The sequence below is a fragment of the Phaeobacter sp. JH204B genome (assembly GCF_048055755.1).
Taxonomy (GTDB): Bacteria; Pseudomonadota; Alphaproteobacteria; order Rhodobacterales; family Rhodobacteraceae; genus Phaeobacter; species Phaeobacter bryozoorum.
The window spans coordinates 112959-170629 of sequence record NZ_JAYMXF010000012.1 but is presented as its reverse complement, the minus strand read 5'-3'; the positions used below and the strand labels follow the sequence as shown (position 1 = coordinate 170629).

The window sequence follows — 57671 nt, the reverse complement described above, 5'->3', positions numbered from 1 at the left end:
ACAGCCGTTCCATGAAACGATAGCTGTCGGGGTAGACATGTTCGACGCAGGCAATCCTGTCACCCGGTTTCACAAAGGCAAGAAGCGTCGAGGAAATCGCCGCCATCCCGGAGGCAAATCCGCAGGCCGCCTCGCCCTGCTCGGCCTTGGCCATCAACCCCTCAAAAGCCGCCACCGTCGGGTTCTGGACCCTTGTGTATATCGCCGTATCGCTGCGCCCGGCCATGCGATCTTCAAACGCTTCGTAGCTGTCAAAACTGAACAGCGATGTCTGTACGATCGGCGGGGTGATCGCGCCGTTGCGATCCTCCAGAACAGCCGCCATCAACGTGGCCAGGCCCAAGTCCTCAGTCATCATGTCCCTCCACCATCGCCTGCATCGACTCGCGGATCTCCGCTTCGACCATGTCGAGAATGCGCTCCATCACTTTCATCGCCTCCTCCTCATTGCCCGCGACCACCGCTTCGGCCAGCGGCAGGTGCAGCGGGATCGAGGATTCCCCCAGATGCGGCTTGCCGAATGGCGCTTCGTAAACCTCGTTGAACCCATGCTGGATCTGCTGGATCAGCTGACCGAACAACGGGTTGCCGCAGGCCTCCTGCAGGGCTTCGTGAAACCGGTAATCGGAGGCGCGCCAGTCCTCTCCGGCACCGTGAATCGCGATCAGCTCGGTCACACGGCCCATGATGATACGGGCGCTTTGCGGGGTGATGTTGCGGGTTGCCAGGCGGACGGTTTCCAGTTCCAGCGGGCGCCGAACCGCATGGGTTCGCATAAGGCTCTCGGCCTCCAGCTTGACTATCACCGGCAGATGGATGGCATTTGACACCACCTCCGTCGCCAGTCGCGTCCCGGCCTTCTTGTTGCGGGTCACGATGCCCATGTTCTGCCAGGCGGTCAGCGCCTCGCGCACCTTGGACCGGCCTACGCCCAGCTGACGGGCGATCTCCACTTCTGGCGGCAGGCGATCGCCCACACCCAGCCCGTCAGCCTCAATCATGCGGATCAGTGCTTCAAGGACATCCCGGCTAGTGCTGCGCGCCGGAAGCGGCGCCATGTGATGGGCTGTCTGGTTCGGATCACGCGCTGCCATGCTGTGCCTTTCATGCGATCTGGCGCTGGCCAGACCCGGTTCCTGTCACAGCATGGCAATAATGTCGGACATTATCAACAGTATTGTCGGACATTATATAAACGCGCATATTCAACGCGTTATAAAGACATGCTAAGGCACCACGCAGAGATCGGAGCCGGATCGGAACAGACGCTCTTGCAAATCAACCGGCCCCTGCTGACGTCGATTCGATCCATCTGCCGCGCCGAATACGGCCCGAATAAACCACCCGGGCACCTGCCGCACATTGGGCCAAAACCGCTTGCACCGGAAATGAGTTCCAATCACTCTGCGAAAATCCTGGCGAGGATTTGTCTGCGCCAAGTGGTCCCGTCAGATGTCCCAAGCCGGTATGGGCCCGCCAGATTTGAGACCTCAGTTTCTACCGTAAAAAGGATTTCGCGTGCCCGTAACCAGCCCTCACCCGACCCGTCCGTCTTCCCGGTTCCAGCTGCGCACGCCATGGCGCGCGGTTGCGGCGATGTTTGTGCTGAACGGCGCCCTGTTTGGGATCTGGGCGTCGCGCATCCCGGCCGTCGCCGACAGCCACGGGCTGACGCCCGGCGCGCTGGGGTTGCTGCTGTTGCTAATGGCTGCAGGCGCGATCCTCTCCTTCCCGCTTGCCGGACGGGCGGCAGATCGGATGGGGGCCGCCCATGTCACCCGTCGGGTGGCGCTGGCCTATGTCCTCGGGCTGGTGCTGCTGGCGCTGGCGCCGAGCCTGCCGCTGCTGGCGGCCGCGCTCTTTGTCTTTGGTGCCGCCCATGGCAGCATGGACGTAGCGATGAACGCATGGGCAAGCGAGGTGGAGAAACGTGCCGGACGGCCGATGATGTCGTCCTTTCACGCGATGTTTAGCCTTGGGGCCGGGCTTGGTGCGCTGTCTGGCTACGGCGCGGCCTCCGTCGGGGCAGAAATCCCGCTGCATTTCCTGCTCGCCGGGGGGATCGCAGCGCTTCTGACGCTCTCGGTCGCTCAGATCCCCTGGACTGCCGACCCCGCCCCCAAGAATCCGATGACAAAACCATCGCTTCTGCCCCGTGGACCGCTGGTTGCGGTGGGATTTGTCGCCTTTTGCGGGGCCGTTGGCGAAGGCGCGATGGCCGACTGGAGCGCGATCTTTCTGGTGCTGACGACGGGCGCCAGCGAAGCGGATGCCGCGCTTGGATTTGCCGTTTTCTCGGTCGCTATGGTGGCAATGCGGCTGATCGGCGATCTTGTGGTTGCGCGGCTTGGGGCCGTCAGCGCCGCGCGCATGGCCGGTGCCAGCGCCTGTCTTGGCGCATTGATCGCGGTGGTGTTTGGCAGCTACGCTGCTGCCATGATTGGCTTTGCCCTGATGGGTATCGGCTATGCGCTGGTCATGCCGCTCGCCTTCAGCCGCGCGGCCAGTGATCCCGAACTGCCCGCAGGCGCTGCCATCGCCAGTGTCGCGACATTCGGCTACGGCGGCATTCTGATCGGTCCACCCATGATCGGCATTACCGCCGAGTTGCTGTCGCTGCCTGCCGCCTTTGTGATCCTTGCAGCGCTTTCAGCGTTTATCGTTATATTTTCAAGGGTTCTAAAACGCAGCTAAACCAAGCTCCGGACCCAAAAAGAAGAAGGGAGGCGCTGTGGCCTCCCCCTCCCAGGTGCACGGATCAGGTGGTTCTTGTTACCGCCCGAGGTTGTTGCCTGTGTCCCGATCCGTGTCGGGGTGAGCGCACCCACCCCGGGTTTCCGACCAGCGCGACAGCATCGCCGCGACGGTCACAGTCCAATTCCATCAGCACTCAGCTACAGCCAGAGGTGCCGCCGCAGGTGTTGCATTTCATGCAGGTGCCATTGCGCACCAGCGTGTAATTTCCGCAATCGCCGCAGGCCTCGCCCTCGTAGCCCTGCATCTTGGCCTTGGTGCGGGCATCCATGCCGCCGGACGCGGCAGGCGCAACGGCTGATGTCTCAGGCACCAGCGACTGCAAGGCAGCGACCGGATCGCCCCCGATATTGGCCAGCAGCTCGGTCTGTCCGCCCTGCAATACGACCAGTTCCTGCGGCAGACGCTTACGCAGATAGCCGGTGGAGGAAATCTGTTTCAGCACCTCCAGCGACCGCGTCGCAGCGGTTTCGCTCAGTTCCGAGAGATTGGAGACACCCTCTTCCTCGCCCCGGCCCAGATCGTCAAAGCTGGCGCCTTCCGGTTTGACATGAGCCAGATCGGTCCGATCGAGATAGCTGACCGCCAGCTCACGGAACACATAGTCCAGAATGGAGGTCGCATTCTTGATCGAGTCATTGCCCTGCACCATGCCCGCGGGCTCAAACTTGGTGAAGGTGAAGGCGTCGACAAACTCCTCCAGCGGCACGCCATATTGCAGGCCAACCGATACCGCGATGGCGAAATTGTTCATCATCGCCCGGAAACCGGCACCTTCCTTGTGCATGTCGATGAAGATCTCGCCAAGGTTGCCATCCTCATATTCGCCGGTGCGCAGGTACACTTTATGGCCCCCAACCACCGCCTTCTGGGTATAGCCCTTGCGGCGCTGAGGCATCTTGGTGCGATGCGATTTCACGATTTCCTTGATGACCACCTTCTCGACGATCTTCTCGGCAAGGGTGATGGCCTTTTCCTGCTGCGACCCGCTTTCGAGAATTTCGGCCGCCTCATCGTCGTCCTCAACCAGTGCCGCCGCCAGCGGCTGGCTCAGCTTGGAGCCGTCACGGTACAGCGCATTGGCCTTCACCCCCAGCGACCAGCTGAGTTCATAGGCCTTCTGGCAATCCTCAATGGTGGCGTCATTGGGCATGTTGATGGTCTTGGAGATTGCACCGGAGATAAAGCTCTGGGCTGCGGCCATCATCAGGATATGGCTATCAACCCCCAGATAACGCTTGCCTTTCTTGCCACAAGGATTGGCGCAATCAAAGATGTGATAGTGCTCTTCCTTCAGATGCGGCGCACCTTCCAGCGTCATGGATCCGCAGACATGGTCATTCGCCGCCTCGATATCGCGCTTGCTGAAGCCCAGATGGCGCAGCAGGTCAAAGGTCGGATCGTTCAGCTTAGTCGTCGGGATGCCCAGAACACCGGTGCAGAAATCCTCGCCCAGCGTCCACTGATTGAACACAAAGCGGATATCAAAGGCCGACTCCAGCGCCGCATCGACCTTCGCAAGCTCATTGGGGCCAAAGCCGTGACCGGCCAGCGAGGTGTGATTGATTCCCGGCGCATTGCCGATGGTGCCATGGCCCACGGCATAGGAGACGATCTCTTCGATCTGGGCCGGGGAATAGCCCAGCCCCTCCAGCGCGGCGGGGACCGAGCGGTTGATGATCTTGAAATAACCGCCGCCGGCCAGCTTCTTGAACTTCACCAGCGCAAAGTCCGGCTCGATCCCGGTGGTGTCGCAATCCATGACCAGGCCAATGGTGCCGGTTGGGGCCACCACGGTGGCCTGCGCATTGCGGAACCCGTGACGTTCGCCCAGCTCCAGCGCCTCGTCCCAGCTGCTCATCGCCAGTTCCGCCAGACGCGGGTCCGGGCAGTTGGCACTGTCAAGCGGCACCGGCTTCACGGCCAAGCCTTCGTAGCCGTCGACCGCGCCGTGCGCGGCTGCGCGATGGTTGCGGATCACCCGCAGCATGTCGCTTGCGTTCTGCTCGTAGCGGGCAAACGGCCCCAGCTCGGAGGCCATCTCGGCGGAGGTGGCATAGGACACGCCGGTCATGATCGCGGTCAGCGCACCGCAAAGCGCGCGCCCTTCGGCGCTGTCATAGCCGTAGCCCATGTTCATCAGCAGGCCGCCGATATTGGCATAGCCAAGACCCAGCGTGCGGAAATCATAGGAACGCTGCGCGATTTCCTTGGACGGGAACTGCGCCATCATCACCGAGATTTCCAGCGTCACCGTCCACAGACGGCAGGCGTGCATGTAATCCTCGGCCTGGAACACCCCGTCCTTGAGGAAGGTCAGCAGGTTCAGCGACGCGAGATTACAGGCGGTATCGTCCAGGAACATATATTCCGAACAAGGGTTTGAGCCGCGAATCTCACCGTCGGAGGGGCATGTGTGCCACTCGTTCACTGTGTCGTGGAACTGGATGCCCGGATCGGCGCAGGCCCAGGCCGCATGACCGACCTTTTCCCACAGATCCCGTGCCTTCACGGTTTTGGCGACCTTGCCATCGACCCGGTTGATCAGCTGCCAGTCGGCGTCCTTCTTCACCGCATGAAGGAAGGCGTTGGTGACCCGGATCGAGTTGTTGGAGTTCTGACCGGAAACCGAGTTATAGGCGTCGCTGTCCCAGTCGGTGTCATAGGTCGGGAATTCAATCGAGGTATGCCCCTGCTTGGCATAGTCCAGCACGCGCTTCACATAGGTCTCGGGGATGGCGACCTTCTTGGCTTCGCGGATTGCCTTTTTCAGCCCATCGTTGACGGCCGGATCATAGGCGTCAGCCTCGGCCCCGTCCCAGCTGCGAATGGCCTCGAAGAGACCGTTCAGCATCTTCTCGTGCATCTTGGAGCCTGCGACGATGGAGGCCACCTTCTGCTCTTCGATCACTTTCCAGTCGATGAACTGTTCGATATCCGGGTGATCTGCATCGACGATCACCATTTTTGCGGCGCGACGGGTGGTGCCACCGGATTTGATCGCCCCGGCTGCCCGGTCACCGATCTTGAGGAAGCCCATCAGGCCAGAGGATTTGCCACCGCCGGACAGCGGTTCGCCTTCGCCGCGCAGATGGCTGAAATTGGTGCCGGTGCCGGAGCCATATTTGAACAACCGCGCCTCACGAACCCAAAGATCCATGATGCCGCCGTCCTGCACCAGATCGTCAGAGACCGACTGGATAAAGCAGGCATGGGGCTGCGGGTGCTCATAGGCGCTGTCAGATTTGGTCAGCTGGCCGGTTTTGTAATCGACATAATGGTGACCCTGTGCTGGGCCGTCGATGCCATAGGCCCAATGCAGACCGGTGTTGAACCACTGCGGGCTGTTCGGCGCGGCGCGTTGGGTCGCCAGCATATAGCGCATCTCGTCGAAATAGGCGCGCGCGTCTTCCTCGGTTGAGAAATAGCCGCCTTTCCAGCCCCAGTAGCACCAGGCGCCGGCCAGACGGTCGAACACCTGTTTGGAGGAGGTCTCGCCGCCAAATTCCACATCATCACCGGCCGGAACCGAGCGCCATAGGAACTCGGGCACGCCTTTTTCACGGAGCTTTTTCAGTTTGCTCGGGACGCCGGCTTTACGGAAATATTTCTGCGCAATCACATCGCTGGCGACCTGGCTCCAGCCCGCCGGAACCTCGACGCCCTCAAGACGGAACACAATGGTGCCGTCTGGATTGCGGATCTCCGACGTTGCAGGGACAAAGTCCAGATCGGCATATGCGTCCTGCCCAGATTTTGTAAATTTCCGTTCAATCTTCATGCCATCTGCCTCTTTTTTGCAGTCCCACTGTCACAAATCACGCCTTTTGGCCGACGCGTCTCTTCTCGTTCTTCGCCGCAAAACACCCTGCTGCGCACCTCACATAAGATGCGTGCCAGGGCCGAGGCCCCATATCCGCCAGCGCTAAATGCTTTGCTTGGTCTGGTGTAGCACCGGGTGAAATCCACCATATTTTGTGCTGCATCATCCGACGTACACAATTTGACGTATTCAGGCATATGGGGTCAACGGCATTTTTAGGCTTTCGTAACCATCTTTTTCGTTGACGATAGCTTAATGGTCTGCGGTCGATCACGAAGCTGCGATTCAGAGTTGATCACTTTACCTGGCACGGTCCCAAGAGCCCCATCCATCCCACGCGATAAATCCCCTTGCGGAGAGGGGCTTGCCGCATGTCACGCCGCATCAACGGCAGCAGCGAACTCTTCTGAAACAGAAATCACTCAACCAGGCCGAGGGTTGAAAAAATGAAATACACGCCCACCAGATAGAAGGCGTGCCGAGGTGTTTTTTTTCCCTGTTGGCACGAAGCGTAAAAGGAAATCGACGCCAACGCGCGTCAGTTGGTTAAGCAACCCTTAACAGACATAGCGAGACGCCCGATTTGGTCATAATTTGGAAACCAGTCCGAATCTCCTCAGCGAGCCCTCGCCGACTGAACAGCGCCCCTGCCCGTCCGCGGATGACGGATCTGCGCCCCCATCGGATCGGTCAGCTGGAACGCGAAACGCCGACAGCCCTGTGACAGGCATGTCGGCGTCTACGTCACATCCAGATGGATGAAATGGTCGGGGCGGCGAGATTCGAACTCACGACCCCCTGTACCCAAAACAGGTGCGCTACCAGACTGCGCCACGCCCCGGACCGTGCGCCTTCCTAGCGTTGCCGATCTGATTTGAAAAGCCCTAACAGGGCCAAATTGCGCCTGTCGTTGAAAAAACTTCATGGCGCAGCTGGGTGCCGACTGAAATCCCATAAAGCGCGGCAAGACCGCCGTTGATTTCCAGCACGGCATAGACGTTGTCACCACCCGGGATCGGCGTCAGGTCCCCGGGAATGGCGCGATGGTGAATATGGCGCACCGTGCCGCTGCTGTCGACAAACAGCATGTCCAGCGGAATGAGCGTATTCTTCATCCAGAAGCTGGCGCGCTGCGGCGCCTCATAGACAAACAACATGCCATTGCCACGCGCCATATGGGGCCGGTGCATCAACCCCTGCGCGCGTGTTTCTATGGTATCGGCGATTTCTACAGAGAACTGCGCCTGCCCCCAGGGGCCGCGCAGGCTGACCAGATCAGGGCGGCAGGCCTCTTCGGCCTGCACCGCCCCGGCCGCCACAATCGCAGCGACCGACATAATAGAGAGAGCGGCGGCTCTGGCTCCTGTTGTCATCCTGTCTGACAATCGGGTCCAGGCGTGCCGCATCACCTTAGTCCTGCTTTTCCAGAAGCGCCGCTTCCCAGGCCAGCACCTCGACCGCCATGCGGCCGCGTTTGCCGTCGATCACCCGCATCCCAAGCGCCTCGCCCGGTTGCAGTTCCGACAGACCCGACTGGCGCAGAACCTCGACATGAAGAAACACGTCTTCGTCGCGGCCAAACACATTGGCAAAACCAAAGCCCTTGCCTTTGTCGAACCATTTCACCCGCGCAGGTACCAGTGGCTCGGCGCTCAGCGTCTCGGCATCAATCTCCGCGAAATCGCTCAGAACTGGACTGTCGTCGCGAACCGGCGGCGTGATCGACAAAACCTCCACCGCCTGGACGCCGCGTTCGGTGCGATGCGTTACCAGCTCAACCTCGGCCCCGTCGGCGATGGAGCTCTGACCGAAGTTACGCAACACATTCACGTGCAGCAGGATGTCCGGTCCGCCCTCATCGGAGACGACAAAGCCGAAACCTTTGGTTGGATCGAACCATTTCACCAGCCCGCGTATTTGCTGCAAACTGCTCAAGTCTTCTGCCACTGCTGTAGTCCACCGTATTCTTCAGTTTTTAACCAGTAGGTGATGCTCTATTCTCGGTTCTGAGTTCAAGCCAAAAACGGACACCAATATCACAATTCTGCTATTTTCCGATAGTGACCTAAGGGCACAACCGCTCCACCGTCCAAAGCGCTTCGGGTGTTTCGCGCCGCCAGACAAAGCGATCATGCAGACGAAACGCGCCATCGGCCCAGAACTCGATCTCAAGCGGCGTCAGGCGGTAACCGCCCCAGAACGGCGGGCGCTCGGGATTTGACCCTTTGGTGGCTGTGACCTTGGCCACCTCCGCCATCAGAGCACCCCGGCTCGACAAGGGGCGCGACTGCGCCGAGGCCCAGGCCCCCAGCCGGCTCTTGAGGGACCGGGATTTGTAATAGGCATCGGCCTGCGGGCCGTTCTCGCGACTGATGATCCCGCGCGCGCGCACTTGGCGTCGCAGCGATTTCCAATGCATGACAAACGCCGCCTTGCCAGCGCCATCCAGCTCCTGCGCCTTGGTGCTTTCGTAATTGGTATAAAAGACAAAGGCCGCGTCCTCGATCTCTTTCAGCAGGACCATCCGGCAATTGGGCAACCCATCGGCATCCACCGTCGACAATGCAATCGCATTGGGATCGTTGATCTCGCTCTCTTCCGCCTCGCTCAGCCAGCTACGCGCGATGGCAAAGGGATCCTCCCCCGCAAAGATACCGCTGCGATCGGACATGGCGCACCTCTTGGACTGTTATTATATGGGTCTGGCTGGCGCGACAATGCGCATGGCTGACAGCAACCTAGGCCGAGACAGGGCAAACGACAAGAGACAGCGCTCTTGAAGCGCCTCGCCTGACAGACTAAACGTCTTCTAATTCGAATATCACAGGCGGAGAACCTGCATGTCTAGTCAACTGATGGCCGGCAAACGTGGCCTCATCATGGGCCTTGCCAATGATAAATCCATCGCGTGGGGCATTGCCAAAGCCTGCGCCGACGCCGGCGCCGAGCTTGCGTTTTCCTACCAGGGCGATGCCCTGAAGAAACGCGTCGACCCGCTGGCGGCGCAGCTTGGCAGCGATATCGTCCTGCCCTGCGATGTGGCTGATGAGGGCTCCGTTGATGCGCTGTTTGCAGCGCTGGAAGAAAAATGGGGCAAACTGGACTTTCTGGTGCATGCCATCGGCTTTTCCGACAAGAACGAGCTGCGCGGTCGCTATGTCGACACCACCCGTGGCAACTTTCAGATGACCATGGATATCTCGGTCTACTCCTTCACATCGGTGATGCAGCGCGCCGAGAAGATGATGTCCGAGGGCGGCAGCGCGGTCACACTGACCTATTACGGCGCCGAACAGGTGATGCCACATTATAATGTCATGGGTGTCGCCAAGGCCGCGCTCGAAGCATCGGTCAAATACCTTGCCGAAGATCTGGGCAAGGACGGCATCCGTGTCAATGCGATCTCTGCCGGACCGATCAAGACGCTGGCCGCCTCGGGCATTGGTGATTTCCGCTACATCATGAAATGGAACGAATATAATTCGCCGCTGCGCCGCAACGTGACCATTGATGACGTGGGCAAATCCGCGCTTTATCTGCTGTCGGATCTGTCCTCCGGCGTGACCGGCGAGAATCTGCACGTGGATGCCGGCTATCACGTCGTCGGGATGAAGGCGGTTGACGCCCCTGACATCGATGCGGCAACCGGGCGCAAATAAACACGGGTCCAGCAGATGCTGCGCGCATCTGCACCACAGAGAATGACACAGCAGGCGCGCGGCCCACGCGCGCCTCTTCCAATGACAGGGACCCACCATGACACTCGCAGCTTTTACCGCTTCCGTCCTCCTGTGCCTGATGGCCGCCATCAGCCCCGGCCCCGCCGTTCTGATGGCTGCGCGCGTCGGCCTGGCCCATGGCTGGCGCAGTGGTCTGGCGCTGGCGATTGGCATCGGTGCGGGTGCGGTGTTCTGGGCCTCCGCAGCGCTCTTCGGGCTGAACCTGCTGTTTGACTATGCCCCCTTCCTGCTGACCCTGCTGAAAATCGGCGGCGCCATGTTCCTGATCTACATGGCCTGGAACATGTGGCGCCATGCCAGTGAACCGATGTCGCAGGACAGTGACGCACAATTGCCGCAGACTGCTTTTGCGGCCTTCCGTCTTGGGATCTTCACCCAGCTGGCCAACCCCAAGCCGGCCGCCTTTTTCGGCGCCGTTTTTGTCGGCACCGTTCCCGAAGGCAGCAGCAGCCTGGCCCTTGCCGCGCTGCTCACCTGCATCTTTCTGGGTGAAGTCACTTGGAACACCCTCGTGGCCCGTATCTTCTCCTTTGAGAAAACGCGCCGCGGGTATATCAATCTGAAACATGTGATCGACCGGGTCTTTGGTGGTCTGCTGGCCGCCCTCGGCGTCAAGATCGCCGCCCTCTGAGGGCAGATGCACGATCCCGGACGCCAGACCCTAACAGGAGCATCAAAAACATGACCGATCGTCTGCCTCATGAAAAAGGCTTTCATATTTCCTGGGACCAGCTGCACCGCGACAGCCGCGCACTGGCGTGGCGTCTGGACGGGCAAGGCCCCGACGAAGGCGCCTGGCGTGCCGTTGTCGCCATCACCCGTGGCGGCATGGCTCCGGCCATGATCGTCAGCCGCGAACTGGATATCCGCATCGTCGACACGATCGGGGTGAAATCCTATCATCATCAGGATCAGGGACAGGCGGAGGTGCTGAAAGCCCCCGACGCCGAACTGATGGGCAACGGTGAAGGCGTGCTGATCATCGACGATCTGGTCGACAGCGGCAAAACTCTGGAACTGGTGCGCCAGATGTATCCCAAGGCGCATTTTGCCACCGTCTATGCCAAACCCAAAGGTCGGCCGATGGTCGATACCTTCATCACCGAGGTGAGCCAGGACACCTGGATCTTCTTCCCCTGGGATATGGCGCTGCAATATGTCGAACCCTATCGCGGGACCGACTGATCATCGACTGACGGACCACCAACCGTCACACGACGCATGGAAAGACGCACCTTAGGGGGCGTCTTTTTTCGTTTCCGCGCCGGGGATCTGCTGGGATTTTTCCGGCGCAGGTCAAACCCCCTTGCAAAACCGGCGCAGTTGCGGCGGAGTGGCCAAAGCGCGCCATGGCTCTGGCCGGTGACGCGCCGACGCAAGACAGGACACCCGATGCCACAGGCCCGATTTCCCCACGCCCGCACCAAAGACACCTTTGTCTCGCCCATCGTCGATTCCCGGCGCTGGTTGGAGGGGCTGACCCTGCCTGCTGACATGCCGCTCCTCAATCTCAGTCAGGCGGCGCCTGCGGACCCGCCCCCCGAGGGGCTGCGCTGCGCCATCGCCGAGGCCGCCCTTGGCGACGACAGCAGCCACCTTTACGGGGCGGTACTGGGCCGGGACAGCCTGCGCGCCGCGCTCGCCGCAAAAATGGGCCGCCACTATGCGGCCGACCTCACGGCGGGTGATGTCGCCATCACCTCCGGCTGCAATCAGGCCTTTGCCGCGACCATCGCGGCGCTTTGTGGTGAGGGTGATCAGGTCATTCTCCCGACCCCCTGGTATTTCAATCACAAAATGTGGCTCGACATGCAGGGGGTCGAAACCTGCCCGCTGCCGGTCGGCGCAGCCATGCTGCCCTGCCCGGATGCCGCTGCAATGCTGATCACCGACCGGACCCGCGCCATCGTTCTGGTCACACCGAACAATCCCTGCGGGGTCGAATATCCCGGCGGTCTGGTACAGCGGTTCTATGATCTTGCCCGTGCCCACGGTCTTGCCCTGATCGTGGATGAGACCTACCGCGACTTTGACAGCCGGGATGGCCCACCCCATGGGCTGTTTCAGGATCCCGGCTGGTCCGACACGCTGATCCACCTCTATTCTTTCTCCAAGGCCTATCGGCTCACCGGGCACCGGCTGGGTGCCGTGGCCGCGCATCGCGATCACCTGCAGGAGATGGAGAAGTTCCTCGACACCGTCACCATATGCCCGGCACAGCTTGGTCAGGTCGGCGCGCTCTGGGGGCTGGAAAACCTCGACGACTGGCTCGCCGCAGAGCGTCAGGAACTGCTGCGCCGCCGCGCTGCCATCGAGTCCGGGTTTGCGCCGCTGGCGGCGCGTGGCTGGCAGCTGCTCGGTTGTGGCGCCTATTTCGCCTATGTGGCCCACCCGTTTGACCAGCACAGCGACCCGCTGGCCCGGCGTCTGGTAAAAGAGGCAGGTATCCTGATGCTACCCGGCAGCATGTTCACGCCCAAGGGTGATCCATTGGGCGCGCAGCAATTCCGTATTGCCTTTGCCAATGTCGACACATCCGGCATCCGGACCCTGTTCGACCGGCTGGCAAACTGGGCCCCGTGAGCTGAGGCCTCCGCAATCTCACCCTCTCACCCGCTCTGAACGCAGGCACAGATCAGTCGTCCCTTGCCCCTTTCAAGGTGGCAGCGTATTCAGAGCCTCGACATTTCAGCATTCCCGGCTGCCCCGTGCAGTCCGGCGACCGGCAATACGAGGACATCATGGCTGCAGGCATGAAAAAACTATCAAATACATTTGTCTGGATCCTGATGGGGATGCTGATCATCGGCCTCGCCGGCTTTGGTGCGGTCAATTTCACCGGATCGGTGAACTCGGTTGCGGTGGTCGGAGATCAGGAGGTCTCGGTCGATGACTACGCCCGCGAATTGCAGCGCGAACAGCGCGCGCTGGAGGCCCAGACCGGCCAGCGCATTCCTATCGCGCAGATGACAGCGCTTGGTCTTGATCGCGTGGTACTGGGACGGTTGATCGCCATCGCCGCACTCGATCAGGAAAGCAGCAATCTGGGCCTGTCTATCGGCGATCAGAACCTGTTCGACGAAATCAGCCGGATCCCGGCGTTTCAGGACGGCAGCGGCGCTTTCAACCGCGACACCTATCAATATGCGCTGGACAATATCGGCCTGAGCGAAGCCGCCTTCGAGGCCGACCTGCGTCGCGAATCCGCCCGCACCCTGGTGCAGGGTGCCATCATGGCAGGCACCGAAATGCCCGACACGCTGCGCGACACGCTCACCAGCTATGTCGGTGCCCGTCGCAGCTTTGACTGGCTGCCAGTCAGCCCCGACAGCATCGCCCTGACGGCCGTCGACCCCAGCGAAGAAGAGCTGCGCAGCTTCTATGAGGCGCATATCGACCGCTTCACCCTGCCCCGCACCAAGGTCATCACCTACGCCGCCCTGCGCCCCGATGCGCTGGTTGACGAAATCGAGATCGACGCCGCCGCGCTGGAACAGCTGTTCAACGAGCGCAGCGATGAATATCAGGTGCCCGAGCGCCGTCTGGTGGAACGTCTGGTCTTTGCCAACACCGAAGCGGCCACCAGCGCCAAGGCGCAGCTCGACATCAATGGCAGCACGTTTGAAGCATTGGTCGCCGATCGTGGTCTCAGCCTGCAGGACGTGGATCTGGGCGATGTGACCATGGGCGACCTCGGCGGCGCCGGACAGGACGTCTTTGCCGCGCAGGTCGGCGATGTGGTTGGCCCGCTCGACAGCGATCTCGGCCCGGCCCTGTTCCGCGTCAATGGCCGTCTTGAGGCACGCCTGACCAGCCTTGATGATGTCAAGGACGAGCTGCGCGCCGAGCTGGCAACCGACCGCGCCCGCCGCCTGATCGAAACCCGCGCCGAGGACATCAACGACATGCTCGCCGGTGGTGCCACGCTGGAAGAGCTGGTCAACGAACCCGGCATGGAGCTGGGCAAGATCGACTGGCACAACGGCAGCACCGATGGCATCGCCGCCTATGACGGGTTCCGCACCGCCGCTGCCGCTGTCAGCACCGAAGATTTCCCCGAGGTCGACTTCCTCGAAGATGGCAGCCTCTTTGCCATCCGCCTGGATGAACAGCTTGAGCCACGCCCCGAACCCTTTGCAGAAGCTCAGGACAAACTGCGCGCCGCGTGGCAGGAGCAGCGCCTTCAGGATGCCACCGTCGCCGAAGCCAAGCGTCTGGCAGACCTGCTGAAGAGCGGCGATGCGCTGCCCGAGGGCGTTGAGCTTACATCCGAAACCGGCCTCACCCGCGCCGCCTATATCGAAGCAGCCCCGCAGTCGCTGATGGCCCGAGTCTTTGATCTGGCCGAAGGCGAGGTCGCCGTGGTCAGCGATGAAAGTGCTACTGTTGTGGTGCGCCTCACCGAAACCCTGCCGGTGGCCGACACGCCGGAGATGGCTGCGCTGGCCGAGGCGATGGGCACCCAGCTGGATCAGGCGCTTGCTCAGGCCCTGTTCGAAGCCTTCGTGCAGGACGCCCAGACCCGCGCCGCGCCGCGCATCGACCCGCAGGCGCTCAATGCCGTGCAGGCCAACTTCCAGTAATCAAGGCAGATCCAGATGGCCCTGACCCCCGATTTCGAGACCTTTGCCAAAGCCTATGAGGCCGGTGAAAACCAGGTTGTCTACACCCGGCTTGCCGCCGACCTCGACACGCCGGTGTCGCTGATGCTGAAGCTGACAGGCGCCCAGAAAGACGCCTTCATGCTGGAGTCCGTCACCGGCGGTGAGGTACGCGGGCGCTATTCGATCATCGGCATGAAACCGGATCTGGTCTGGCGTTGCCACGGGGAGCGCTCGGCCCTGAACCGCTCGGCGCGGTTTGATGCAGATGATTTCACTGCTCAGGACGGCAACCCGATGGACAATCTGCGGGCGCTGATCGCCGAAAGCAGGATCGACCTGCCCGATGATCTGCCGCAGGCGGCGGCCGGTCTTTTTGGCTATCTCGGCTATGACATGATCCGGCTGGTCGAACATCTGCCGAACGTGAACCCTGATCCGCTTGGCCTCCCCGATGCGCTGATGCTGCGCCCCTCGGTGATCGCCGTGCTCGACGGGGTCAAGGGCGAGGTCACAGTGGTCTCCCCCGCATGGGCCAGCGAAGGCCAGTCGGCCAAGGCCGCCTATGCCCAGGCTGCCGAGCGGGTGATGGACGCGGTGCGCGATCTGGAACGTGCCATGCCCGCCGAAAGCCGCGACCTTGGCGACGCCGACGAGGTTGCGCCCCCGGTGAGTAATTTCACCAAAGAAGGCTATATGGCCGCGGTGGAGAAGGCCAAGGACTACATCCGCGCCGGTGACATCTTCCAGGTGGTGCCGGCACAGCGCTGGACACAGGCCTTCCCGCAGCCGCCTTTCGCGCTTTACCGCTCCCTGCGCCGCACCAACCCCTCGCCCTTCATGTTCTACTTCAACTTCGGCGGCTTCCAGGTGGTCGGTGCCAGCCCCGAAATCCTGGTGCGCGTCTTCGGGCAGGAGGTCACCATCCGGCCGATCGCAGGCACCCGCCCGCGCGGCGCCACGCCCGAGGAAGACAAGGCGCTGGAACTGGATCTACTGGCCGACAAGAAAGAGCTGGCAGAGCACCTGATGCTGCTGGACCTCGGGCGCAACGACACCGGCCGGGTGGCGAAGATCGGCACCGTGCGCCCCACCGAAAAATTCATCATCGAACGCTACAGCCACGTGATGCACATCGTCTCCAACGTCGTGGGCGAGCTGGCAAAGGACAAGGACGCGCTGGATGCCTTCTTTGCCGGCATGCCTGCTGGCACCGTCTCCGGCGCGCCAAAGGTGCGCGCGATGGAAATCATCGACGAACTGGAGCCGGAAAAACGCGGCATCTACGGCGGCGGTGTTGGCTATTTCTCGGCCGGCGGCGACATGGACATGTGCATCGCGCTGCGCACCGCCATCGTCAAGGATCAGACCCTCTATATCCAGGCCGGCGGCGGCGTTGTCTATGACAGCGACCCGGAGGCGGAATATATGGAGACCGTCCATAAATCCAACGCGATCCGCCGTGCCGCCGCAGATGCGGCCCGCTTTACCGGCAACGGCAACGGCTAGCCCCGGACAGAACCGCAGCCCCCGAGAGGCTGCGCGCCCGGCATCTCATGCGCGCGGCATCTCGACCGCCTGTCATCTTTCCCAAAATACTCTCGCCGAAGGCAAAAAAGGCGTCCCTCGTTCAGAGGGGCGCCTTTTTCACGCGGGCTCGCCGATCACTCGGCCTGCACCTGCGCCCGCAGCGAGGCCGACACCGGCGCCAGCGCCACCCGGTTGGCACGATCCTGAAGCCCCCAGATCAACAGCGCCGAAATCGTATCCGGCTGTACCCGACCCAGCATGATCACCGCACCTTCCTGCCCGGCGCGGAAGGCTGCCTGATCCAGGAACCGGCGAATGGCCCGGGGATCCTGTCCGGCGCCATCGAAATCACGGAAGACCACACCGGCCGGCACCCCCTCACGCAGCGCCAGTTTCTGCACGGTATTCAGACCGGCATCCTGCGTCACCATCCCGTAGCCCATCGCGCCAAGCGCCGTGGCCATCTGATCGGCCAGCGGGCGGTTGCCCTGAAACCCGGTCTCGACCCCTTCCAGCACGGCGACAGCCTCCGGCAGGGTCTCCAGCCAGACCTGCAAGGCTGTTTCGGCATCCTGTGGCCCCGCATCGCGCGGCAGATCCGCCACCACCATGACCTCGAAACCAGCCGCGCGATGGCGGGCCATCTTGGCTGCGGCCTCGGGATCTTCGGGATCCAGCGCAAAGGTCAGCGGATAGGGGAAATCCTGCAAGGCTTCGGCGCCAATGGCCTTCGCATCGTCAATCAGGACAATCGACATCAGCGCGCGCCCGTCCTCCGGGGTAAAGGGCTGGGCATTCTGCTCAAACGGCACCCCGGCGGATGGCGTCGCAATCTGGCTGCCAGCGGCAGGGGCCTTGGCGTCATCGCGTTCGGTCAGCGGGCGCACCGGCGTGCCGATCTGCGGACGGCCAGCACTCTCAGAGGCTGAAGCGGATGGTTCCGGCGCGGAATTCGTGGTCGGCAGATCCGCAATCCGCCGCGTCGCTGGCGCCGTCGATGCTGCTGACCCGGTTCCGGCATTTTCTGGCTGGCCGACGCTTTCTGGCTGCGAAGGCTTGGCCTGGGCATCACTGGCCGCTGGCTGCGTGCCCACCTGCGCTGGTCCGGCGCGGCCGGGCGCCGGCAGCACAGGTGTCGGTGTCGGCCCGGGGGCTGCCCCAAGCGCCGGACCTGACGCCCCGCCCGTGGCTGGGCTGCTCAGCACCGGATCACCGGTTGTAATATTCGGCACCGGCAGACGGCTGGCGGCTGCGCTGCCGCTTGGCTCCTCGTCGCTGGGTGCAGCTGTTGCCGCGGTTCGGCTGTCGCCACCCGGATTGGCCTCAGTGCCCTGATCCGGGGTGGAGGCCAGCCGGGCTGGGGCTTCGCTTGCTGCCGCAGGCACCGGCGGCTGCGCCGGATCCGACACCACGACAAGCCTCTGCTCCTGGCTGGGCGCATTGGGGGCCGGCAGGGCCTCAACTGGGGTAACAGGCGCATCGCGCCCGACATCAATGGCAGGCGCGCCGACACCGCCCGGAGCAGCACGGGTGCCGCTCACCAGTTCGGTGCCAACCTCAGGACGTTCCGCCGGACCCGTATCGGCATCGGCCAGCGCCGCCAGATCATCGCCCACGACCTGCGGATCCAATGCAGCGGGCGGCGCCTCCACCAGATCTGGATCGGTGCCGCCACCGTCAACCGGCGTTTCCGCCGCCGGAGCCTGCACGACACTGCGCGCCGGTTCAGCCACGCTGACCTCGACCGATTTGGGCAACGGCACCGACAGCGACCACACCACGGCGCCGCCTGCGGCCACCAAGGCCCCGAAACTCACGCCTCCAAGAAACCCTCGCATCTCTGTCCTGCCTCTCGTTGCCTTCTGGAACCGGTCGCATTCTGTCGGTCAAGCCGCCCCAACACCCCGTGGCCCGATTGGCCTGGCCGCTGCTGGTGATGTGCACTTGACGCTGCCGCGCAACCCTGAACATGTATGTCGCGACCACTATACTGCGGCGCGGCCCCGGCCCGCCAGCCCTTAAACGAGCCCCGCGACTATGCTGCTGCTGATCGACAACTACGACTCCTTTACCTACAACCTCGTGCATTATCTGGGCGAATTGGGCGCTGATGTGCAGGTCCATCGCAATGATGCGCTGAACGTACAGGATGCGATGGCGATGAACCCCGCCGGCATCCTGTTGTCGCCGGGACCCTGCGACCCCGATCAGGCCGGTATTTGCCTGGCCCTGACCGAAGCCGCCGCCGAGACCAGGACCCCGCTGATGGGCGTCTGCCTTGGCCACCAAACCATCGGTCAGGCCTTTGGCGGCAAGGTCGTACGCTGCCAGGACATCGTTCACGGCAAGATGGGCACCATGCACCACAACAACACCGGACTATTTGCCGGTCTGCCCTCCCCCTTTGAGGCGACACGCTATCATTCGCTGGTGGTGGAGCGCGACAGCCTGCCGGACAGTCTGGAGATCACCGCAGAGCTGGAAGATGGCACCATCATGGGGCTACAGCACAAGACTCTGCCGATCCACGGCGTCCAGTTCCACCCGGAATCCATCGCCTCCGAACACGGCCATGCGCTGCTCAAGAATTTCCTCGACGTGATGAAGGTGCCCGCATGAGCAATCAGATGAAGCCGCTGATCGACGCCGCTGCGGATCGCCCTCTCAGCCGGGCCGAAGCAGAGGCCGCCTTTACCCATCTGTTCGAAGGCAATGCCACGCCCAGCCAGATGGGCGGCCTGCTGATGGCCTTGCGCACCCGTGGCGAGACGGTCGATGAATACGCCGCCGCCGCCGCCGTCATGCGCGCCAAATGCAATCCCGTGGTGGCACCTGCGGGCGCGATGGACATTGTCGGCACCGGCGGTGACGGCAAGGGAACGCTCAATATCTCCACCGCCACCGCCTTTGTCGTCGCCGGTGCCGGAACCGTTGTCGCGAAACATGGCAATCGCAACCTGTCGTCAAAATCCGGCGCTGCGGATGCGCTTGGCCAGATGGGCATCAATGTCATGGTCGGCCCGAAAGTGGCCGAACAGGCGCTGCGCGAAGCAGGCATCTGCTTCATGATGGCGCCGATGCATCATCCGGCCATCGCCCATGTCATGCCCACCCGGCAGGAGCTGGGCACGCGCACGATCTTTAACATTCTCGGCCCGCTTACCAACCCGGCCGGTGTCAAACGCCAGCTCACCGGCGCCTTCAGCCGCGATCTGATCCGCCCGATGGCCGAAACCCTCGGGCAGCTGGGATCCGAACAGGCCTGGCTGGTGCACGGCTCCGACGGCACCGATGAGCTGACCATCACCGGCGTCAGCTGGGTTGCGGCACTGAACCCAGGTGGCAATGTCACCGAAATGGAGATCCACCCCGAGGACGCAGGCCTGCCGGTTCATCCGTTTGAGGCAATCGTCGGCGGCACACCCGAAGACAACGCAAAGGCGTTTGAGGCGCTGTTATCAGGCGAAGCATCCGCCTACCGGGACGCGGTGTTGTTGAACTCTGCCGCCGCCCTGCTGGTGGCAGGCGCTGCGGATGATCTCAGAACCGGCGTCGAGATGGCGCGCAGCAGCATCGACAGCGGCGCCGCACGGGGCAAGATTGAAGCCGTCGCGCGGATCACCACAGCAGCTGCTGACAGCAAATGACCCCAGACCTCCCCGTTCCGGGTGGCTGGGGTGACCTGCCGTTTTTTGCCAATGATTATGCAAGCATCGCCAAGGCGGTGGCGGATGATCCACGTCAGATCCTGCCGCCCGTGGCGCAGCGGCTGGCGGCGCTGGAACTGACGCCGCCCGACCGCACCCGCGTTGTCATCCTCGGTCAGGATCCCTATCCGACGCCGGGTCATGCTCATGGTCTGGCCTTCTCGGTGGAGCCGGATGTCCGCCCCTTACCGCGCTCCTTGAGTAATATTTTCAAGGAGTTAAGTGCTGACCTTGGTGTCGAGAAACCCAATGGCGACCTGCGCGGATGGGCCCGTCAGGGTGTCTTGCTGCTCAATACCGTGCTCAGCGTGCCCGCAGGTGAGGCCAACGGCCACAAGCATCTGGGCTGGCAGGCGCTGGCCGATCAGGTGCTGGCCCGGAGCAGTCAGCGCCCGACGGCCTACATATTATGGGGTAAACAGGCCCAAGGGCTTGAAAAACATATTCAACCGGGCGATCACCTTATTCTGAGGACGGCCCATCCTTCACCCCTCTCGGCGCGCCGCGGCTTTTTCGGATCGCGCCCGTTTTCGGCGGTGAACAGCTGGCTGGCCCAACGCGGGCAGCCGCAGATTGATTGGAACGCGTGACCGGAGGCGTCAAGATGACTGAAACTGTGCTGGACAAGATCAAGGCCTACAAGCTGGAAGAGGTCGCCGCCGACAAGGCCGCCAAACCGCTTGAGACGGTCGAGGCCGAGGCCCGTGAAGCCGATCCGGTGCGCGGCTTTGCCAAGGCGTTGATGGCGGCCGGCCGTCAGGGTTACGGGCTGATCGCCGAGATCAAAAAAGCCAGCCCCTCCAAAGGCTTGATCCGCGAAGACTTCGATCCCGCAACCCTCGCCAAAGCCTATGAGGACGGCGGCGCAACTTGCCTGTCGGTGCTGACTGACACACCCAGTTTTCAGGGGGCAAAGCCGTTTTTGCCAGCGGCCCGCAATGCCTGCGCCCTGCCGGTGCTGCGCAAGGACTTCATGTATGATACCTATCAGGTGGCCGAGGCCCGTGCCCTTGGCGCCGATTGCATCCTGATCATCCTCGCCTCCGTTTCCGACATGCAGGCCGCCGAACTGGAGGCCGCTGCCTTTGAATGGGATATGGATGTGCTGCTTGAGGTTCATGACGAGGAAGAGCTGGACCGCGCCTGCAAGCTGAAATCGCCTCTCCTCGGCATCAACAACCGCAATCTCAAGACCTTCGACACCACGCTCGACACCACGCGCACCCTGTCGCGGCTGGTGCCTGCGGATCGTACCATCGTCTGTGAAAGCGGTCTTGCGACGCCCCAGGATCTCTCCGACATGGCGCGGTACGGCGCCCGCAGTTTCCTGATTGGCGAAAGCCTGATGCGCCAGGCGGATGTGACCGCCGCAACCCGTGATATCCTCGCAAACCCGCTGATGCCGGGGGCCATGTGATGGCGCTCACACATTTCGACGGCAAGGGCGATGCCCATATGGTCGATGTCTCCGACAAGGCGGTGACCGCGCGGATCGCCACCGCCGAAGGCCACATAAGCATGGCGCGCGAAACCTTTGATATCATTTCGGAAGGTCGGGCAAAGAAAGGCGACGTTCTGAGCGTTGCCCGGCTGGCAGGCATCATGGGCGCCAAGAAAACGCCAGATCTGATCCCGCTCTGCCACCCGCTTCCGGTGACCAAAGTTGCCGTCGAACTGTCGCTCGATCCGGACCTGCCGGGGGTGCGCGTGGAAGCCACCGTAAAAACCACGGGCCAGACCGGCGTCGAGATGGAGGCGCTTACGGCTGTCTCCACCGCCGCGCTCACCGTCTATGACATGGCCAAGGCGGTGGATAAGGCGATGCAGATCGGCGGCATTCGCGTAACATTGAAAGACGGCGGAAAATCAGGCCGTTACGAGGCGTAGATGATCTCAGTATCCGAGGCCCTCGACACAGTTCTGAAACTGGTGTCCCCGATGCGGGTCGAAACGGTGCCGCTGCGCGCCGCAGCCGGTCGCGTTCTTGCGGCGCCGGTCTCGGCCAATCGCGACCAGCCACCCTTCGCTGCCTCCGCGATGGACGGCTACGCGGTAAAGGCCGCCGAGGTTGAGCGTGACGCCATGTTCAAGGTGATCGGAGAAAGCGCCGCCGGTCATGGCTTCAAGGGCCGCGTCGGCCCCGGTCAGGCGGTCCGTATCTTTACCGGAGCGCCAGTGCCCGAAGGCGCTGATTTTGTGGTTATCCAAGAGGATACAAGCCGCACCGGATCCCTGATCACAATCTCGGATCATCCGGGGCCCGGCAACAATATCCGTCCCAAGGGTGGCGATTTTCAGCTCGGCAGCACGATCGCGGCGCCGCGTCTGCTGTCGTCTGCCGATATCGCGCTGCTGGCCGCGATGAACATCGCCGAGGTGCCGGTGCATGTACGTCCGACCGTTGCCCTGATCTCGACCGGCGATGAACTGGTGCTCCCCGGCGATACGCCCGGCCCCGACCAGATCATCGCGTCCAACACCTTTGGCCTCGATGCGCTGCTCACGGCGGCTGGCGCCCGCGTCCGCATTCTGCCAATCGCCCGCGATACCGAAGGCAGCCTGCGCATGGCCCTGGATCTGGCCCGCGAGGCGGATCTGATCGTGACCATTGGCGGTGCCTCGGTGGGCGATCATGATCTGGTTGCCGGGGTGACCGAAAGCCTGGGTATGGCGCGCGCCTTCTACAAGGTTGCGATGCGCCCGGGAAAGCCGCTGATGGCCGGGACACTGGGCCGGTCCGCCATGGTCGGCCTGCCGGGAAACCCTGTGTCTGCAATGGTTTGCGGCCATGTCTTCCTGTTACCGATGCTGCGCGCCATGCAGGGGCTCCCGCCCCATGGTCCGCAACCGGCCGAGGCCCCCCTGGCGCAGGACCTGCCGGCCAACGGCCCGCGTACCCATTACATGCGGGCGCGGCTCAGCGCGGCCGAGCTGCATGTGTTTGACGATCAGGACAGCGCCCGGCTGACATTGCTTGCCGAGGCCAACGCGCTTGCCATCCGTCCCGCCAATGATCCGCCCCGCGCCAAGGGCACGATGCTTGCCTACCTTCCGATCTGATCGGATACGGCGATGCACGTCGGCGGATTTCACTTTGCCAACAATTCAGCATCAATTCGGCTGCGTTTGACAGGTTTCATGCGACATGCCGTTGACACAAAACGGGAACATGCGTAGAACAAAGCGAAACATCGAGCGGCTGAGAGGGATGTCATGCTGACGAAGAAGCAACTGGACTTGCTGGATTTCATCAACACACGTCTGCAAAAGGATGGCGTCCCCCCCAGTTTTGACGAGATGAAGGTGGCGCTTGACCTGCGCTCGAAATCGGGCATCCACCGGCTGATCACCGCTTTGGAAGAACGCGGATTTATCCGCCGCCTCGCACATCGTGCCCGCGCGATCGAGATCATCCGCCTGCCGGACAGCCTCGGCAGCGCCCAGCAGATGACAGAGGCAGCGCCATCCGAACCGGCCAATCAGGTCTCCGCCCCGGCAATGATCGCCGCGATGGAGCTGCCCGTGATGGGCCGCATCGCCGCCGGCGTCCCGATTGAGGCGATTAACCAGGTCTCCCATCAGGTCGCGGTCCCGGCCTCCATGCTGTCAGCCCAGGGGCAGCATTTCGCGCTGGAGGTCCGTGGTGATTCAATGATCGAAGCCGGCATCAATGACGGCGATATCGTTGTCATCCGCGAAACCTCCGTGGCTGACAATGGCGATGTGGTGGTTGCGCTGGTCGATGGACAGGAAGCCACGCTGAAACGCATCTACCGCAAAGGCAGCACCATTGCGCTGGAGGCGGCAAACCCGGCCTATGAGACCCGCCAGTATCCGCAGGATCAGGTAAAGGTGCAGGGCCGCCTTGTCGGACTTATCCGCACCTATTGACCAGAGGGTCGCCCTCGAAGGTTACCCGCCCCAAGAAACACGCCTTTGAAAGAGGCTGTCGAGGATTATCACCTGTCGCGCTGCGGAGTGTGGCTCCACAGTCGGTCACCAACCACGTCACTTGCCGAGATCCAGCGCCCGTCCGGTTGCAGTTGCACACTGCCAAGGGTGCGCAGGCTATCAGCATCAAACACCCTGCAGCCCCCCACCGGTGACAGTGGCGTAGCGCTGACCAGCACCGCGTCCGCCGAACAATCGCTCAGCGCTTCTGCGGCCGCCTTGCCAATCACATGGATCAGCGGCTGATCAGAGATCGCGAGATACGCCGACACCGATTTGCCCGCAACGCTGGGCGCCGCCACCGCGATCCGCTGCCACAGCTGCGCACGCTCGGCCTGGGTTAGCAGGCTGCCGTCGTTCTCCGCCCATCGCTCGGCCGCATAGCCATGCCCCTTTGCGCGGGACAAGGCGCGGCCCTGCGCTGTCATCACGCCAACCAGCCCACCATTTGGCGCGATCAGGACCACGGGTCGGGGATGTCCGTACCAGAGCCCCGCTGCCGCCAGCAGAACCGGCAGACCAACCCAGCGCAGCGGCCCTCGCCAGAGGGCCAGCAGCAGCGCGCCGAGGGCAACCAGCGGCAACACCACGGCGGGCGGCATCTGGACCGCACCCTGCGCGCCCTCCAGTCCGGCCACCCAATTGGCAACCGACAGGATCCAGCGGATGCCGAGGTCCATCAGCGCCAACCCGACACCGGATGCCCCGACCGGTGCGAGGCAGAGCGCCAGCACCGCCGCAGGAACCACCAGCAACCCCATAACCGGCACCGCCAGAACATTGGCCAGCAACCCGTAGTGAGACAGCATATTGAAATGCGCCGCCCCAAAGGGCGCCGTGGCAACGCCCGCAACCAGGGACGACAGCACCACCCCACCCACCATCCGCAGCCAGCGCGCGCCACCCGGCGCAACGTGATCCCGCAGCGCGCCGAAGACGACCACCAGCGCCGTTGTCGCCGCAAAACTCATCTGAAATCCGGGGCCAAGCAGGCTTTCCGGGCGGATCGCCAGGATCACCAGTGCCGCAAGCGCCACCGCCCGCAGCGACAGGGCGCGCCGATCCAGCAGCACCGCGCCCAGCATCATCGCAACCATGACATAGGCACGGGTACTGGCCACCTGCATGCCTGACAGCAGCAGGTAGGCGCTCGCCGCAAGCAGCGCACCAACCGCGGCCAATTTCTTGGCGTTTACCCGCTGCGCATAGGCCGGAACCAGCGCCATCAGCAGCCGCAGGCCGCCAAAGACGACGCCCGCCAGAAGCCCCATGTGCAGCCCTGAAATTGCCAGCAGATGTGCAAGGTTGCTGGCTCTAAGCGCCTCCAGTTCCACCTGCGAGATGGCAGAGCGATCCCCGGTGGTAATGGCCGCGGCAAAGCCACCTGTGGCTTTCGGCATCTGGTCACGGATACGGTCGGAAATCCGCTGTCTCAGCTGCTGTACGGGCAGATCAGACCGGCTCGGCTGAACGCGCAGAACCGGGACCCGAGTATAGCCAACAGCCCCCAGGCGCTGATACCAGGCGTGCCTGCGAAAATCAAAGCCATGGGGCTCCACCGGTCCCTGCGGCGGCATCAGATGTGCGGTGGTCATGACCCGGTCGCCGATACCCGGCAGCGCGGCCCCGACCGGCAGTGACAGCCTCACCCGTGCCGGAGTGGCCCCAGCCGCCAGACGGTCCAGCACAGGCTGATCGAGGGTGATGCGCAGCCGGTCCCGGGCGGAGCGATCTATCGCGATTACCCGCCCTTCGACCGGGCCGTAATAGCGAAAGCTCAGCACCGGGGCAGCAACCGAATGGGCGCGCATCCCGGCGGCCGCAAAGCCGAGCGCGATCGTCACAATCGCCCAGCCCAGAAACACCAGCCCGTTCTGCCTGTCACCACGTCGCAACAGCAGCGCCCCAGCCAGCGCTACGCCGCCCAGGCCGAAATAGTGAACTGCCACAGGTTCAAACCGCAGAGAAAAGAAAACCCCGATCCCGGTGCCGAACAGGACCGGCACCCAGGGAAACAGCTCCCCGCGCTGGGATTGCAGCAGACTGTCAAGAATGCCCAGGGCGCGCATGCTTGCTCCTTGCCTTCTGGCTCGGTAGACAGGCGACAAAACTACCCTTTCCATGGTTTCCAAAAGGTAAATCACCCCCATGTCCAAACCGGTCGTCACCCGTTTCGCCCCCTCTCCCACCGGCTATCTGCATATCGGTGGTGCGCGCACCGCGCTGTTCAACTGGCTTTATGCCCGTGGGCGCGGCGGCAAATTCCTGCTGCGTATCGAGGACACCGACCGCGAGCGCTCCAACCCCGAGGCGACCGCCGCCATTCTGCAGGGCATGGCCTGGCTGGGTCTGGATCACGATGGCGAGGTGGTCAGCCAGTTCGAAGGCGCCGAACGTCATGCCGCCGTCGCGCGTGAACTGCTTGAGGCGGGCAAGGCCTATAAGTGCTTTGCAACGCAGGACGAAATTGCCGCCTTCCGCGACCAGGCCAAGGCCGACGGCAAATCGACGCTCTATCGCTCGCCCTGGCGAGACGCCGATGCCAGCAGCCATCCCGATGCGCCCTATGTGATCCGCATCAAGGCGCCGCAGCAGGGCAGCACCGTCATCCGAGACGAGGTTCAGGGCGATGTCACCATCAAGAACGAGCAGCTTGACGATATGATCCTGCTGCGCTCGGATGGGACGCCCGTCTACATGCTGGCCGTGGTGGTGGATGATCACGATATGGGCGTCACCCATGTCATCCGGGGCGATGACCACCTCAACAATGCCGCGCGCCAGATGATGATCTACGAAGCCATGGGCTGGGATGTTCCGGTCTGGGCCCATATCCCGCTGATCCATGGCCCTGATGGCAAGAAACTGTCCAAACGCCACGGCGCCCTCGGCGCGCAGGAATACCAGGCGATGGGCTATCCGGCTGCGGGCATGCGCAACTATCTGGCGCGTCTCGGCTGGAGCCATGGCGATGACGAATTTTTTACGGATGAGCAGGCCCGTGACTGGTTCGACCTTGACGGTATCGGCAAAAGCCCGGCACGATTTGACACCAAGAAGCTCGAAAACCTCTGTGGTCAGCACATTGCGATCAGCGATGATGCTGCGCTGCGGAATGAGCTGCAGGCCTATCTTGCCGCTGCTGGCAAACCACAGTTAAATGACGTTCAGTCAAACGATATTGAACGTGCGATGTATTGCCTCAAGGACCGGGCCAAGACTTTTCCGGAGCTGCTTGAAAAGGCTCATTTTATTCTGGCTTCACGCCCGCTCGATCTCGACGAGAAGGCGGCAAAGGCCCTGGCATCTGTATCCGACGGTATACTGAGTGAATTGACGCCGCAGCTGCAAAATGCTAGCTGGTCCCGAGACGATCTGGAGGCGCTTCTGAATACATTTGCAGAAGCACGGGATACCAAGTTCGGCAAACTGGCAGGCCCGTTGCGGGCAGCGCTGGCAGGCCGTGCGGTAACACCTTCAGTTTTCGATATGATGCTGATTCTGGGCCGGGACGAAACACTGGCCCGACTCGCCGACGTTGCCGACTGACCCCATCGTTAACCGCTGGGTAAGCCGGTACCGCTATGACCTCACCTGCGCGGTTGCCGTGCAGGTGCTGCCTGCACAAGGCGGGGGCCTCCCCCGCTTTCGCGCCTGTATCAGGAAGGGACATCTATGACCGATACAAAGAAAACCGCCCAGCTCAGCCTGAATGGCGAAACTTACGAGCTTCCCATTTTTTCGCCGACGACCGGGCCCGATGTTCTTGATATCCGCAAGCTCTACAGCCAGGCCGGTGTGTTCACCTATGATCCCGGTTTCACCTCGACCGCAAGCTGCGACAGCACGATCACCTATATCGACGGCGGCAAGGGTGAGCTGCTGCACCGCGGCTATCCGATCGACCAGCTGGCATCCAAATCGCACCACCTCGAAGTCTGCTACCTGCTGCTTTATGGTGAACTGCCGACCGCAGCCCAGCTGGAAGATTTCGAGACCCGCGTGACCCGTCACACCATGGTGCATGAACAGATGCACAACTTCTTCCGCGGTTTCCGCCGCGACGCGCATCCGATGGCAACCCTGGTGGGTGTTGTGGGTGCGATGTCGGCTTTCTATCACGACTCCACCGACATCAATGACCCCTGGCAGCGTGAAGTGGCCGCGATCCGCTTGATCGCCAAACTGCCCACCATTGCTGCGATGGCCTATAAATATTCCATCGGCCAGCCGTTTGTGTATCCGCGCAACGATCTGGATTACGCGGCCAACTTCCTGCACATGTGTTTCTCGGTTCCGGCAGAGGAATATCACGTCGACCCGATCCTCGCCCGCGCGATGGACCGGATCTTCATTCTGCACGCCGATCACGAGCAGAACGCGTCGACCTCGACCGTGCGTCTGGCGTCCTCGTCCGGCGCGAACCCCTTTGCCTGTATCGCTGCGGGCATCGCCTGCCTCTGGGGTCCGGCCCACGGCGGCGCCAACCAGGCCTGCCTGGAAATGCTGAAGGAAATCGGCTCCGTTGACCGGATCCCCGAATTCATCGAACGCGCCAAGGACAAGAACGATCCGTTCCGTCTGATGGGCTTTGGCCATCGGGTCTACAAGAACACCGATCCGCGCGCCAAGGTGCTGAAACAGTCCGCCGATGAGGTTCTGGAGCTGCTGGGCGTTGAAAACAACCCGCTGCTGCAGGTCGCCAAGGAACTGGAGCGCACTGCGCTCAACGATGAGTATTTCATCGAGAAGAAACTGTTCCCGAACGTCGATTTCTACTCCGGCATCATCCTTGAGGCGATGGGCTTCCCGACCTCGATGTTCACACCGATCTTCGCGCTGTCGCGCACCGTCGGCTGGATTTCGCAGTGGAAAGAAATGATCGCGGATCCGCAGAACAAAATCGGTCGCCCGCGCCAGCTCTACCTCGGCGAAACCGCCCGCGATTACGTCGACATCGAAAAGCGCTGACCGGCAGCCGGTCTGCCCAGACCTCGCTGACCATCACAGATATGTGCCCTGCCTCCTAGGAGGCAGGGCTTTTTCATGGCGCCGACCTTGCAACCCCCAAGGCGCGCGCCCGCGCCGCAGTGCAACACATCTTTAGATTGCAGGTCCGCGCCTTTCGGATAGGTCAACAATCAAAAGGTTAGGTCCGGGATGTTTCCAATGCAGAAACCTGGTTAACCCTTTTCATCGCATTTTACTCAACTACGAAGGGTTTCGATTGACGAATTTTGACCTCGGCAATAGGCATAATCGCAATTGCTAATTAAACCTTAACGGGAGACGCACCGTGCTAATGCTTATGACAATGTTGGGGGTCGGCCTGCTGGCGGGTGTGATCATCAACGATTCCGACGATTCCGACAGCAATGACTCCAACGCAGATGAAAGCGGTAACGAGGAAAACGCGACCGTGATCGAGGGCAGCGAGGGTGCCGACCTGCTGTTCGGCACCACCGGCAGCGAAAACCTGCTTGGCGGTGAGGGTGACGACAATATCGACGCACGCGGCGGTCCCGATACGATCGAAGGCGGTGCAGGCGACGACCGGCTGGACGGTGGCTCGGCAAATGACAACGTCTTTGGTGGCGATGGTGATGACACTCTCATCGGTGGCAATGGCGCTGATTTCATGCGCGGCAATGCCGGTGACGACACGCTGATTGACACCCGCGGCGCGGATCATCTGGTCGGCGGTCAGGGCAATGACCTGATCATCGCCGCAGGCATTCTGGACGAAGGCGCCTATGAAGACATCGTTCAGGGCCGCGAGACGCCGACCTCCGCAGCCGAGGTCAACGCCCTGCTGAACTTTGACTACACGGTCGATCAGGACGCTGCTGGCGATACCATCAATGCCGGTGCCGGTGACGACTCCGTGCTCTTTGGTCTCAACGATACGGTGACCGGTGGCAGCGGCAACGACAGCTTCGAAACCGGAGCCTGGCTGACCGAGGATGAACAGGCGACCATTACCGATTTCACGGCGGATGATGACCGGGTGGTCTATTACTACGACGAAACCGAAGACGAGCCGGAGCTGGAGGTGATCACCCGCGCAAATGAGGACGGCGGCACCGATGCCTATCTCGTTGCAGACGGCGAGGAGGTCGTGCGCCTGATCAATGCCGGAGCCAGCTTCAACCTGGCCGAACATGTCGCCCTGGTGGCCCGCAGCAGCTGACCAGGTGATCTGCCGGGCCGGGTCAATTGATCCGGCCCGGTCCGGCAGGCCCCTTGGCGCAAAAAGAAACCCGCCCCCGCGCAGTCGATGCGCATCAGGGGCGGGTTTTGCATTTCAGGAACGGCATCAGCCGATCACGGATTGCACCGTCTTAGCGGCCTTCGAACTTCGCGGGGCGTTTTTCCATAAAAGCGGTGACCCCTTCCATGAAGTCCCGGGTCTTGCCGCATTGGCCTTGCAGATGGGCCTCCTCGGACAGCTGCTCCGGCAGGCTGTTGCCATAGCCATCGCGGATCGCGCTCTTGATCGCGCCGAACGCACGGGTCGGGCCATTCGCCAGATAGGCCGCACGGGCGCGCCAATGGGCGTCAAATTCGGCGTCGGGAATGGCTTCCCAGATCATGCCCCAGTCGCTCGCCTGTTTGGCGGAGATCTTATCGGCGAACAGCGCGGCCCCCATTGCCTTGGCCATGCCCATCTGGCGCGGCATGAACCAGGTGCCGCCGGCATCCGGCATCAGGCCAATACGGGCAAAGGCCTGCATGAAATAAGCGCTCTCGGTGGCGATCACCACATCGGCGGCCAGCGCCAGATTGGCACCCGCACCCGCAGCCGGGCCGTTTACCGCGGCAATGGTCGGCACCGGGCAGTTATAGATCGCCTCCAGCATCGGGGTGTATTCATCCCGCAGCGTCCGTTCCAGATCCAGCTTGCCCTGGCTTGCGGCGTCGGACAGGTCCTGCCCCGAACAGAATGACACGCCGGAACCGGTCAGGACCACCGCACGGGCCTCTTTGCCCGCGCGCTGCATCGCATGGGTGATCTCCGCCCGCGTCAGACCGGTCAGCGCGTTCATCTTTGCGGGTCGGTTCAGCGTCACAACGGCCAAGCCGTCTTCCAGCGAGAACAGAATTTCCTTGTAATCCATCAAAGGGCCTCGTGGTTAAAGGTTTTTCGCAGACTTGCCTATGCAAGCCCGCAGGAAAAGGCAAACGCCGCGTAACCTCTTACTGCAAAACCACCCGCGGGGGGGCGCTGGCCGGCGCTGTGCCGCTGCGGTTGTATGGGCGGTCCAGTCGCCCCCACCCGCGCGGCGCGTCTTGGTGACTCAGTCTTTCAGGATGCGATCGAGCTGCGCACGTTCCTGCGCGCTAAGGCTGTCGGCGCCGGGGTCCTCCGCCTCCGGAGTGCGGCTGCGGGCGCGGATATAGCCCCCGGCCAGCAGCAGCGCCATCACCAGCATCAGCGGACCGGCGGCATAAAGCAGCCAGTTGGCACCATTTGCACGCGGGCTGAGCAACACATATTCGCCGTAGCGCTCCACGATGAAGGCCATCGCCTCGGCGTCGCTGTCACCGGCCACCAGCCGCTCGCGCACCAGCAGGCGCAGATCACGGGCCAGATCGGCATTGCTTTCGTCGATATTCTCGTTGCGGCAGACCAGACAGCGCAGATCCTTGGACAGCTCACGCGCGCGACTTTCCAGAACCGGATCATCAAGAATTTCGTCAGGTTCAACCGCCAGCGCCGGGGTGCCGGTGGCAACCATCGGAGCCAGCAGCGTCAACGCCAGCAACAGCCGGGCAAGAAACAGTCGTGTCATTCGGCGGGCACTCCTTCACGCGGGGCGCGGCGCGCCCCTGCCGCAACGCGGAAACGACGGTCACTCAGGCTCAGCAGACCACCCAAGGCCATCAACAGGCAGCCACCCCAGATCCAGTTCGCCAGCGGTTTGATATAGGTCCGTACCGTCCAGCCACCATTGGCCTGCTGGTCGCCGATCACCACATAGAGATCGCGCAGGAACCGGTAGTCTATCGCCGCCTCGGTGGTCGGCATCCGCGACACCGGATACTCACGCTTCTCCGGGTTCAGCAGCGCCACGAACCGCCCTGCCCGGGTCACTTCGATATCCGCCATGGTGCTGAAATAATTCGGCCCCTGCACCCGGCGGACGGCCTGCAGCTCCAGCGTATAGGCGCCGACGTCGAAGGGCCGGTTCACCTCGGCCACGCGAATGTCTTCGTCCTGCCAGGCGGTCAGCCCGGCGATGGCAAAGATCGTGACCCCCAGACCGGCATGGGCCAGCGCCTTGCCCCAATCCGCACGCGGCAGGCGCAACAGACGCTGCCAGCGCCCGGTCGCGCTGCCCCGCAGCCAGAGGTCAGCAAAGGCGCCAACCACGATCCACACCCCGAGGAACAGCCCGATTGGCCCCAGGCCGGACCGGCCGGTCTGCATCGCCCAGGCCAGCACGCCAAACGCCAGCGCCAGCGCAAAGACAAAACGCAGCCGCCAGGCCGTGCGCGCCAGAAGGCCGCGTTTCCACGGCAGCATCGCACCCACCGGCAGGAGCGCGCCCAGCACCACCATGAAGGGGGTGAAGGCTGCGTTGAAGAACGGCGGACCCACACTCAGCTTGCGATCAAAGGCCATCTCCGCCACCACCGGCCAGAGCGTGCCGAAGAAGACGACAAAACAGCTCACCGCCAGCAGGATGTTATTGGCCACCAGCGCGGTCTCGCGGCTGACGAGGCCAAAGACCCCCTTGGCCTGCATCGCCTGTGCGCGCAGCGCAAACAGCAGCAGCGCGCCACCGGTGAAAATCGCCAGAATATAGAGGATGAACACCCCGCGCTCCGGGTCGCTGGCAAAGGCATGGACCGAGGTCAGCAGGCCGGATCGCACGATAAACGTGCCAATCAGCGAAAAGCCAAAGGCAAGAATGGCCAGCAGGATGGTCCAGCTTTTCAGGGCTTCGCGCTTTTCCACCACGATGGCGGAATGCAGCAGCGCTGCCGCCAGCAGCCAGGGCATGAAGGAGGCATTTTCCACCGGATCCCAGAACCAGAAGCCGCCCCAGCCCAGCTCGTAATAGGCCCACCAGGACCCCAGCGCGATGCCGATGGTGAGAAAGATCCAGGCCGCCAATGTCCAGGGCCTGACCCAGCGCCCCCACGCGGCGTCAATCCGCCCCTCGATCAGCGCCGCCACGGCAAAGGAAAACGCCATGCTCAGGCCGACATAGCCGAGGTAGAGGAACGGCGGATGAAAGGCGAGACCGGGGTCCTGCAACAAGGGGTTCAGCCCCTGCCCGTCAAACGGCGGCACCGCAAGGCGCAGGAACGGGTTTGAGGTAAACAGGATGAAGGCAAAGAACGCCACGCCAATCGCCGCCTGTACTGACAGCACCCGGGCCTTCAGCGTTGGCGGCAGGCCATTGCCAAAGACCGAGGCCACGGCGCCAAACAGGCTGACAATCAGCACCCAGAGCAGCATCGACCCTTCGTGATTGCCCCAGGTGCCGGAGATTTTGTAAAGCATCGGCTTGGCGGAATGGCTGTTCAGCGCCACCAGCCGCAGCGAGAAATCCGACGTGATAAAGGCCCACATCAACGCCCCAAAGGAAAAGGCGGTAAAGAAGAACTGCGCCTGCGCCGCAGGCTCGGCCACCGACATCCAGCCGGGCCAGCGGAAATGGGCGCCAACCAAGGGCACCACCATCTGCACGGTGGCAATCACAAAGGCAAGGATGAGGGCGAAGTGACCGAGTTCTGTAATCATAGCCTATCTATAGGGCGATCCGGCAAGGCCGCCAATCGCAATCGGCGCGTCCTCACGCCGCAGTGTTCGCTGTTCTGAGGGCACAGGCGTCGCGTACACCACCCCTGTCACCTGGCTGCTCGGGAGAGGGCCATCCAGTCCTCCAGCGCTGGATTTTCAACGAGATCATAATCACTTGCGTCGACATCACCATGCAGCACCGGTGAGTTTGCCGATGCCGGGCCCTGAGGGTCGGCGCGGCGCAGCGCGTCGATCCGGGCGACATTCGCCGCGACCGCCGGAACCTGCGCGAGGCTTTCGGCGATCTCGCGCTGGAACCCCTGGCTTTTGAGCTGCTGGCGTGCCCCAAAATAGAAGGAGACGATCACGCCCAGCAACCACCACAGCGGCTCCGGGACCAGCGCCAGCCCCTGCATTCGGGCCGCAAACCACACGGGATCCACCATCGCCGAGCCGAGCAGCGCCAGCGTCGACAGCGCCAGCAAGGGCCGCGGCAGCCGGTTCAGCCCGTCCATCCAGCGGTCGAACCAGCCTCTGGGCGCGCTGCCGCCGCCACGGGCAAATTCCGCCGCCAGCTGGGCCAGCGCATCGGCGCGGCGCGCCTGATCCCGCTCCGCACCGGCTTCGGCGTTCTCGCGAAACACCTCCAGCGTTTCGACAACGACATTCCGCTCCCGGCCGAACAGGCCCCGCAGCACATCCGCAATCAGCCCCATGTCGCCACCCGTGCCTGAAATTCTGCCGGGCTGAGGTGATATTGCGGCGAGATGAAGCTTTCGGCCCGCAGGATCCAGCCACCCTTGCCGCCCTTGCGGGTTCGGGCATATTTGCGGCTGGCCGGACGCCGGTCGGCAATGCGAAAGTAATAGTTCCGCCGGGCCACGCCATAGGCGTCCCGCAGCGCAACGCGGCCGATCTTGGCCGCCGCGCGGGCCGCCGTGGCGGTCTGCGGGCCGATCCGCCCATCCACGGCCAGCTCATAGCCCATCTGCACCAGCAGGCGCTGCAAAATCCGCACCGCATTGGCGCCGGCATTTACATACATGTCAAAGACCGAGGGCTGAAGCACCTCCGGCAGCGCCGCGATCCGGGGCCGGTCGAAGTAATGCCGGATGTAGAGATCCACCGCCTGCGCCTCGCTGACAGCCGCGACATCCGCCTTGTCGATGTCCCCATCACCGGTCAGATCCATGCCGAGGCGCTGGAGCGTGCCGAGTGTCACACCGTGTTTGGTGGCGCCGCCGGGATCATCCGGGTCGTCCACATAGCCGCCTTCGCGGGCGATGATTTCCTGAGCGATGGCTTTGATGTCCTGCATGGGTCAGTCCCTTTGATTGGTTCGGGACACCAGCATGACAATGAAAAATGAGCGCACCCGGACCTCGGCGCGCGCTCGGATCGCAACACCCGATCCGAGCGCGTGATCGGGTGTCAAGACAACTGGAGAATCAGCTCTCCGGGGCCTGATACACGCCTTGTTCCTTTAGCGCGTCCATGACCTCTTTCGGCATATAGGTCTCATCATGTTTGGCAAGTATTTCAGAGGCTTCAAACACGCCATTGATGTAGCGACCGGTGCCGACCATACCCTGGTTCTCAGAGAACAGATCCGGCAGCACACCGGTATAGGTGACCGGGACTGAGGCGCCGCCATCCGTCACCACAAAGCGCAGCGTCTCGCCCTGACCACGCACGATGCTGCCCTCCTCGACCAGCCCGCCGATGCGAAAGACCTCGCTTGCCTCCGGTGGCGCCGCAATCACCTGGCTGGGCGAGCGGAAGAAATTGATGCCGTCGCGCATGGCGTAGCCAATCAACGCCGTCGCCACCACCAGCGCCACAGTGGTGAGCGCGATGATCTGGATACGGCGTTGTTTCTTCAGTGACTTCATCGGAGCCTCTTGGGTGCGGTCCGGCGCCGGAGGGCGCCAGACAATCGGGTATCAGGGGAACAGCGGCGCCATCATCAGCCCCGTGGTCTCCTCTTCACCTAACATCAGGTTGGCGTTCTGCAAGGCTTGCCCGCTGCTACCTTTTGTCAGGTTATCAAGTGCCGCAACAATGATGGCGCGGCCTTCGATCCGGTCTGCGGCGACCCCGATGTGGCAGAAGTTGGAGCCACGGATATGCCGCGTTGAGGGCGCCTCACCAAAGGGCAGCAGCTCGATGAAGGGCTCATCCGCATAAGCGCTGGCAAAGGTCTGATGGATCGTCTGTGCGTTCCCTTTGACATAGACGGTGGCCAGAATGCCGCGGTTGGCCGGCACCAGATGCGGGGTGAACTGCACCTTGACCGGGCGGCCTGCGATCTTGGAAAACTCCTGGTCAAACTCGCCCAGATGGCGGTGCGTGCCACCGATGGCATAGCCGTGGTACCCTTCGCTCAGCTCGGCGTGCAGCAGGTTTTCCTTCAGGCTGCGGCCAGCGCCGGAAACGGCGCATTTCAGGTCCAGAATGATGTCATCGAGATCAATCACCCCGGCCGCGATCAGCGGGCGCAGCGCAAACTGGCCCGTGGCCGCATTACAGCCGGTGCCGGCCACCAGCCGCGCGGATCTGATTTCCTCGCGGTAGAATTCGGTCAGGCCATAGACCGCCTCTTTCTGCTGCGCCAGCGCGGCATGGGGGTTGCCGTACCATTTTTCATATTCCGCAGGATCGCGCAGCCGGAAATCCGCCGACAGATCCACGATCTTCAGATCCTGCGGCAGGGCGGCAATCACGTCCTGGCTGGTCTTATGCGGCAGCGCGCAGAAACACAGGTCGATGCCCGCAAAGTCGATTTCGTCAATCTTGCAGAGCACTGGCAGATCCATATGGCGCAGATGCGGGAACACCTCGGCCATGGTCATGCCTGCCTTGCGGTCGGCAGAAAGGGCGGCAATTTCGATCATGGGGTGCTGATCAATCAGCCGCACCAGTTCAGCGCCGGTGTAACCGGAGGCGCCCAGAATAGCTACTTTATGGGTCATCATGGACCTCTTTGAAACAAGGGAAGAACGAGATGCCGCGTCGAGATTGCGGCAGTGATAGCAAAGACGGTGGTGACCAGAGTTGCGGCAGATCAAACGATCGCCGAAATCCGCTCACCGGCGCGGCTCAGGCCGCCTGAAAGATCATCTCTCGTCGCAAGAACTGCGTGGCGCGATCGCTGACGCGGCTCGGCACACCGGTGGTGTAGAACCCGCCCTGCCCCGCGCCCATCATATGGGGATGACGCTCCAGATAGTCGGCAAGGCTCTCGGCCACCAGTTTGCCCTGGCTGAACACCTGAACCCCGTCGCCCAAAGCCGCCTGAAAGATATCTTCCATCAGCGGGTAATGGGTGCAGCCAAGGATCGCCGCCTGCGGCTGTGGCATCTTGCGCTTCAGCGCATCGACATGGCTGCGCACCAGCGCCTCGGCAAGGATCATGTCGCCGTCTTCGATGGCATCCACAACACCGCCGCAGGCCTGCGCCTCGACATCGACGCCGATGGCGCGGAACGCCAGTTCACGCTGGAACGCGCGGCTGGAGACGGTGGCGGGCGTTGCAAACAGCGCGACATGTTTCACCGCAACTTCGCGCGGCGGCGAATTGTCGCCCCACTGCCGCTCGGTCAGCGCTTCGATGAGAGGGACAAACACACCCAGCACGCGCTTGCCCTCGGGCAGCCCGCCTTCCTGCATCCGGCGCAGAGCCGCCGCCGAGGCGGTGTTGCAGGCCAGAATGACCAGATCGCAGCCCTTGGACCACATGTCTTCAACTGCGGCCTTGGTCAGCTGGTAAATGTCTTCGGCATCGCGCACGCCATAGGGCGCATGGGCGCTGTCCGCGTAGTAGAGGAAGTCCACATCCGGCAGCCGCTCCTGCGCGGCATTCAGAACCGTCAGCCCGCCAAGGCCGGAATCAAAGATACCTACAGCCATCTGTCTCTCTCGCTCACCGCTCAGGCGCGGTGTTTCTCCTCAAACTCATACCCATAGTCATAGGATTTGAGTGGTTTCGGAGACAGCTCATACGTGGCTTTGCGCAGGAAATCCATCATTGCTTTTGCGTCACCTGCCAGCGGATCGAGGATCTCGCGCCCGATCGGGCTGCCGATGGCGACCCGGACCGGCGTATCCACCCGTTTGCGAAACTCCTTGATCAACAGGCCCATACGCAGAGTCGGGTGGACATGGCTGGCGATCTGGAACAGCCGGGAGGTATGCCCGTCGAAGTAGATCGGCACCACAACCGCGCGGGATTTGGCGATCATCCGCGCAGTAAAGCCACGCCAGACCGGATCCATCGGCGGCACCATCGGCCGCAGAAAGGGCCGCGCGGCGGTGGACACCGTGCCGCCCGGAAAGATGCCGATCGCGCCGCCCTGCCCCAGATAGTCCAGCGCGGTCTTGCGGGTCTCCAGATTGGTCTTCAGTGCCGTCTTGGTTTCGGCAAAATCAATCGGCAGGATAACGCGGGACAGATCGTCGGCCTTGCGAAACACCTGATGCGCCAGAATGCGGAAATCGCCCCGCGCCTCGGACAGGATATGCCCCAGCATCAGACCATCCAGAATACCGTAGGGATGATTGGCGATCACCACCACCGGCTGATCCTTCGGGATATTGGCAAGCGTACCTCCCAGCAGCTCCAGCTGCAGCCCGTAGCGGTCGCGCATGACAGTCCAGAAGCTCTGCCCGGCGGCGACATCCGCCTCATAGCCTTCGGCACGTTTGATCAGCTGTAGCCGCCCGGTGGCATTCTCCATCACCCGGATCATCGCCCGTCCGGGCCGGGTCTGGGCGGAATACGCATAAGAGAGATCGCGTGCGCTGCGCATCGCCTCACGTCGTGATCCAGTGTCTCTGGCATAGCTGTTCATGTTGCCGGGCGTGCTGCGGATGGACGACATAGCGAGCCTCGTGGTCTCAGTCTCTGGTTTACGCAGGGGCAACCAGCCCCCCGCTCAGGCTATAGGGCCTGCGCCCCGGTCTACACAACCAGGGTAACGGCGATGCGACAGCGGGTTGGCAATCTGTGTCTTTCCGGTTCCAGATCCCCCGGACCAACGACAAAGGGCGCCCCCGATCCGACCGGTAACGCCCTTCCGAAGTGGTCTGGCCCAAGTGGCTCGGCCAGAACGACCGCCAGCAGCGGCCCGCGTTATTCCGCGGCCGTCTTCAACTCGCTGCCGCCCTGACGCAATGCGGCCAGCAGTTCCTCGCGGCGTTTGGCGGCCTTGGTCTCGTTGGCCTGTTTCACCGGACCAAAGCCGCGGATTTCCAGCGGCAATTCCGCCAGCGTAATCAGCGGCGCCATGATCTCAGGCGATGCCTTGGGCAGCCATTCCTTCATGTCGGCCTCATACTGGCTGATCAGCGCCCGCTCCATCTTGCGCTCGGCGGTATAGCCAAACACATCCAGCGGCGTGCCACGCAGGCCTTTGAACTTTGCCAACAGCCGCAGCCAGCGTTCCAGACCCGGACCAAACTTGCGCTTTTTCGGGCGCCCGTTGGGATCGGTGCCAGTCAGCATCGGCGGCGCGAGGTTGTAGGAGATCTTCAGATCGCCCTCGAACTCGGCCTCGGCTTTCTCACGGCTCGACAGCAACAGCCGCGCCACCTCATATTCGTCCTTGTAGGACAACAGTTTGTGGTAGCCCTTGGCCACAGCTTCCTTCAGCGCTTTGTCAGAAATGCCGTCCAGCATCTTGCCATAGCGCTTGGCCAGACGCGGCCCCTGATAATCGACCAGCTGCGCACTGCGGAAAGCGATTTGATCCTCCAATGTCTTGGGCAGTTCGACCACATTGGGGGCAATCAGCTTCTGCACCTCCTGCGGATATAGCACCGCCCAGCGACCGATATCAAAGGCGCGCAGATTGCGCTCAACCGCAGCCCCATTGAGGGTGATCGCCTCGCGAATGGCCTCCAGGCTGATCGGCAGCAGACCGCGCTGCCAGGCGGCGCCAAAGATCATCATGTTGGAGAAGATCGAGTCGCCCATGCTGGCGCGCGCCAGTTCGGAGGCGTCAAAAAGATCCAGACGATCCCGCAGACGGGCCTCAAGCGCGACCTGAAGCCGATCACTCGGGATCTGGAAATCCGTGTCGCGGGTGAAATCACCGGTGATGATCTCATGGCTGTTCACCACCGCACCGCTCTTGCCGGTTTTCATCAACCCGATGGTTTTTGCCCCGGCAGACACAACCAGATCGCCGCCGATCAGCGCATCACATTCGCCAGTGGCCACGCGGATGGCGCTGATGTCTTCGGGTCTGTTGGCAATGCGGCAGTGGATATGCACCGCGCCGCCTTTCTGGGCGAGACCGGCCATCTCCATCATGCCAGCGCCCTTGCCATCAATCTGCGCGGCCTGCGCCAGCACGGCACCGATGGTGACAACGCCGGTGCCACCGACGCCGGTGATAACCACGTTGTGGGTGCCATTGATGCTCGGCAGCTCAGGCGTGGGCAGGTCCGGCAGGTCCAGTGCGGCGGTCGGCTCCTTGCGGATCTTTGCCCCTTCGATGGTCAGGAATGATGGGCAGAAGCCTTTGACGCAGCTGAAATCCTTGTTGCAGGACGATTGATCAATGGCGCGTTTGCGGCCCAGTTCGGTTTCCTTCGGCACGATGGAGACGCAGTTCGATTGCACCCCGCAATCGCCACAGCCCTCGCAGACGTCGGAGTTGATGAACACGCGCATGTCGGGATCGGGGAACAGGCCCTTCTTGCGACGGCGGCGTTTTTCGGCGGCGCAGGTTTGAATGTAGATGATGGCGGAGACGCCTTCGACCTTCTCAAACTCCTTCTGTACCACCATCAGCTCCGCACGCTCATGCATCCGCATACCTGCCGGGAACAGCTTGGCGTCGACATCTTCCTTCTCGTCATAGACCACCGCGATGGTTTTCACGCCCATCGCCGTCAGCTCATGCGCGATCTGCTGGGCGGTCAGCCCGCCCTCGGCCTCTTGTCCGCCGGTCATGGCGACCGCGTCATTATAGAGGATCTTGAAGGTGATATTGGTGCCTTCGGCCAGCGCCGCGCGAATGGCCTGCACGCCGGAGTGGTTGTAGGTGCCGTCGCCAAGGTTCTGGAACACGTGCTTGCGGTTGGAGAACGGCGCCTCGCCGACCCAGTTCACACCTTCGCCGCCCATATGGGTGAAGCCGGTGGTCTCGCGGTCCATCCACTGCACCATGAAATGGCAGCCAATCCCGGCATAGGCGCGGGAGCCATCCGGCAGCTTGGTCGAGGAGTTATGCGGACAGCCCGAGCAGAAATAGGGCAGACGGGCAGCGATTTCCTCGGCGTTGTCGGCACGCTTCGCCTCATCCAGCGCCGAGAGACCAGCACGGATCGCCTCGGTCTCGCGGCCCTCTTCGATCAGGATCTGGCCGAGCTTTTCGGCAATCATGATCGGGTCGAGCGCATATTTCGTCGGGAACAGCTCGTCGCGGTGCATCCCGCCTGCGCCGCCCTTGTACCAGCCGTAGACGCGGCGGCCCTTGCGCTCGTCAAACAGGGCTTCCTTGATCTGGATCTCGATCAGCTTGCGCTTTTCCTCGACCACAACGATCAGGTCCAGATCTTCGGCCCAGGCGTTGAACCCCTTCATGTCCAGAGGCCAGGTCTGGCCAACCTTATAGGTTGTAATCCCCAGCCGTTCGGCCATGGTCTCGTCGATGTTGAGCAGCGACATCGCGTGGACCAGATCCAGCCAGTTCTTGCCCGCCGCGACAAAGCCGATCTTGGCGCCCGGCTTGCCCCACATGCGCTTGTCCATCTTGTTGGCGTGGCTGAAAGCCTCCGCCGCAAAGCGCTTGTAGTCGATGATCCGGTTTTCCTGACGGAAACGATCATCATCCAGACGAATGTTCAGGCCATCGGCCGGCATGTCGAACTCCGGCGTGACCAGCTGCATACGGTCCGGGTTGCCATCGACGACCGATGTCACCTCGATCGTGTCCTTCATGGTTTTCAGACCAACCCACAGCCCCGAAAAGCGGCTGAGCGCAATGCCGTAGATCCCGTAATCAAGGATTTCCTGCACGCCAGCCGGGCTGACGATGGGCAGGTAACAATCCATCAGCGACCATTCCGACTGATGCAGCACGGTGGAGCTTTCGCCGGTGTGGTCATCGCCCATCGCCATCAACACGCCGCCATATTTCGACGAGCCGGCCATATTGGCATGGCGGATGGCATCGCCAGAGCGATCAACCCCCGGCCCCTTGCCGTACCACAGGCCAAAGACGCCGTCATATTTGCCCTCGCCACGCACCTCGGCCTGCTGGGCACCCCAAAGGGCGGTCACGGCGAGATCCTCGTTCAGACCGAATTGAAAGGTGACATCGCTTGCGGTCAGATGTTTTTCCGCCCGCTTCATCTGCATGTCGACAGCGCCAAGCGGCGAGCCGCGATAGCCTGTCACCAGACCAGCCGTGTTCAGCCCCGCCGCCTTATCCCGGTGTTTCTGCATCAGCATCAGACGCACCAGCGCCTGGGTGCCATTCAGCATCACCGGTGATTTTGTCAGATCGAATTTGTCGTTCAGAGAAATCTTCTGCGTGCTCATCCTGGGCCTCCCCAACCTCGATTAGCTTGCACTTCTTGGCGATATATTAGGTCATAATTGCTGACCTGTATACTGTTTTCTGCCGGAATATGTTTCTGACCGCCCTATCAAATTGAAAGTTTCGATACATTTCATATAGGCTACATCAGAGGCATCGAAAGTGACGGGTATGGATTGGGATAAGCTTAGAATATTTCACGCGGTGGCGGACGCAGGCAGCCTCACCCATGCAGGCGACAAGCTGAACCTGTCGCAATCGGCAGTCAGCCGACAGATTCGCGCATTGGAAGAGAGTCTGAGCTCGACGCTGTTTCACCGCCACGCGCGGGGGTTGATTCTCACCGAACAGGGGGAGCTGCTGTTTGACGCTACGAAATCGATGTCAAAACGGCTGGAAGCCGCCTCTGCCCGCATTCGCGACAGCGAGGAAGAGGTGTTTGGCGAATTGCGCGTTACCACCACCTTTGGCTTCGGCACTCTGTGGCTGGCGCCGCGCCTGACCAAGCTTTATGAACATTACCCCGATCTCAAGATCGACCTGATGCTGGAGGAGCGGGTTCTTGACCTGCCCATGCGCGAGGCCGATGTGGCGATCCGCATGAAGGAGCCGAGCCAGGCCGACCTGATCCGCAAGCGGCTGATGACGGTGCAGATGAAGCTTTATGCTTCCCGTGCATATGTCGAACGCAACGGCGCGCCGGAACAGGCGGAGGATATCGCAGATCACCGGCTGATCTGCCAGAACCCGCGCTCGGCGCAGGTTGGCTCCGCGGCTGTCCTGGTACAGAAACTGATGACCTATAACCCCTCTTCGCTGCTCACCGTGAACAATTACTTCGGTGTCTTGCAGGGCGTTATCCACGATCTGGGCATTGGCGTTCTGCCCGATTACGTGACCGAGGACTTCCCGGATCTGGTGCCGGTGCTTCAGGAAGAGGATACCAGCGACGTGCCGGTCTACCTCGCCTACCCGGAAGAATTGCGCCACTCCCGGCGGATTTCCGCATTCCGCGATTTCGTCCAGAATGAGATTATTGCACATCGCAAGCACATGAAAGAACTGGGCAAAATCTAGCCAGATCCGAGCCATGCGCACAGCGCATAGCGGCCTTGCCATTTTCCAGGTCTGTTAACTCTTGATCGAGGCGCGCTGCCCCCCTAAATCACATCTCGAAGGCAGCGACGCTGTCGCCCTTCATACCTCCCTGTTGGACTTCGGCCGAGCTTAGTGCTCGGCCTTTTTTTTGGTTCAAACGCCGGCGGCGTGATCCGCAGAACTGGCCGCCGGATCAAGGCTTCGCTCGGCGTTATCCTAACGATCGGCACTCACAGGCCGGCTGGCAATGACTAGTCTGCGTGTAGCGTCGCCAGCGCCCCGCCTGCCGTCAACGGGCCTGCCGCCGCGCGCGATATTCAGGCAGCACATTTCCCCGGAACGCCGCAATTTTCACCGCAGCTGCTGGAAATCCGATCAGCCTGTGCAGATCACCGCCGATCTGGCGATCACCCCCATCATCGCGCGAAAAAAACTCAGGAACCTTTTGTCGGTCTCCTCCGTTGAGCAGCCAGAACGCAAGACAAATGCAACTGACTTGAAGGAGAGCCACTATGCTCCGCATGACCTCTATCGCCGCCCTGATCGCAATGACCGGCGCCGCCAGCGCCGAGGTGCTGACCGAAAACGCCACCCCGAACGATGCGGGCGAGACCTTTCTTGAAGAAAACATGGAATTCATGGGTGCCCCCGTGGTTGACGTCAACGGTGTCTTCCTGGGCAAAGTTGTTGAGGTCGGCACCGAGCCGGGCCCTGACCGCAAGATCCTGGTGGAGTTCCGCGACAGCTTCTCCGACAAGCTGAGCGGCATGCGCTTCACGCTGGACGGCATGTGGGAAACCGATGGCGTGCTGCGCATGGGCCAGACCACGGGCGAGCTGCGCACCATGCTGGAAACCTTTGCCAGTGAAAACCCTGAGAAACTGACCGACGGTTCCGTTCTGAACTGATCGCCACCGTCTGAGGGTCACGCCCCGCCGCAGCGCGGGACCGGGGACCATCATAAGGTCAGAGCCGTCGTGGCTCTGGCCTTTTTCATGGGGTCTGGCGCATCGCCCGCACCGTGATGCGCGCCCCGACGTGCCGAAATCCGCAGCATTGGCACGGCCAGGCCGACCGCCGCCTGCAAGTCTGCGCTTTTTCCTTCCCCCTTGGCCCTGCTTGCCCTAAAAGGCGCGCAATCGCAGCCATTGGGGACGTTTACGGATGCAAGAACCCGCCATCACGCCTGAACTGATTGCCAACCACGGGCTGAAGCCCGAGGAATATGATCTGATCCTCGACATCATCGGGCGGGAGCCGACCTTCACGGAGCTGGGGATTTTCTCCGCGATGTGGAACGAGCACTGTTCTTATAAGTCCTCCAAGAAATGGCTGCGCACCCTGCCGACCGAAGGCCCCCAGGTAATCTGCGGCCCCGGCGAGAACGCAGGCATCGTGGACATTGGCGACGGCGATGCCGTTGTTTTCAAAATGGAAAGCCACAACCACCCCTCTTACATCGAGCCCTATCAGGGCGCGGCGACCGGGGTTGGCGGCATTCTGCGCGACGTCTTTACCATGGGTGCACGCCCCATCGCGTCAATGAACGCGCTGTCCTTTGGCGAACCCTCCCACCACAAGACCCGGCGACTGGTCAACGGCGTGGTTGAGGGCATCGGCGGCTATGGCAACTGCTTTGGCGTGCCATGCGTCGGTGGTGAAGTGCGCTTCCACCCCGCCTATAACGGCAACTGCCTTGTGAACGCCTTTGCCGCCGGTCTGGCCAAGACCGACGCGATTTTCTACTCCGCCGCCTCGGGTGTTGGTATGCCGGTGGTCTATCTCGGTGCCAAGACCGGTCGCGACGGCGTTGGCGGTGCTACCATGGCCTCGGCGGAATTTGACGACACTATCGAAGAAAAACGCCCCACCGTGCAGGTCGGCGACCCCTTCACCGAAAAACGCCTGATGGAAGCCACGCTGGAGCTGATGCAGACCGGCGCGGTGATCTCCATTCAGGACATGGGCGCCGCGGGCCTCACCTGCTCTGCCGTGGAAATGGGCGACAAGGGCAAGCTGGGCGTCCGTCTGGATCTCGAAAACGTGCCGCAGCGCGAAGAGAACATGACCGCCTACGAGATGATGCTGTCGGAATCCCAAGAGCGGATGCTGATGGTGCTGAAGCCGGAGCTGGAAGCCGAGGCGCGTGCAGTGTTCGAAAAATGGGATCTCGATTTTGCCATCGTCGGCGAAACCATCGCCGAGGACCGGTTCCTGATCATGCACAATGGCGAAGTGAAGGCCGATCTGGTGCTGTCGAAACTGTCCTCTACCGCGCCGGAATACGACCGCCCCTGGGTGGAAACTCCCGCGCCCGAGGCGCTGAGTGATGCCGATGTGCCGACCATTGATCCGATCGACGGGCTAAAGGCGCTGATCTCCAGCCCGAACTATGCCGGCAAGCAGTGGGTCTATGAACAATACGACACCACGGTGATGGGCGACACCGCCCGCCGCCCGGGCGCAGGTTCCGGCATCGTGCGGGTCCATGGCACCGACAAACAGCTGGCCTTCACCTCCGACGTGACGCCGCGCTACGTCAAGGCAAACCCCTATGAGGGCGGCAAACAGGCGGTGGCCGAGGCCTACCGCAACCTGACCGCTGTCGGCGCCAAACCCTTGGCAACCACCGACAACCTGAACTTCGGTAACCCCGAAAAGCCCGAGATCATGGGCCAGTTCGTCGGCGCGATCAAAGGCATCGGCGATGCTGTGGCTGCGCTGGACATGCCGATCGTCTCCGGCAACGTGTCGCTGTACAATGAGACCGATGGCAAGGGCATCCTGCCGACCCCGACCATCGGCGCCGTGGGCCTGATTGCCGCGGGTGAAGAACCGATCATCGGCGAAGCGCGTGACGGCCATGTGGCGCTGCTGGTGGGGGAAACCGTGGGCCATCTGGGCCAGTCGGCATTGCTGGCCGAAGTCTTCAACCGCGAGGACGGCGACGCCCCGGCGGTGGATCTGGAAGCAGAGAAGCGCAACGGTGAATTCATCCGCGCCAACCGCGAGCTGATCAAGGCCTGCACCGACCTTGGCGACGGCGGCCTGGCGCTGGCGGCGTTTGAGCTGGCCGAAGCGGCCGGTGTCGGCGTGCAGCTTGACGCAGGCGACACCCCGACGGTTTTTGGCGAGGATCAGGCGCGCTACCTCGTGGCCTGCAACTTCGATCAGGCCGAGGCCCTGATGATGGCCGCAGGTCAGGCCGGTGTCACCATCACCACCGTCGGCAAATTCGGCGGCGACATGGTGAAAATCGGCGGCTCCGAAGCGCCACTGGCCGAGCTGGCGGAAATCTTCCGCAGCAGCTTCGCTGCTGCCGTTGCCTGAGCGCAGGCCGCGTTGGGGCATGGTCCTCGACACGATGATACCGGGTGGGATGGCATCGCCGTCCCACCCATTTTTTTGATGTCTCGCAGGTGACCCCATGCCCCTGTCCGGCCAAACTCCTGATATCGACCTCCCCGAACTGACAGCAGATTGCAGCCGCTGCGCCGCGCTCTGCTGTGTGGCCTACCCGTTTGAGGAGGACGAGGATTTCGCGATCCTGAAGGAGACCGACACCCCCTGCCCCAACCTCTCGCAATCCTGTTTCAGCTGCACCATCCACGCCAATCTGAATACCCGTGGCTTTGGCGGCTGTATTGCCTATTCCTGCGCGGGCGCCGGGCAGCGGGTGAGCGAGGTGCTGTTTCAGGGCGAGACATGGCGCGACGATGCTGACCTTCTGCCGCATATGACCCACGCCCTGCGTGTCCTGCGCCCCATCCATGAGGCGCTGTTGATCCTGCGCGAGGCAGCCGGCCTGCCGCTGCCGGACGCGCTGCGGGCCGATCTGAATGTTCTGATGGCGACGCTGGCGGTCAGCAACGGGCGCACAATCTGGGACTTTGAGGAGCCGCAGGTCCAGGAGGCGCTGGCCGAGGTGCCCGCCTTCATCCCGCGCCTTGCTCCCTATGTGACGCTGCGCGGCTAATCCGCCTTGCAGAGGCCCCCGCCGCACCCTACATTTTTGATAAGCTAGAAATAAGGACACCCCCCAATGCCGATGCAAGCCCAAGAAATCGAAGACCTGCTGCGCGAGACATTTCCCGATGCGGAAATCCAGGTTGGTGGCCATGACGGTGTGCACATGTCCGCGATGGTCATCGACGAAAGCTTTCGCGGCAAGAACCGTGTCCAGCAGCAGCGCGCTGTCTATGCAGCCCTGAAGGGCAAGATGGACGGCGCCAACGGCGAGCTGCACGCGCTGGCCCTGACCACCAAGGCGCCTGAGTAACCTGCCATGTCGCTGTTCATGTCTCTTCTGATCCTCGGCATTGTTGTCATGACGGCGGTTGTTGCCCTCGTTGGGCAGCGCCGTGCGCCGCTGGAGGAGGATGACAACGACCCAAATTACCACACCCTGCGCTCCGACTATCAGTCGGGGATGGGCGGCGGCTCCATGCGCACATGGAAGGTGCCCAAGGACCCGGACGAATACGCCCGTTTCTTTGTTCCAAGAGGGAAAAGATAGCCGCAGAGCAGCTCGCCGCGCCAACTTAGCGCCCCGGATTGGCAAGCCGCATGTAATTGCCTATATCATGGCCAACTGATCAACGGCACATTCGCCGAGAGGAAGACGAAAATGACCGACGTAAAAACCCGTATTGATGAAACCGTCAAAGCCAGCGACGTGGTGCTCTTCATGAAAGGCACCAAGGACATGCCGCAATGTGGCTTCTCTTCCCGCGTGGCTGGCGTGCTGAACTACATCGGCGTCGAATACACCGATGTAAACGTGCTGGCGGATGAGGAAATCCGCGCGGGCATCAAGGAATATTCCGACTGGCCGACCATTCCCCAGCTCTATGTCAAAGGCGAGTTTGTCGGCGGCTGCGATATCATCACCGAGATGACCCTCTCCGGCGAACTGGACGGCATGTTTGCTGAAAACGGTGTCGCCTTTGACAAGGATGCCGCCGACAAGATCCGCGAAGCCAACGGCTAAGCCTGTCCCCGCTGGCCTCTTGTTGTGGCTGGCGACCAGAAGATCCGCACCCTCGGCGTTGGCCGGGGGTGTTTTTTTTAAGCACCGTTTGGTTCCAATATCATAGAAAACCGCCGCAATGGGGCTGACCCATGCGGCGGTTTCAAATCTGAGCGTCGCGGTTCGCGGCCTGTCAGCCAGCGGCCCCCTGCTCTTCCAGTTCCTGCGCCAGCGCCTCGCTGCGGGCGGCCAGCTCGGCGAGGGTCTCGGTCACCAGCGGCGGCACCACCGGCACCTCGATCCGCTCAGGCTCCGGTGCCGGGGCGGCGCGCAGCTCGGCCAGCTCTGCGGTGCGCTCTGCCAGTTCTGCCTCAACCTCCTTGATGCGATCCTCGACCGCTGCGGTTTTATCAGCCAGCATCAGCCCCGCCATCAGCAGCATCCGCGCCTCGGGCATACGGCCAATCTGGTCCGACAGCACCTGAGCCTCATCGTCCAGCATCTTGGCCGCCGAATGCAGATAGCTTTCTTCGCCTTCCTGGCAGGAGACTTCGAAACCGCGCCCCCCGATATGAATCGTAACCTCGGGCATCATACATCCTCCCCTTCGGGCATAGGCTGGGCGGTTCGCGGCTGCGTGATCGGCGCCTGGGGCACCAGGGGCGCTGCGGATGCAGGCATCACATCGACGGGCGCCGCCGTCTGGGCAATCGGCGCCGCCTCAGCCGGGGCTGCGGGGGCCGCGCCCTGCGCAGGCTCAGCCGCCAGCAGGGGTTCCAGTTTGGCCAGCACCGCATCGACCTCGGCCTGATCGCTGGCGCGCGCTGCGGTCAGCGCGTCGATATCGGCCTGAAGCGCTGCATTGATCAGCGTCGCATCACCAACACCAGCGGCATTTGCGTCTCGCAGCGCCGCATTGGAGGCCCGCAGCTGATCATTGCTGTGGCGCAGCTCCTGCAGCGTGGCATCCAGACGCAAGAGCGTCTCATTCTGCTGCGCAATCTCTTCGGCACTGGGACCTGCGGGTCGCGCCGCAAGGGTGGCCGTCGCCTGGGCCAGCTCGTCCTGAGCCCGGGCCAGCTGACCGCGCAGCGCCTCCGCTTCGGCCTCAAGCGCGGCTGTATCCACCGCCGCCCCCAGATCATCGGGCTGCTCGGCCAGCTCTTCCTGTAGCCGCGCCAGCGAGGCCTGCGCCTCATCCAGCTGATCCTGCAGGGTTTCGCGGGCGGTGGCCGCCTCGTTGCCCTGCACTTCCAATTCCTGTTTCAGCCGCGCCACTTCGGACTTCAGCGCGTCTTTCTCGGCGGTATTGCCCACCTCGTTGCGCAGCAGCTCGACCTCGGCCTGCAACGCCGCCAGCTCACCGATATCGGCGCCCTGCGCGGGGGCAGCATTGGCCTCAGCCTCCTCCAGCTTGGCGCGCAGAACCTTCAGCCGTTCTTCCAGCTGGGCATTGGCGATCTTTTCCTCTTCCAGCGCGCGGCTGAGGTCGCTCTGCGCAGCAGCCGTCCGTGACTGCGCCTCTGCCTGGGCCTGCGCATGCGCCTCTGCCGAAGCCTGTGCGCCGGCCTGCAATGCTGCGGCACCTGCGCCAATCCGGTCCATTGCCGCCAGGATCCGACCCTGCAATTCTTCGATCTGCTCCATGCCTGCCCCTTTACGACCCCGTGAGTATCTGCCGGTCTTTTCCGCCGGACCCTGCGCCGCGCCATCGCCCCGTTTTTCCGCTCGTCTCCGCAAACGGAGGGCGAATCAAGAGGGATCCGGCGCTGCACATCCAGCTTAGTTCATGCAGGGATAAATTACCCCCTGTTTGCTTTCAACCACTTGCAGCGTCAACTTCGCGCAGGAAGCCGCGCAAACGCTTGATCTTTGCCATATCACTGCTATTGAGCGCTCAGTCTGCCGAAAACCCAGAGGAAAAATCCAGTGGATCTGACAGCCCTGCGCAACGCAAACCCCGAACATTGGACCAAGGCTGCGGCCATCCGTGCCCTGACCCTTGATGCCGTTGCCGCGGCAAATTCCGGCCATTCCGGCATGCCGATTGGCATGGCCGATGTCGCCACCGTCCTGTTTGAAAAACACATGAAGTTCGATGTGGCGACCCCCCAGTGGCCAGACCGCGACCGGTTCATCCTGTCCGCCGGTCACGGCTCCATGCTGATCTATTCGCTGCTCTATCTCATGGGCGATGCACAGGTGACGCTGGATCAGGTCAAGAATTTCCGCCAGATGGGCGCGCTGACAGCCGGTCACCCGGAAAACTTCCTGATTGATGCCGTCGAAACCACCACCGGCCCGCTGGGTCAGGGCATTGCCAATGCCGTTGGCTTTGCCATGGCCGAGGAAATGCAGCGCGCGCATTACGGCCGCAAGCTGGTCGATCACCACACCTATGTGATCGCAGGCGACGGCTGCCTGATGGAGGGCATCAGCCAGGAGGCCATCGGCCTTGCCGGTCGCCACTCGCTGGGCAAGCTGATCGTGCTCTGGGACAACAACAACATCACCATCGACGGCACGGTTGAACTCTCCGACCGCACCAATCAGGTGCAGCGCTTCAAGGCCTCTGGCTGGCAGGTCATCGAAATCGACGGTCACGATCCCAAGGCCATCGACGAGGCCCTGACCGCGGCGAAGAAATCGAAGAAACCCTCGATGATCGCCTGCAAGACCCACATCGCGCTGGGTCACGCTGCACAGGACACCTCCAAAGGTCACGGTGCGCTGACCGACGCCGAGCAGATGAAGGCCGCCAAGGCCGCCTACGGCTGGACCACCGGCCCGTTTGAGGTGCCCGCAGATGTGAAATCCCAGTGGGAAGCCATCGGCCAGCGCGGCGCAGCCGAGCGCGAAGCCTGGGAAGCCCGTTTTGCCGAAGCCTCGCAGCAGAAACAGGACCGCTTCAACCGCGCCTATGCGCTGGATGCGCCCAAGAAGCTGTCGGCCACCATCAAGGCGCTGAAAAAGCAGGTCTCCGAAACCCAGCCGAAGGTGGCCACCCGCAAATCCTCCGAGATGGCGCTGGAAGTGATCAACCCGATCATGCCGGAAACCGTCGGCGGCTCTGCTGACCTCACCGGCTCCAACAATACCAAGACCGGCGATCTGGGCGTCTTTGACACCGACAACCGCAAGGGCCGCTACGTCTACTGGGGCATCCGCGAGCACGGCATGGCCTCGGCGATGAACGGCATGGCGCTGCACGGCGGGATGCGCCCTTATGGCGGGACTTTCTTCTGCTTCACCGACTACGCGCGTCCGGCGATGCGTCTGGCGGCCCTGATGAAGATCCCGACCGTCTTTGTGATGACCCATGATTCCATCGGCGTTGGCGAAGATGGCCCGACCCACCAGCCGGTAGAGCATCTGGCAATCTGCCGCGCGACCCCGAACACCTATGTGTTCCGTCCCGCCGACACCGTGGAAACCGCAGAGGCCTGGGAAATCGCCCTGACCTCGAAGGACACCCCCTCGGTGATGACCCTGACCCGTCAGAACCTGCCCACCGTGCGGACCGAGCATAAGCTCAGCAATCTGACCGCCAAGGGCGGCTATGTTCTGGCAGAGGCCGAGGGCAAGCGTCAGGTGATCCTGATCGCCACCGGTTCTGAGGTCTCCGTCGCGCTGGAGGCGAAGGCGAAGCTGGAGGCCGACGGCATCGGCACCCGCGTTGTCTCCATGCCCTGCATGGAACTGTTCGCCGAGCAGGACGAAGCCTACCGCCGCAAGGTCCTGCCCGCAGGCCCGGTCCGCGTGGGTATCGAAGCCGCCATGCGCGCCGGCGGCTGGGATCGCCTGCTGATGGGCGAGCGCGGCCAGGAAAAGAAAGCCGGTTTCGTCGGCATGGACCGCTTCGGCGCCTCCGCCCCCGCGGGCGAGCTGTTCGAAAAGTTCGGCATTACGGCCGAGGGTACGGTGGCGAAAGTGAAAGAGCTGCTGGGCTGAGGCCCGTCAAACAATAGAAACAGAATAGGGCTCCTGTCGGAGCCCTTTTTTTCGGTTTGAACCACCTATTGCGCGTTGTCAGTTTCGGCCATTTCCTTCAACGCGTCATAGGCTTTCTGTGCATAGTCCAAACGCAGCTCGTAGTTACCGCTGGCGACGATGAATTCTGGAGGTTCTATCCCCGCAGCAAGGAAAGCTTGCTTCATTTGAGTGCCGGAAAGCGGGATATAGTCCGAAGACTCGCCGCTGAATTTGTTGAACAACCGGCCTCCTAACCAGCCACTGCGAGCTTGTGCCTGTTTTGCGGTATGCAGGCGAAAATGGAGGAAACCGTACAACTGTTTCACATCCATGGGGGCGAGGTCCGCTGCCTTGCTGATTGCCGAGAGCAAAGACGCCGTTCCGCCTGTTGCTATTTCACCCGCAGCAACTTGGTTTGGAGTTGGACCGGAAAGAATCTTGATAATCGGCTTCTTCAAAAGCGCCCCCTTAAATCCTAGTAACTGTGTGACTAATTTCTTTCAGTGGCTGGCAGACTTCCCCGAAACCGACGCAATCAACGGCCCCACAACCTTAGTCGCCAGCGGGATCAGCAGCAGCCCCCAAACAACCCCAAACACACCGTCCATCGCCGCCTTGGCACTCCACTCGGCAAAGCCCATCCAGCCCGCAGGCACCGCGTGACCGACGGCGTAGGCCCAGTCGTGGATCAGATGGCCCAGCCAGCCAAAGCCCAGCACCTCCAGCCCGTGGATGATGATGGATCCGCCGACCCAGAGCATTGCGGCGGTGCCGACCACCGACAGGATCCACATCAGCACCGGCATGAATTTTACCAGCCCACGGCCAAGACCGCGCCCGATGGGTGTTGGTGCGTTGCCCGCAAGATACAGCCCCACATCGTCCATCTTCACGATGACCGCAACCGATCCGTAGACCGCCAGCGTCACCCCGATGGCCACCACTGCCAGTGTTGCTGCCTGCATCCACACAGTTGGTGCCTCGATCGCGGCCAGCGCGATGGTCATGATTTCCGCCGACAGGATGAAGTCGGTCTTGATCGCGCCCTTGATCTTCTGCTCTTCCAGATGGCCGGGATCCTTGATGCTCATGTCTTCGTCAATGGCGTGGCTCGCATGGGGGAACAGCACGTGAAAGATCTTCTCGGCCCCCTCAAAACACAGATAGGAGCCGCCGAGCATTAGCAAGGGCGTGATCAGCCAGGGCGCGAAATTCGCCAGCAGCATGGCGACCGGCAGCAACAGGATAAGTTTGTTGAACAGCGACCCACGGGTGATGCGCCAAATGATCGGCAGTTCGCGCGCCGGGGCAAAGCCTTGCAGATACTTCGGCGTGACCGCCGCATCGTCGATGATCACGCCCGCCGTCTTGGCGCCCGCCTTGCCCGCCGCCGCGGCCACATCATCCACCGAGGCCGCAGCCACCTTTGCAATGCCTGCCACATCATCAAGCAAAGCCAACAAACCGCTCATACCCGGTCCCCTTTTCCATTCGCGCGCATTTTGGCCCACCCTATCCTATCGCCTAACAGGTACAAGCCGTTCAGCGCCCGCTTTGTTCCCAATGGTGTTCAATCCGGGGCGCCTCGCACATCCGCCGCAGGGCCGCAAAAACCGTTATCGCAATCAGTCAATTTTGTTACCGCAACCAGTCAAGTTTTGCGCTAACAGTCTGGAATAAAGCCATTTTTAATCTTTTGACCCGAGGGAATGGCAGCTATAGCGAAGGCAATTCTTGCTCGCTTGGAGATACGCATATGACCATCAAAGTCGGGATCAACGGGTTTGGCCGCATCGGCCGCTGCACCTTGGCGCATATCGCAGCCTCGGGCCGGGACGATATCGAAGTGGTCAAGGTCAATGCCACCGGCCCGCTGGAAACCGCAGCGCATCTGCTGAAATACGACTCCGTGCATGGCCGTTTCCCCGGCGAGGTCACCTTGGGTGAAAACACCATGAACCTCGGCCGTGGCGATATGCAGATGTTCTCCACCTATAATATGGACGATCTGGACTGGTCCGGTTGTGACGTGGTGCTGGAATGCACCGGCAAATTCAACGACGGCGAAAAGGCCAAGGCGCATCTGGCGCGCGGCGCCAAGAAGGTTCTGCTGTCCGCCCCCGGCACCAATGTCGACAAGACCATCGTCTTTGGCGTCAATGACGACAAGCTGCGGGCGGGCGACCGCATGGTCTCCAACGGCTCCTGCACCACCAACTGCCTCGCCCCTCTGGCCAAGGTGCTGGATGAAACCGTCGGCATCGAAAGCGGGATCATGACCACGATCCACGCCTATACCGGCGATCAGCCGACACTGGACCGCCGCCACGACGATCTCTACCGCGCCCGCGCCGCTGCCATGGCGATGATCCCGACCACCACCGGTGCCGCCAAGGCGCTGGGTGAGGTGCTGCCAAACCTGAAGGGCCGTCTGGATGGCTCTGCGATCCGCGTGCCGACCCCGAATGTCTCTGCTGTGGATCTGACCTTCCGCTCCAGCAAGCAGACCAGCGTCACCGAAATCAACGCCATCATGAGCGAAGCCGCCAAGGGCCATATGTCCCGCGTGATCGGCTATGAACCCGCGCCGCTGGTCTCGATTGATTTCAACCACACGGAGCAAAGCTCGATTTTCGCGCCGGATCAGACCCGCGTCGTGGAAAACAGCCTGGTGCGCGTTCTGGCCTGGTATGACAACGAATGGGCCTTCTCGGTGCGTATGGCGGACGTCGCTGTCGCGATGGGTCGTCTGGGCTGACCCCGGCACCACGGCCTCTGTGCGCAGCACTTGGCCCGCATGGCTTGTAAGACACCGCCCGGTCAGGCATATCTGGCCGGGCGTATCTTGTTTACCCCGGCCCCAGACCCATCATGACCAATAGAATTGCCCTGTTCCTTGCACTGCTGATCCTGGCTGGTCTGGCCGTGGATCTCTGGCTGTTTGGCACCGGGCATATGGTGTTTCTGGGCAAACGCCTGTTTGAACTGATCGACTGGATTGCCTTCTGGCGCTGATCCGGCGGCGCCGCGCAGATCAGGAACAGGTCACAACACAGTGTTTGCAGACATAAAAAAGCGGCCACGAACCGGGCCGCTCCCAATGTCGCATCTCTATCGCCGCAGGCTGACTATTTCGCCAGCTGGCGGCTCAGCTCGCTCTTGACCATCGGCGTGACGAACTTCGAAACATCGCCCCCCAGCCGGGCGATTTCCTTCACCAGCTTGGAGGCAATTGCCTGATGGCGCGCCTCGGCCATCAGGAACACCGTCTCGACCGAGCTGTCGAGCGCCCGGTTCATACCAACCATCTGGAATTCATACTCGAAATCCGCCACCGCGCGCAGCCCGCGCACGATGATCTGCGCGCCCACGTCGCGGGCGCAGTCGATCAACAGGTTTTCAAACGGATGGGCAACAATCTCGGTGCCGGTCTGTTCGCTGAGCTTGGCGCATTCCGCCTCGATCATGGCGACACGCTCTTCCAGCGAAAACAGCGGCCCCTTGTCCCGGTTGATCGCAACGCCGATCACCAGCTTGTCCACCAGCGCGCTGGCCCGGCGGATAATATCTATATGCCCCAATGTGATGGGATCGAATGTGCCGGGATACAAGCCAATACGCATGGGGCCTCTCCTGCCTGCTGGTTGGTTGCGCGCAAGCAAACATTTTTGTCATCAGGGCGCAAGAGCGTGGAAATACCGACCTGCTCCTGCGCCGTGACGTCAGCCGTCCGATGCGGGAGGACACCGCATCAGACGCGGGGCCACAGCCCCGGGTGCCAGGATCCTGAGGTCAGTGCCCCATGATCATGCCTGCAAGGGCGTCTTTCTCCATCGCGACCTCGGCCAGCTGCGCCTTCACGACATCGCCCAGCGACACCAGCCCGATCAGCTTGCCATCTTCGACCACCGGCATGTGGCGAAAGCGGCCTTCGGTCATCTGCTGTAGCACGTCCTCGACGTTGGACTGGCTGGTGCAGGTGACCAGCTTGCGGGTCATATATTCGCTGGTGGCCTTGCTCAGGCAGCCGGAGCCGCTGCGGGCCAGCTCGCGCACGATATCGCGCTCGGACAGGATACCCTCGGCGGTTTCGCCATCACTGGAGACAACAACAGTACCGATCTTGTGCTCGCCCAGCAATTTGGCGGCCTCGGATATCGTTGCCTCGGGAGCAATGGTGACCACCCCAGAGCTTGCCTTGGACTTCAGAATCAATTGAACCAGCATAGGCGCTCCTTTTTGTAATTTTATTACGTACCACCAAGGGTTGCCCTAACCCGGCATCAAGTCAAGCCTTCCAGCCGGACCACCTCGTCGCGTATGCCTTTTGACAACGCCTGGGCAAACCGGTTCAGCCGGTCGCTGCGCTGATCCCCCTGGTGGCGCACCAGATAAAAACTGCGCGTCAGGCTGATCTTGTCGGTCAGAACCTTGCGCAGGGAGCGGTGCGACGGCAGCGTGAAATCATGCGCCACGCACAGCGCCGTACCCTCCGCCGCCAGTTTGATCTGCACCGAGACTGAATTGGAGGCCAGCGCCACCCGGTCCACCCCAAGATCATTGAGATAATCCAGCTCCCGGTCAAAGATCATGTCAGGAATATAGCCGATCATCTTGTGATCCTTCAGATCCTCCAGCTTTTCGATCGGCGGATGGGCGCGCAGATAGTGGCGCGATCCCACCAGATGCAGTTTGTAATCGGTGATTTTCTGCACCAGCAACTGGCCTGCGGTGGGCGCGCTGACGGTCACCGCCATATCGGCCTCCCGGCGGCTGAGGTTGATGACCCGTGGCAGCGCCACGATCTGGATATCCAGATCCGGGTTCTCGGCCCCGATTCTGGCACAGACCTGCGGCAGCAGATAATTGGCGCTGCCATCCGGCGCACCGATGCGGATCTGACCCGACAGCGTGTCACTGGGGCCGACCAGCGCCTCCTGCCCGGCCCGCATCGCCTGTTCGGCAGCCTCGGCATGGCCCAGCAAACGGTCCCCCGCAGCACTCAGCGCATAGCCCTGCGGGGATTTCACGAACAGCGGCGTGTCCAGCGCCTCCTCAAAGCGCGAGATCCGCCGACCCACGGTGGCCGGATCCATCTTCAGGATCCGCCCCGCCCCCGACAGGCTGCTTTCGCGCGCCACTGCCAGGAACACCCGCATGTCATCCCATTGTGGATCCATGAGCTTTTCCCTCTCCTGCCGTCAACATTCTGTTAACCTTTGC

The 57671-nt window shown here is 62.2% G+C and carries 53 protein-coding genes and 1 tRNA gene (1 of these 54 only partly in view); 27 read left to right on the top strand and 27 right to left on the bottom strand.

Annotation, left to right across the window (positions count from 1 at the left end; all coding sequences use genetic code 11):
- Positions 1 to 355, bottom strand: partial view of an aminotransferase class I/II-fold pyridoxal phosphate-dependent enzyme gene (locus VXL81_RS08095; protein WP_340545677.1) — the start only. The gene continues 797 nt to the left of window position 1, outside the view; the window shows 355 of its 1152 coding nt (coding positions 1-355); the start codon lies at positions 353 to 355; the stop codon falls past the left edge of the window.
- The gene (locus VXL81_RS08090; RefSeq protein WP_416553706.1) at positions 348 to 1094 is read right to left on the bottom strand and encodes a FadR/GntR family transcriptional regulator; all 747 of its coding nucleotides are present in this window, start codon (positions 1092 to 1094) and stop codon (positions 348 to 350) included. The genes VXL81_RS08095 and VXL81_RS08090 overlap by 8 nt, the downstream gene beginning before the upstream one ends.
- A 424-nt stretch (positions 1095 to 1518) precedes the next feature.
- On the opposite strand from VXL81_RS08090, the gene VXL81_RS08085 reads away from it, so the two are divergent.
- The gene (locus VXL81_RS08085; protein ID WP_416553704.1) at positions 1519 to 2694 is read left to right on the top strand and encodes an MFS transporter; all 1176 of its coding nucleotides are present in this window, start codon (positions 1519 to 1521) and stop codon (positions 2692 to 2694) included.
- Between the two features lie 196 nt (positions 2695 to 2890).
- Here VXL81_RS08085 and VXL81_RS08080 read toward each other — a convergent pair whose 3' ends face one another.
- The 5 genes from VXL81_RS08080 to pdxH all read right to left on the bottom strand — a co-directional run bounded on the left by VXL81_RS08080 (position 2891) and on the right by pdxH (position 9248).
- Positions 2891 to 6535 carry a vitamin B12-dependent ribonucleotide reductase gene (locus VXL81_RS08080; protein WP_340545680.1) on the bottom strand — a complete coding sequence of 1215 codons (3645 nt, stop codon included), beginning with the start codon at positions 6533 to 6535 and terminating at the stop codon, positions 2891 to 2893.
- A gap of 806 nt (positions 6536 to 7341) precedes the next feature.
- Positions 7342 to 7418: transfer RNA gene (locus tag VXL81_RS08075), tRNA-Pro, on the bottom strand.
- A 43-nt stretch (positions 7419 to 7461) separates the two neighbouring features.
- On the bottom strand, positions 7462 to 7983 hold the full coding sequence (locus VXL81_RS08070) for a DUF192 domain-containing protein (protein ID WP_416541677.1): 522 nt from the start codon (positions 7981 to 7983) through the stop codon (positions 7462 to 7464).
- A gap of 4 nt (positions 7984 to 7987) precedes the next feature.
- The gene (locus tag VXL81_RS08065; protein ID WP_340545682.1) at positions 7988 to 8524 is read right to left on the bottom strand and encodes a cold-shock protein; all 537 of its coding nucleotides are present in this window, start codon (positions 8522 to 8524) and stop codon (positions 7988 to 7990) included.
- A gap of 118 nt (positions 8525 to 8642) precedes the next feature.
- Entirely contained in the window at positions 8643 to 9248 is a 606-nt protein-coding gene (gene pdxH, locus VXL81_RS08060) for a pyridoxamine 5'-phosphate oxidase (protein ID WP_416553702.1), read from the bottom strand.
- A gap of 169 nt (positions 9249 to 9417) precedes the next feature.
- On the opposite strand from pdxH, the gene fabI reads away from it, so the two are divergent.
- The 6 genes from fabI to trpE all read left to right on the top strand — a co-directional run bounded on the left by fabI (position 9418) and on the right by trpE (position 16427).
- A complete protein-coding gene (gene fabI, locus VXL81_RS08055) occupies positions 9418 to 10236 on the top strand; it encodes an enoyl-ACP reductase FabI (protein WP_340545684.1) in 819 nt (272 codons plus the stop codon).
- Between the two features lie 97 nt (positions 10237 to 10333).
- Complete coding sequence (locus tag VXL81_RS08050) at positions 10334 to 10948, top strand: LysE family translocator (protein ID WP_340545685.1); 615 nt, start codon at positions 10334 to 10336, stop codon at positions 10946 to 10948.
- Positions 10949 to 10998: 50 nt separating this feature from the next.
- Entirely contained in the window at positions 10999 to 11502 is a 504-nt protein-coding gene (gene gpt / locus VXL81_RS08045; protein ID WP_340545686.1) for a xanthine phosphoribosyltransferase, read from the top strand.
- Between the two features lie 207 nt (positions 11503 to 11709).
- Positions 11710 to 12900, top strand: coding sequence for an aminotransferase (locus tag VXL81_RS08040; RefSeq protein WP_416553700.1), 1191 nt, complete (start codon positions 11710 to 11712; stop codon positions 12898 to 12900).
- Between the two features lie 158 nt (positions 12901 to 13058).
- Positions 13059 to 14900, top strand: a complete 1842-nt coding sequence (locus VXL81_RS08035; protein ID WP_416553698.1) for a SurA N-terminal domain-containing protein — start codon at positions 13059 to 13061, stop codon at positions 14898 to 14900.
- 15 nt (positions 14901 to 14915) lie between these two features.
- A complete protein-coding gene (trpE, locus tag VXL81_RS08030; protein ID WP_416553696.1) occupies positions 14916 to 16427 on the top strand; it encodes an anthranilate synthase component I in 1512 nt (503 codons plus the stop codon).
- A 155-nt stretch (positions 16428 to 16582) separates the two neighbouring features.
- Here trpE and VXL81_RS08025 read toward each other — a convergent pair whose 3' ends face one another.
- Entirely contained in the window at positions 16583 to 18286 is a 1704-nt protein-coding gene (locus VXL81_RS08025) for a divergent polysaccharide deacetylase family protein (protein ID WP_416553694.1), read from the bottom strand.
- Between the two features lie 199 nt (positions 18287 to 18485).
- Between VXL81_RS08025 and VXL81_RS08020 the strand changes: the two genes are divergently transcribed.
- The 7 genes from VXL81_RS08020 to lexA all read left to right on the top strand — a co-directional run bounded on the left by VXL81_RS08020 (position 18486) and on the right by lexA (position 24046).
- Positions 18486 to 19067 (top strand): anthranilate synthase component II, encoded by a 582-nt coding sequence (locus VXL81_RS08020; protein WP_340545691.1) that lies wholly within the window; start codon positions 18486 to 18488, stop codon positions 19065 to 19067.
- A complete protein-coding gene (gene trpD / locus VXL81_RS08015) occupies positions 19064 to 20095 on the top strand; it encodes an anthranilate phosphoribosyltransferase (protein ID WP_340545692.1) in 1032 nt (343 codons plus the stop codon). Before VXL81_RS08020 ends, trpD begins: the two co-directional genes overlap by 4 nt.
- Positions 20092 to 20745: a uracil-DNA glycosylase gene (locus VXL81_RS08010; protein WP_416553692.1), complete on the top strand. Its 654-nt coding sequence runs from the start codon at positions 20092 to 20094 to the stop codon at positions 20743 to 20745. Before trpD ends, VXL81_RS08010 begins: the two co-directional genes overlap by 4 nt.
- Before the next feature lie 14 nt (positions 20746 to 20759).
- Positions 20760 to 21572, top strand: a complete 813-nt coding sequence (gene trpC, locus VXL81_RS08005; protein WP_416534868.1) for an indole-3-glycerol phosphate synthase TrpC — start codon at positions 20760 to 20762, stop codon at positions 21570 to 21572.
- The gene (gene moaC / locus VXL81_RS08000) at positions 21572 to 22042 is read left to right on the top strand and encodes a cyclic pyranopterin monophosphate synthase MoaC (protein WP_340545695.1); all 471 of its coding nucleotides are present in this window, start codon (positions 21572 to 21574) and stop codon (positions 22040 to 22042) included. The genes trpC and moaC overlap by 1 nt, the downstream gene beginning before the upstream one ends.
- Positions 22043 to 23215 (top strand): gephyrin-like molybdotransferase Glp, encoded by a 1173-nt coding sequence (gene glp / locus VXL81_RS07995; RefSeq protein WP_416553690.1) that lies wholly within the window; start codon positions 22043 to 22045, stop codon positions 23213 to 23215.
- Between the two features lie 153 nt (positions 23216 to 23368).
- Positions 23369 to 24046, top strand: a complete 678-nt coding sequence (gene lexA / locus VXL81_RS07990; RefSeq protein WP_340545697.1) for a transcriptional repressor LexA — start codon at positions 23369 to 23371, stop codon at positions 24044 to 24046.
- Positions 24047 to 24114: 68 nt separating this feature from the next.
- Here lexA and VXL81_RS07985 read toward each other — a convergent pair whose 3' ends face one another.
- A complete protein-coding gene (locus VXL81_RS07985; protein WP_416553688.1) occupies positions 24115 to 26175 on the bottom strand; it encodes a ComEC/Rec2 family competence protein in 2061 nt (686 codons plus the stop codon).
- Between the two features lie 79 nt (positions 26176 to 26254).
- Between VXL81_RS07985 and gltX the strand changes: the two genes are divergently transcribed.
- From gltX to VXL81_RS07970, 3 genes are all read left to right on the top strand, one after another.
- Positions 26255 to 27655: a glutamate--tRNA ligase gene (gene gltX, locus VXL81_RS07980; protein ID WP_416553686.1), complete on the top strand. Its 1401-nt coding sequence runs from the start codon at positions 26255 to 26257 to the stop codon at positions 27653 to 27655.
- A 126-nt stretch (positions 27656 to 27781) separates the two neighbouring features.
- Positions 27782 to 29077, top strand: coding sequence for a citrate synthase (locus VXL81_RS07975; protein ID WP_340545700.1), 1296 nt, complete (start codon positions 27782 to 27784; stop codon positions 29075 to 29077).
- Positions 29078 to 29408: 331 nt separating this feature from the next.
- A complete protein-coding gene (locus VXL81_RS07970) occupies positions 29409 to 30296 on the top strand; it encodes a calcium-binding protein (RefSeq protein WP_416553684.1) in 888 nt (295 codons plus the stop codon).
- Between the two features lie 151 nt (positions 30297 to 30447).
- On the opposite strand, the gene VXL81_RS07965 is transcribed toward VXL81_RS07970, so the two are convergent.
- From VXL81_RS07965 to VXL81_RS07920, 10 genes are all read right to left on the bottom strand, one after another.
- Entirely contained in the window at positions 30448 to 31224 is a 777-nt protein-coding gene (locus VXL81_RS07965) for an enoyl-CoA hydratase-related protein (RefSeq protein WP_340545702.1), read from the bottom strand.
- 180 nt (positions 31225 to 31404) lie between these two features.
- Positions 31405 to 31899: a cytochrome c-type biogenesis protein gene (locus VXL81_RS07960; protein WP_340545703.1), complete on the bottom strand. Its 495-nt coding sequence runs from the start codon at positions 31897 to 31899 to the stop codon at positions 31405 to 31407.
- Positions 31896 to 33860, bottom strand: coding sequence for a heme lyase CcmF/NrfE family subunit (locus tag VXL81_RS07955; protein WP_416553682.1), 1965 nt, complete (start codon positions 33858 to 33860; stop codon positions 31896 to 31898). The genes VXL81_RS07960 and VXL81_RS07955 overlap by 4 nt, the downstream gene beginning before the upstream one ends.
- A gap of 107 nt (positions 33861 to 33967) precedes the next feature.
- The gene (locus VXL81_RS07950) at positions 33968 to 34576 is read right to left on the bottom strand and encodes a holin family protein (protein WP_416553680.1); all 609 of its coding nucleotides are present in this window, start codon (positions 34574 to 34576) and stop codon (positions 33968 to 33970) included.
- Positions 34567 to 35178, bottom strand: a complete 612-nt coding sequence (locus VXL81_RS07945) for a holin-associated N-acetylmuramidase (RefSeq protein ID WP_340545706.1) — start codon at positions 35176 to 35178, stop codon at positions 34567 to 34569. The genes VXL81_RS07950 and VXL81_RS07945 overlap by 10 nt, the downstream gene beginning before the upstream one ends.
- A 130-nt stretch (positions 35179 to 35308) precedes the next feature.
- Positions 35309 to 35752 (bottom strand): cytochrome c maturation protein CcmE, encoded by a 444-nt coding sequence (gene ccmE, locus VXL81_RS07940; RefSeq protein WP_340545707.1) that lies wholly within the window; start codon positions 35750 to 35752, stop codon positions 35309 to 35311.
- 51 nt (positions 35753 to 35803) lie between these two features.
- Positions 35804 to 36832, bottom strand: a complete 1029-nt coding sequence (gene argC / locus VXL81_RS07935) for an N-acetyl-gamma-glutamyl-phosphate reductase (protein WP_416540114.1) — start codon at positions 36830 to 36832, stop codon at positions 35804 to 35806.
- A gap of 127 nt (positions 36833 to 36959) precedes the next feature.
- Positions 36960 to 37769 (bottom strand): glutamate racemase, encoded by an 810-nt coding sequence (locus VXL81_RS07930; protein WP_416540113.1) that lies wholly within the window; start codon positions 37767 to 37769, stop codon positions 36960 to 36962.
- Between the two features lie 20 nt (positions 37770 to 37789).
- The gene (locus VXL81_RS07925; protein WP_416553776.1) at positions 37790 to 38710 is read right to left on the bottom strand and encodes a lysophospholipid acyltransferase family protein; all 921 of its coding nucleotides are present in this window, start codon (positions 38708 to 38710) and stop codon (positions 37790 to 37792) included.
- 281 nt (positions 38711 to 38991) lie between these two features.
- Positions 38992 to 42411, bottom strand: coding sequence for an indolepyruvate ferredoxin oxidoreductase family protein (locus VXL81_RS07920; protein ID WP_416553678.1), 3420 nt, complete (start codon positions 42409 to 42411; stop codon positions 38992 to 38994).
- 169 nt (positions 42412 to 42580) lie between these two features.
- On the opposite strand from VXL81_RS07920, the gene VXL81_RS07915 reads away from it, so the two are divergent.
- Positions 42581 to 43486, top strand: coding sequence for a LysR family transcriptional regulator (locus VXL81_RS07915; protein WP_340545711.1), 906 nt, complete (start codon positions 42581 to 42583; stop codon positions 43484 to 43486).
- A 310-nt stretch (positions 43487 to 43796) separates the two neighbouring features.
- On the opposite strand, the gene VXL81_RS07910 is transcribed toward VXL81_RS07915, so the two are convergent.
- Positions 43797 to 44018 carry a hypothetical protein gene (locus VXL81_RS07910; protein WP_416553676.1) on the bottom strand — a complete coding sequence of 74 codons (222 nt, stop codon included), beginning with the start codon at positions 44016 to 44018 and terminating at the stop codon, positions 43797 to 43799.
- Between the two features lies 1 nt (position 44019).
- On the opposite strand from VXL81_RS07910, the gene VXL81_RS07905 reads away from it, so the two are divergent.
- From VXL81_RS07905 to grxD, 6 genes are all read left to right on the top strand, one after another.
- Positions 44020 to 44415: a hypothetical protein gene (locus tag VXL81_RS07905; protein ID WP_340545712.1), complete on the top strand. Its 396-nt coding sequence runs from the start codon at positions 44020 to 44022 to the stop codon at positions 44413 to 44415.
- A gap of 256 nt (positions 44416 to 44671) precedes the next feature.
- Positions 44672 to 46837 carry a phosphoribosylformylglycinamidine synthase subunit PurL gene (gene purL / locus VXL81_RS07900; RefSeq protein ID WP_416553674.1) on the top strand — a complete coding sequence of 722 codons (2166 nt, stop codon included), beginning with the start codon at positions 44672 to 44674 and terminating at the stop codon, positions 46835 to 46837.
- A gap of 97 nt (positions 46838 to 46934) precedes the next feature.
- Complete coding sequence (locus tag VXL81_RS07895) at positions 46935 to 47483, top strand: hypothetical protein (protein WP_416553672.1); 549 nt, start codon at positions 46935 to 46937, stop codon at positions 47481 to 47483.
- A 66-nt stretch (positions 47484 to 47549) separates the two neighbouring features.
- Entirely contained in the window at positions 47550 to 47786 is a 237-nt protein-coding gene (locus VXL81_RS07890; RefSeq protein ID WP_340545715.1) for a BolA/IbaG family iron-sulfur metabolism protein, read from the top strand.
- Positions 47787 to 47792: 6 nt separating this feature from the next.
- Positions 47793 to 48023 carry a hypothetical protein gene (locus VXL81_RS07885; protein WP_416541678.1) on the top strand — a complete coding sequence of 77 codons (231 nt, stop codon included), beginning with the start codon at positions 47793 to 47795 and terminating at the stop codon, positions 48021 to 48023.
- A gap of 111 nt (positions 48024 to 48134) precedes the next feature.
- Positions 48135 to 48497, top strand: a complete 363-nt coding sequence (gene grxD, locus VXL81_RS07880) for a Grx4 family monothiol glutaredoxin (RefSeq protein WP_340545717.1) — start codon at positions 48135 to 48137, stop codon at positions 48495 to 48497.
- Between the two features lie 172 nt (positions 48498 to 48669).
- Here the strand turns inward: grxD and VXL81_RS07875 are convergent, their stop codons facing one another.
- Positions 48670 to 49068 (bottom strand): cell division protein ZapA, encoded by a 399-nt coding sequence (locus tag VXL81_RS07875; protein WP_340545718.1) that lies wholly within the window; start codon positions 49066 to 49068, stop codon positions 48670 to 48672.
- Positions 49068 to 50123 (bottom strand): hypothetical protein, encoded by a 1056-nt coding sequence (locus tag VXL81_RS07870; RefSeq protein ID WP_416553670.1) that lies wholly within the window; start codon positions 50121 to 50123, stop codon positions 49068 to 49070. The genes VXL81_RS07875 and VXL81_RS07870 overlap by 1 nt, the downstream gene beginning before the upstream one ends.
- 282 nt (positions 50124 to 50405) lie before the next feature.
- Between VXL81_RS07870 and tkt the strand changes: the two genes are divergently transcribed.
- Positions 50406 to 52427 (top strand): transketolase, encoded by a 2022-nt coding sequence (gene tkt / locus VXL81_RS07865; protein ID WP_416553668.1) that lies wholly within the window; start codon positions 50406 to 50408, stop codon positions 52425 to 52427.
- 65 nt (positions 52428 to 52492) lie between these two features.
- On the opposite strand, the gene VXL81_RS07860 is transcribed toward tkt, so the two are convergent.
- Both VXL81_RS07860 and VXL81_RS07855 read right to left on the bottom strand, forming a co-directional pair.
- A complete protein-coding gene (locus VXL81_RS07860) occupies positions 52493 to 52906 on the bottom strand; it encodes a hypothetical protein (RefSeq protein WP_416553666.1) in 414 nt (137 codons plus the stop codon).
- A gap of 42 nt (positions 52907 to 52948) precedes the next feature.
- The gene (locus VXL81_RS07855) at positions 52949 to 53920 is read right to left on the bottom strand and encodes a DUF808 domain-containing protein (RefSeq protein WP_416553664.1); all 972 of its coding nucleotides are present in this window, start codon (positions 53918 to 53920) and stop codon (positions 52949 to 52951) included.
- A gap of 284 nt (positions 53921 to 54204) precedes the next feature.
- On the opposite strand from VXL81_RS07855, the gene gap reads away from it, so the two are divergent.
- Together gap and VXL81_RS07845 are read left to right on the top strand one after the other, a co-directional pair.
- Entirely contained in the window at positions 54205 to 55206 is a 1002-nt protein-coding gene (gene gap / locus VXL81_RS07850; protein WP_340545723.1) for a type I glyceraldehyde-3-phosphate dehydrogenase, read from the top strand.
- A 113-nt stretch (positions 55207 to 55319) separates the two neighbouring features.
- Positions 55320 to 55463, top strand: a complete 144-nt coding sequence (locus tag VXL81_RS07845) for a hypothetical protein (RefSeq protein ID WP_340545724.1) — start codon at positions 55320 to 55322, stop codon at positions 55461 to 55463.
- A 113-nt stretch (positions 55464 to 55576) separates the two neighbouring features.
- Here the strand turns inward: VXL81_RS07845 and coaD are convergent, their stop codons facing one another.
- The 3 genes from coaD to VXL81_RS07830 form a co-directional block, all read right to left on the bottom strand.
- The gene (coaD, locus tag VXL81_RS07840; protein ID WP_340545725.1) at positions 55577 to 56071 is read right to left on the bottom strand and encodes a pantetheine-phosphate adenylyltransferase; all 495 of its coding nucleotides are present in this window, start codon (positions 56069 to 56071) and stop codon (positions 55577 to 55579) included.
- 169 nt (positions 56072 to 56240) lie between these two features.
- Positions 56241 to 56675: a CBS domain-containing protein gene (locus tag VXL81_RS07835; RefSeq protein ID WP_340545726.1), complete on the bottom strand. Its 435-nt coding sequence runs from the start codon at positions 56673 to 56675 to the stop codon at positions 56241 to 56243.
- A 56-nt stretch (positions 56676 to 56731) separates the two neighbouring features.
- A complete protein-coding gene (locus VXL81_RS07830) occupies positions 56732 to 57628 on the bottom strand; it encodes a LysR family transcriptional regulator (protein ID WP_416534849.1) in 897 nt (298 codons plus the stop codon).
- Positions 57629 to 57671: the final 43 nt, after the last annotated feature.

Coding starts and splice junctions, on each gene's coding strand:
- VXL81_RS07885 (WP_416541678.1), top strand. CDS start 47,793: ATGTCGCTGTTCATGTCTCTTCTGATCCTCGGCATTGTTGTCATGACG.
- VXL81_RS07955 (WP_416553682.1), bottom strand. CDS start 33,860: ATGATTACAGAACTCGGTCACTTCGCCCTCATCCTTGCCTTTGTGATT.
- grxD (WP_340545717.1), top strand. CDS start 48,135: ATGACCGACGTAAAAACCCGTATTGATGAAACCGTCAAAGCCAGCGAC.
- gltX (WP_416553686.1), top strand. CDS start 26,255: ATGTCCAAACCGGTCGTCACCCGTTTCGCCCCCTCTCCCACCGGCTAT.
- lexA (WP_340545697.1), top strand. CDS start 23,369: ATGCTGACGAAGAAGCAACTGGACTTGCTGGATTTCATCAACACACGT.
- gap (WP_340545723.1), top strand. CDS start 54,205: ATGACCATCAAAGTCGGGATCAACGGGTTTGGCCGCATCGGCCGCTGC.
- VXL81_RS08040 (WP_416553700.1), top strand. CDS start 11,710: ATGCCACAGGCCCGATTTCCCCACGCCCGCACCAAAGACACCTTTGTC.
- pdxH (WP_416553702.1), bottom strand. CDS start 9,248: ATGTCCGATCGCAGCGGTATCTTTGCGGGGGAGGATCCCTTTGCCATC.
- argC (WP_416540114.1), bottom strand. CDS start 36,832: ATGACCCATAAAGTAGCTATTCTGGGCGCCTCCGGTTACACCGGCGCT.
- trpD (WP_340545692.1), top strand. CDS start 19,064: ATGAGCAATCAGATGAAGCCGCTGATCGACGCCGCTGCGGATCGCCCT.
- VXL81_RS07870 (WP_416553670.1), bottom strand. CDS start 50,123: ATGGAGCAGATCGAAGAATTGCAGGGTCGGATCCTGGCGGCAATGGAC.
- VXL81_RS07930 (WP_416540113.1), bottom strand. CDS start 37,769: ATGGCTGTAGGTATCTTTGATTCCGGCCTTGGCGGGCTGACGGTTCTG.
- VXL81_RS07960 (WP_340545703.1), bottom strand. CDS start 31,899: ATGACACGACTGTTTCTTGCCCGGCTGTTGCTGGCGTTGACGCTGCTG.
- VXL81_RS07875 (WP_340545718.1), bottom strand. CDS start 49,068: ATGCCCGAGGTTACGATTCATATCGGGGGGCGCGGTTTCGAAGTCTCC.
- VXL81_RS08090 (WP_416553706.1), bottom strand. CDS start 1,094: ATGGCAGCGCGTGATCCGAACCAGACAGCCCATCACATGGCGCCGCTT.
- VXL81_RS07890 (WP_340545715.1), top strand. CDS start 47,550: ATGCCGATGCAAGCCCAAGAAATCGAAGACCTGCTGCGCGAGACATTT.
- VXL81_RS07895 (WP_416553672.1), top strand. CDS start 46,935: ATGCCCCTGTCCGGCCAAACTCCTGATATCGACCTCCCCGAACTGACA.
- VXL81_RS07945 (WP_340545706.1), bottom strand. CDS start 35,178: ATGCAGGACATCAAAGCCATCGCTCAGGAAATCATCGCCCGCGAAGGC.
- ccmE (WP_340545707.1), bottom strand. CDS start 35,752: ATGAAGTCACTGAAGAAACAACGCCGTATCCAGATCATCGCGCTCACC.
- glp (WP_416553690.1), top strand. CDS start 22,043: ATGATCTCAGTATCCGAGGCCCTCGACACAGTTCTGAAACTGGTGTCC.
- VXL81_RS07905 (WP_340545712.1), top strand. CDS start 44,020: ATGCTCCGCATGACCTCTATCGCCGCCCTGATCGCAATGACCGGCGCC.
- trpC (WP_416534868.1), top strand. CDS start 20,760: ATGACTGAAACTGTGCTGGACAAGATCAAGGCCTACAAGCTGGAAGAG.
- VXL81_RS07975 (WP_340545700.1), top strand. CDS start 27,782: ATGACCGATACAAAGAAAACCGCCCAGCTCAGCCTGAATGGCGAAACT.
- VXL81_RS08025 (WP_416553694.1), bottom strand. CDS start 18,286: ATGCGAGGGTTTCTTGGAGGCGTGAGTTTCGGGGCCTTGGTGGCCGCA.
- VXL81_RS07970 (WP_416553684.1), top strand. CDS start 29,409: ATGCTTATGACAATGTTGGGGGTCGGCCTGCTGGCGGGTGTGATCATC.
- VXL81_RS07925 (WP_416553776.1), bottom strand. CDS start 38,710: ATGAACAGCTATGCCAGAGACACTGGATCACGACGTGAGGCGATGCGC.
- VXL81_RS08035 (WP_416553698.1), top strand. CDS start 13,059: ATGGCTGCAGGCATGAAAAAACTATCAAATACATTTGTCTGGATCCTG.
- VXL81_RS08050 (WP_340545685.1), top strand. CDS start 10,334: ATGACACTCGCAGCTTTTACCGCTTCCGTCCTCCTGTGCCTGATGGCC.
- VXL81_RS07915 (WP_340545711.1), top strand. CDS start 42,581: ATGGATTGGGATAAGCTTAGAATATTTCACGCGGTGGCGGACGCAGGC.
- VXL81_RS07950 (WP_416553680.1), bottom strand. CDS start 34,576: ATGGGGCTGATTGCGGATGTGCTGCGGGGCCTGTTCGGCCGGGAGCGG.
- VXL81_RS07855 (WP_416553664.1), bottom strand. CDS start 53,920: ATGAGCGGTTTGTTGGCTTTGCTTGATGATGTGGCAGGCATTGCAAAG.
- VXL81_RS07920 (WP_416553678.1), bottom strand. CDS start 42,411: ATGAGCACGCAGAAGATTTCTCTGAACGACAAATTCGATCTGACAAAA.
- VXL81_RS07830 (WP_416534849.1), bottom strand. CDS start 57,628: ATGGATCCACAATGGGATGACATGCGGGTGTTCCTGGCAGTGGCGCGC.
- fabI (WP_340545684.1), top strand. CDS start 9,418: ATGTCTAGTCAACTGATGGCCGGCAAACGTGGCCTCATCATGGGCCTT.
- moaC (WP_340545695.1), top strand. CDS start 21,572: ATGGCGCTCACACATTTCGACGGCAAGGGCGATGCCCATATGGTCGAT.
- VXL81_RS08080 (WP_340545680.1), bottom strand. CDS start 6,535: ATGAAGATTGAACGGAAATTTACAAAATCTGGGCAGGACGCATATGCC.
- VXL81_RS07835 (WP_340545726.1), bottom strand. CDS start 56,675: ATGCTGGTTCAATTGATTCTGAAGTCCAAGGCAAGCTCTGGGGTGGTC.
- gpt (WP_340545686.1), top strand. CDS start 10,999: ATGACCGATCGTCTGCCTCATGAAAAAGGCTTTCATATTTCCTGGGAC.
- VXL81_RS07965 (WP_340545702.1), bottom strand. CDS start 31,224: ATGGATTACAAGGAAATTCTGTTCTCGCTGGAAGACGGCTTGGCCGTT.
- VXL81_RS07845 (WP_340545724.1), top strand. CDS start 55,320: ATGACCAATAGAATTGCCCTGTTCCTTGCACTGCTGATCCTGGCTGGT.
- VXL81_RS08020 (WP_340545691.1), top strand. CDS start 18,486: ATGCTGCTGCTGATCGACAACTACGACTCCTTTACCTACAACCTCGTG.
- trpE (WP_416553696.1), top strand. CDS start 14,916: ATGGCCCTGACCCCCGATTTCGAGACCTTTGCCAAAGCCTATGAGGCC.
- purL (WP_416553674.1), top strand. CDS start 44,672: ATGCAAGAACCCGCCATCACGCCTGAACTGATTGCCAACCACGGGCTG.
- VXL81_RS08010 (WP_416553692.1), top strand. CDS start 20,092: ATGACCCCAGACCTCCCCGTTCCGGGTGGCTGGGGTGACCTGCCGTTT.
- coaD (WP_340545725.1), bottom strand. CDS start 56,071: ATGCGTATTGGCTTGTATCCCGGCACATTCGATCCCATCACATTGGGG.
- VXL81_RS08070 (WP_416541677.1), bottom strand. CDS start 7,983: ATGCGGCACGCCTGGACCCGATTGTCAGACAGGATGACAACAGGAGCC.
- VXL81_RS07985 (WP_416553688.1), bottom strand. CDS start 26,175: ATGCGCGCCCTGGGCATTCTTGACAGTCTGCTGCAATCCCAGCGCGGG.